Annotated in this window: 48 protein-coding genes, 1 tRNA gene, 1 riboswitch and 1 other annotated feature; of the genes, 27 read left to right on the top strand and 22 right to left on the bottom strand. The window is 67.5% G+C overall.

The features are described from left to right. The first annotated feature begins 873 nt into the window (after positions 1–873). The 4 genes from GGR48_RS15535 (at position 874) to GGR48_RS15520 (ending at position 2807) form a co-directional block, all read left to right on the top strand. Positions 874–1194 carry a hypothetical protein gene (locus GGR48_RS15535; RefSeq protein ID WP_183952758.1) on the top strand — a complete coding sequence of 107 codons (321 nt, stop codon included), beginning with the start codon at positions 874–876 and terminating at the stop codon, positions 1192–1194. A gap of 33 nt (positions 1195–1227) precedes the next feature. After that, positions 1228–1596, top strand: a complete 369-nt coding sequence (locus tag GGR48_RS15530; RefSeq protein WP_183952757.1) for a CsbD family protein — start codon at positions 1228–1230, stop codon at positions 1594–1596. A gap of 134 nt (positions 1597–1730) precedes the next feature. Further along, positions 1731–2600 carry a hypothetical protein gene (locus GGR48_RS15525; RefSeq protein WP_240455877.1) on the top strand — a complete coding sequence of 290 codons (870 nt, stop codon included), beginning with the start codon at positions 1731–1733 and terminating at the stop codon, positions 2598–2600. Positions 2601–2663: 63 nt separating this feature from the next. Then, the gene (locus GGR48_RS15520) at positions 2664–2807 is read left to right on the top strand and encodes an entericidin A/B family lipoprotein (protein ID WP_183952756.1); all 144 of its coding nucleotides are present in this window, start codon (positions 2664–2666) and stop codon (positions 2805–2807) included. Positions 2808–2862: 55 nt separating this feature from the next. Here the strand turns inward: GGR48_RS15520 and GGR48_RS15515 are convergent, their stop codons facing one another. Then, entirely contained in the window at positions 2863–3168 is a 306-nt protein-coding gene (locus GGR48_RS15515) for a hypothetical protein (protein WP_183952755.1), read from the bottom strand. Positions 3169–3255: 87 nt separating this feature from the next. After that, positions 3256–3479: riboswitch (cobalamin riboswitch) on the top strand. 177 nt (positions 3480–3656) lie between these two features. Here GGR48_RS15515 and GGR48_RS15510 point away from each other — a divergent pair. The 5 genes from GGR48_RS15510 (at position 3657) to GGR48_RS15490 (ending at position 9470) form a co-directional block, all read left to right on the top strand. Next, positions 3657–5834, top strand: coding sequence for a TonB-dependent receptor (locus GGR48_RS15510; protein WP_183952754.1), 2178 nt, complete (start codon positions 3657–3659; stop codon positions 5832–5834). After that, positions 5821–7254: a hypothetical protein gene (locus GGR48_RS15505; protein WP_183952753.1), complete on the top strand. Its 1434-nt coding sequence runs from the start codon at positions 5821–5823 to the stop codon at positions 7252–7254. The genes GGR48_RS15510 and GGR48_RS15505 overlap by 14 nt, the downstream gene beginning before the upstream one ends. A 53-nt stretch (positions 7255–7307) precedes the next feature. Next, on the top strand, positions 7308–7979 hold the full coding sequence (locus tag GGR48_RS15500) for a glutathione S-transferase family protein (RefSeq protein WP_183952752.1): 672 nt from the start codon (positions 7308–7310) through the stop codon (positions 7977–7979). Further along, positions 7966–8331 (top strand): tRNA-binding protein, encoded by a 366-nt coding sequence (locus tag GGR48_RS15495; protein WP_183952751.1) that lies wholly within the window; start codon positions 7966–7968, stop codon positions 8329–8331. Before GGR48_RS15500 ends, GGR48_RS15495 begins: the two co-directional genes overlap by 14 nt. A gap of 206 nt (positions 8332–8537) precedes the next feature. After that, positions 8538–9470, top strand: coding sequence for an alpha/beta hydrolase (locus GGR48_RS15490; protein ID WP_183952750.1), 933 nt, complete (start codon positions 8538–8540; stop codon positions 9468–9470). A gap of 125 nt (positions 9471–9595) precedes the next feature. On the opposite strand, the gene pepN is transcribed toward GGR48_RS15490, so the two are convergent. Then, positions 9596–12199: an aminopeptidase N gene (gene pepN / locus GGR48_RS15485; protein ID WP_183952761.1), complete on the bottom strand. Its 2604-nt coding sequence runs from the start codon at positions 12197–12199 to the stop codon at positions 9596–9598. A gap of 138 nt (positions 12200–12337) precedes the next feature. Here pepN and GGR48_RS15480 point away from each other — a divergent pair, with 138 nt between their 5' ends. Continuing rightward, a complete protein-coding gene (locus tag GGR48_RS15480; protein ID WP_183952749.1) occupies positions 12338–14056 on the top strand; it encodes a M28 family peptidase in 1719 nt (572 codons plus the stop codon). A 562-nt stretch (positions 14057–14618) separates the two neighbouring features. Then, a complete protein-coding gene (locus tag GGR48_RS15475) occupies positions 14619–15458 on the top strand; it encodes a Rossmann-fold NAD(P)-binding domain-containing protein (RefSeq protein ID WP_338110473.1) in 840 nt (279 codons plus the stop codon). On the opposite strand, the gene GGR48_RS15470 is transcribed toward GGR48_RS15475, so the two are convergent. The 6 genes from GGR48_RS15470 to GGR48_RS15445 form a co-directional block, all read right to left on the bottom strand. Then, positions 15368–16288, bottom strand: coding sequence for a DMT family transporter (locus tag GGR48_RS15470; protein ID WP_183952747.1), 921 nt, complete (start codon positions 16286–16288; stop codon positions 15368–15370). The two genes, GGR48_RS15475 and GGR48_RS15470, sit on opposite strands and share 91 nt — an antisense overlap. After that, positions 16285–17286, bottom strand: coding sequence for a threonine aldolase family protein (locus GGR48_RS15465; protein ID WP_183952746.1), 1002 nt, complete (start codon positions 17284–17286; stop codon positions 16285–16287). Before GGR48_RS15465 ends, GGR48_RS15470 begins: the two co-directional genes overlap by 4 nt. Before the next feature lie 59 nt (positions 17287–17345). Continuing rightward, positions 17346–18827, bottom strand: a complete 1482-nt coding sequence (locus GGR48_RS15460; protein ID WP_183952745.1) for a SulP family inorganic anion transporter — start codon at positions 18825–18827, stop codon at positions 17346–17348. Positions 18828–18897: 70 nt separating this feature from the next. Next, positions 18898–18953 (bottom strand) — a sequence feature (sul1 is cis-regulatory element that is thought to sense ions involved in sulfur or methionine metabolism; They are found in Alphaproteobacteria). A gap of 397 nt (positions 18954–19350) precedes the next feature. Continuing rightward, entirely contained in the window at positions 19351–21462 is a 2112-nt protein-coding gene (locus GGR48_RS15455; protein WP_183952744.1) for a transglycosylase domain-containing protein, read from the bottom strand. Between the two features lie 71 nt (positions 21463–21533). Then, positions 21534–22826, bottom strand: coding sequence for a dicarboxylate/amino acid:cation symporter (locus GGR48_RS15450; protein ID WP_183952743.1), 1293 nt, complete (start codon positions 22824–22826; stop codon positions 21534–21536). Between the two features lie 121 nt (positions 22827–22947). Next, positions 22948–23022, bottom strand: a tRNA-Thr gene (locus GGR48_RS15445). Between the two features lie 85 nt (positions 23023–23107). Here GGR48_RS15445 and GGR48_RS15440 point away from each other — a divergent pair. Continuing rightward, positions 23108–23260, top strand: a complete 153-nt coding sequence (locus GGR48_RS15440; RefSeq protein ID WP_183952742.1) for a hypothetical protein — start codon at positions 23108–23110, stop codon at positions 23258–23260. 108 nt (positions 23261–23368) lie between these two features. Continuing rightward, positions 23369–25612 carry a TonB-dependent receptor family protein gene (locus GGR48_RS15435; RefSeq protein WP_183952741.1) on the top strand — a complete coding sequence of 748 codons (2244 nt, stop codon included), beginning with the start codon at positions 23369–23371 and terminating at the stop codon, positions 25610–25612. A gap of 42 nt (positions 25613–25654) precedes the next feature. Here GGR48_RS15435 and GGR48_RS15430 read toward each other — a convergent pair whose 3' ends face one another. Together GGR48_RS15430 and GGR48_RS15425 are read right to left on the bottom strand one after the other, a co-directional pair. Then, positions 25655–26959 (bottom strand): NAD(P)/FAD-dependent oxidoreductase, encoded by a 1305-nt coding sequence (locus tag GGR48_RS15430; protein ID WP_183952740.1) that lies wholly within the window; start codon positions 26957–26959, stop codon positions 25655–25657. Next, entirely contained in the window at positions 26952–27959 is a 1008-nt protein-coding gene (locus GGR48_RS15425) for an AI-2E family transporter (RefSeq protein WP_183952739.1), read from the bottom strand. Before GGR48_RS15425 ends, GGR48_RS15430 begins: the two co-directional genes overlap by 8 nt. Positions 27960–28139: 180 nt before the next feature. Here GGR48_RS15425 and GGR48_RS15420 point away from each other — a divergent pair, with 180 nt between their 5' ends. Together GGR48_RS15420 and GGR48_RS15415 are read left to right on the top strand one after the other, a co-directional pair. Continuing rightward, a complete protein-coding gene (locus GGR48_RS15420) occupies positions 28140–28850 on the top strand; it encodes a cytochrome c oxidase assembly protein (RefSeq protein ID WP_183952738.1) in 711 nt (236 codons plus the stop codon). Next, entirely contained in the window at positions 28847–29356 is a 510-nt protein-coding gene (locus GGR48_RS15415; RefSeq protein ID WP_183952737.1) for a CopD family protein, read from the top strand. The genes GGR48_RS15420 and GGR48_RS15415 overlap by 4 nt, the downstream gene beginning before the upstream one ends. On the opposite strand, the gene GGR48_RS15410 is transcribed toward GGR48_RS15415, so the two are convergent. Next, positions 29326–29850: a DUF2231 domain-containing protein gene (locus tag GGR48_RS15410; RefSeq protein ID WP_183952736.1), complete on the bottom strand. Its 525-nt coding sequence runs from the start codon at positions 29848–29850 to the stop codon at positions 29326–29328. The two genes, GGR48_RS15415 and GGR48_RS15410, sit on opposite strands and share 31 nt — an antisense overlap. Before the next feature lie 84 nt (positions 29851–29934). Here GGR48_RS15410 and coxB point away from each other — a divergent pair, with 84 nt between their 5' ends. The 6 genes from coxB to GGR48_RS15380 all read left to right on the top strand — a co-directional run bounded on the left by coxB (position 29935) and on the right by GGR48_RS15380 (position 38175). Beyond that, positions 29935–30549 (top strand): cytochrome c oxidase subunit II, encoded by a 615-nt coding sequence (gene coxB, locus GGR48_RS15405; RefSeq protein WP_240455876.1) that lies wholly within the window; start codon positions 29935–29937, stop codon positions 30547–30549. Further along, on the top strand, positions 30546–32993 hold the full coding sequence (ctaD, locus tag GGR48_RS15400; RefSeq protein ID WP_183952734.1) for a cytochrome c oxidase subunit I: 2448 nt from the start codon (positions 30546–30548) through the stop codon (positions 32991–32993). The genes coxB and ctaD overlap by 4 nt, the downstream gene beginning before the upstream one ends. Positions 32994–32995: 2 nt before the next feature. Beyond that, the gene (locus tag GGR48_RS15395) at positions 32996–33301 is read left to right on the top strand and encodes a hypothetical protein (protein WP_206362412.1); all 306 of its coding nucleotides are present in this window, start codon (positions 32996–32998) and stop codon (positions 33299–33301) included. Between the two features lie 239 nt (positions 33302–33540). Then, complete coding sequence (locus GGR48_RS15390; RefSeq protein ID WP_183952732.1) at positions 33541–36189, top strand: TonB-dependent receptor; 2649 nt, start codon at positions 33541–33543, stop codon at positions 36187–36189. Positions 36190–36208: 19 nt separating this feature from the next. Then, on the top strand, positions 36209–37789 hold the full coding sequence (locus GGR48_RS15385; protein ID WP_183952731.1) for an alkaline phosphatase D family protein: 1581 nt from the start codon (positions 36209–36211) through the stop codon (positions 37787–37789). Between the two features lie 44 nt (positions 37790–37833). Continuing rightward, complete coding sequence (locus GGR48_RS15380) at positions 37834–38175, top strand: hypothetical protein (RefSeq protein WP_183952730.1); 342 nt, start codon at positions 37834–37836, stop codon at positions 38173–38175. Between the two features lie 172 nt (positions 38176–38347). Here the strand turns inward: GGR48_RS15380 and GGR48_RS15375 are convergent, their stop codons facing one another. From GGR48_RS15375 to adh, 4 genes are all read right to left on the bottom strand, one after another. Beyond that, positions 38348–38887, bottom strand: coding sequence for a GNAT family N-acetyltransferase (locus GGR48_RS15375; protein WP_240455875.1), 540 nt, complete (start codon positions 38885–38887; stop codon positions 38348–38350). Between the two features lie 33 nt (positions 38888–38920). Then, a complete protein-coding gene (locus tag GGR48_RS15370; protein WP_183952729.1) occupies positions 38921–40435 on the bottom strand; it encodes a succinyl-CoA:acetate CoA-transferase ScpC in 1515 nt (504 codons plus the stop codon). Between the two features lie 50 nt (positions 40436–40485). Next, positions 40486–41520 carry an alcohol dehydrogenase AdhP gene (gene adhP / locus GGR48_RS15365; protein WP_183952728.1) on the bottom strand — a complete coding sequence of 345 codons (1035 nt, stop codon included), beginning with the start codon at positions 41518–41520 and terminating at the stop codon, positions 40486–40488. Positions 41521–41589: 69 nt separating this feature from the next. Next, complete coding sequence (gene adh, locus GGR48_RS15360) at positions 41590–43101, bottom strand: aldehyde dehydrogenase (protein WP_183952727.1); 1512 nt, start codon at positions 43099–43101, stop codon at positions 41590–41592. Between the two features lie 159 nt (positions 43102–43260). Between adh and GGR48_RS15355 the strand changes: the two genes are divergently transcribed. After that, positions 43261–44325, top strand: coding sequence for a sigma-54-dependent Fis family transcriptional regulator (locus tag GGR48_RS15355; RefSeq protein WP_244954869.1), 1065 nt, complete (start codon positions 43261–43263; stop codon positions 44323–44325). 83 nt (positions 44326–44408) lie between these two features. Further along, complete coding sequence (locus tag GGR48_RS15350) at positions 44409–44945, top strand: hypothetical protein (RefSeq protein ID WP_183952725.1); 537 nt, start codon at positions 44409–44411, stop codon at positions 44943–44945. 58 nt (positions 44946–45003) lie between these two features. Here GGR48_RS15350 and GGR48_RS15345 read toward each other — a convergent pair whose 3' ends face one another. Genes GGR48_RS15345 through GGR48_RS15330 form a run of 4 tightly spaced genes read right to left on the bottom strand, consistent with a single transcriptional unit; the run spans position 45004 to position 48606 of the window. Further along, positions 45004–45714, bottom strand: coding sequence for a Crp/Fnr family transcriptional regulator (locus tag GGR48_RS15345; protein ID WP_183952724.1), 711 nt, complete (start codon positions 45712–45714; stop codon positions 45004–45006). A gap of 57 nt (positions 45715–45771) precedes the next feature. After that, a complete protein-coding gene (cydX, locus tag GGR48_RS15340) occupies positions 45772–45888 on the bottom strand; it encodes a cytochrome bd-I oxidase subunit CydX (RefSeq protein ID WP_183952723.1) in 117 nt (38 codons plus the stop codon). Between the two features lie 14 nt (positions 45889–45902). Beyond that, positions 45903–47042: a cytochrome d ubiquinol oxidase subunit II gene (cydB, locus tag GGR48_RS15335; protein WP_183952722.1), complete on the bottom strand. Its 1140-nt coding sequence runs from the start codon at positions 47040–47042 to the stop codon at positions 45903–45905. Between the two features lie 13 nt (positions 47043–47055). Next, positions 47056–48606, bottom strand: a complete 1551-nt coding sequence (locus GGR48_RS15330) for a cytochrome ubiquinol oxidase subunit I (protein WP_183952721.1) — start codon at positions 48604–48606, stop codon at positions 47056–47058. A 124-nt stretch (positions 48607–48730) separates the two neighbouring features. On the opposite strand from GGR48_RS15330, the gene cydD reads away from it, so the two are divergent. Further along, positions 48731–50368, top strand: a complete 1638-nt coding sequence (gene cydD / locus GGR48_RS15325; RefSeq protein ID WP_183952720.1) for a thiol reductant ABC exporter subunit CydD — start codon at positions 48731–48733, stop codon at positions 50366–50368. Beyond that, on the top strand, positions 50365–51963 hold the full coding sequence (locus GGR48_RS15320) for an amino acid ABC transporter ATP-binding/permease protein (protein WP_183952719.1): 1599 nt from the start codon (positions 50365–50367) through the stop codon (positions 51961–51963). The genes cydD and GGR48_RS15320 overlap by 4 nt, the downstream gene beginning before the upstream one ends. Here the strand turns inward: GGR48_RS15320 and GGR48_RS18335 are convergent. Further along, positions 51960–52649: a Crp/Fnr family transcriptional regulator gene (locus GGR48_RS18335; protein WP_338110472.1), complete on the bottom strand. Its 690-nt coding sequence runs from the start codon at positions 52647–52649 to the stop codon at positions 51960–51962. The two genes, GGR48_RS15320 and GGR48_RS18335, sit on opposite strands and share 4 nt — an antisense overlap. Further along, positions 52639–53961, bottom strand: a complete 1323-nt coding sequence (gene hemN / locus GGR48_RS15310) for an oxygen-independent coproporphyrinogen III oxidase (RefSeq protein ID WP_183952718.1) — start codon at positions 53959–53961, stop codon at positions 52639–52641. The genes GGR48_RS18335 and hemN overlap by 11 nt, the downstream gene beginning before the upstream one ends. Before the next feature lie 129 nt (positions 53962–54090). Between hemN and GGR48_RS15305 the strand changes: the two genes are divergently transcribed. Then, positions 54091–54792, top strand: coding sequence for an OmpW/AlkL family protein (locus GGR48_RS15305; protein ID WP_183952717.1), 702 nt, complete (start codon positions 54091–54093; stop codon positions 54790–54792). 35 nt (positions 54793–54827) lie between these two features. Here the strand turns inward: GGR48_RS15305 and GGR48_RS17965 are convergent, their stop codons facing one another. Beyond that, positions 54828–54986 (bottom strand): hypothetical protein, encoded by a 159-nt coding sequence (locus GGR48_RS17965; protein WP_206362411.1) that lies wholly within the window; start codon positions 54984–54986, stop codon positions 54828–54830. A gap of 128 nt (positions 54987–55114) precedes the next feature. On the opposite strand from GGR48_RS17965, the gene GGR48_RS18210 reads away from it, so the two are divergent. Then, the gene (locus GGR48_RS18210; protein WP_240455874.1) at positions 55115–55468 is read left to right on the top strand and encodes a hypothetical protein; all 354 of its coding nucleotides are present in this window, start codon (positions 55115–55117) and stop codon (positions 55466–55468) included. The last annotated feature ends 174 nt before the right edge of the window (positions 55469–55642 follow it).

Raw genomic sequence — 55642 nt, 5'->3', positions numbered from 1 at the left:
TTCAAATCCTGCCCCCGCAACCATCACACCACACGCAAACACAGCCCCAGCCCCGTAGCATCGCCGCTCCGGGGCTTTCTTGCGTTCTGTCACTCCCCCATTAGGCAAAGAAGCAGGCCACAGGCCTGCCACAGGGCGTCTCCAGTGAGAAAGATTAGCCTTGCCTCGCAGCAGGCGACACCCATCCACCATGCTCCGCATCAACCCCCGAATGACACAGACTTCCACTGAATGTCGTTCGCGCGCTTGTAATGCCTGCTGCTGGCTGCCCTTGTCGCTGTCGAACACGACAATCCCCAGCCTGGGAGGTTGCTCCACAGGTCTGCGGGCGGTGAAAGCCACCACGACGGGGTGCAGCTTACGCTCAAGCATAGCTGCCGGATTGTAGGCGTCACCATGCCATCTGCGTCGATGGGCTGACGGTTCAGCTCGCCCATGGCATTGAGAACCACCTTGCAACTCGGTATGTTGGCCATGTTCGCAAGAGGCAATTGCGCCTCCCTTTAGATCATCAACCAACGCCCCCATGCATAACCCCTGTCACGCGCCTGGCATTACCTGTCCTCCGGCGGGGATGTGCTATGCAACGTGACGGCCTAGACAGGGTCTACGCGTCGCGTGGGTAGGGCTGGAATGGATAGTGTTCGGTCGAGAGTACGGTCGCAAATACTGTTCGTTGCATTGGCGCGGGGCAGAGGCAGGCGGCCGCTGCGCCGTTTCGACACGGGCGCGCGGCCAGTCGCATCGCCACGAAGGAACGATTACGACCGTCATATTTATCGCATCAAGAAAATCGGGAACGACTTAATCTATCATAAGTTTAGCACCATCTGATCGGCAACGCATCGTCGCCGATCGTGTGGAGGCAACCGCGTGAACCGCATTTTCGCCAGTATCGCCTTGAGCTGCCTGACGGTGGCGTGCGCCGCGCCGTCGACCCGGATTGCGACGGGGCTGGAGCGTTATGGCTTGGATGCCGAGCGTTCCACCTGTGTCGGCCAGCGGCTCGATCGCAATTTGTCGCTGGGCCAGTTGCAGCAGCTGGGCAAGGCGGCTGCCGCCTATCGGCGCGATGACAGTGACCCCACGCGGTTGACGATGAGCGATTTGATCCGTGTCGCGGGCGAGATCAAGGACCGGCGCGTCGCTTTGGAAGTGGGCAAGGCCGCCGCAGGCTGCGGCGTGGCGCCCTGACCACGACACACCCCTCGTTTTGGAGGAAAACCCATGAACAAGCATGAACTTCGCGGCGGTGCCCGCTATGTCGGTGGCAAGGTCGAAAAGGCGGTCGGCGATGTCGTCGATAGCCGCGACTGGAAGGTCGCCGGTGTCACCGATCAGGTGGCGGGTGGTGCCGAGCATCTGTTCGGTCGTGCGCAGTCGATCGCGGGCGATGTCGCCGATGCGACCCCGAGCCTGATCGAGCATGCCCGTGAGAAGGTCGGCGATGCGGCCGATCGCTCGGTCGATGCTGCGCGACGCGGTTCGGACAAGGCACGGAATCATATTCGCGGCAATGAGGCGACGGTGTTCGCCATTGCGGCTGCGCTGGGCGGCTATGCCCTGGGCTGGCTGATCCACCGCCGTCGCGGCTGAATTGATACATTCGGCACTGGGCCGGCCGCGCAAGTGAGCGGCGGCCCGGGCGCCATCCCCGCTTATCATGTTGCGAATGACGACCGGTCGACAGGATCGGTGCGCGTCCGCACGTCACAGGAACAGGAGTAGATATGGCCCATAATGTTGCATCGGTGGAGGGTGGCGTGATCGGTCATCTCGGTCGTCGAGCCTCCTGGAGTGCGATTTTCGCCGGTGTGGTCATCGCGGTGGCGGTCCAGCTGGTCCTGGGCATTCTCGGCACCGGCATCGGCCTGTCGATGGTCGATCCGACCGACGGTTCGACGCCGGGCGCGTCGGGCTTCGGCATCGGCGCCGGCATCTACTGGCTGATCACCACCGTCATCGCGCTGGGTGCGGGCGGTTATGTCGCCGCGCGCATGTCGGGTGTGACCGAGCGGTTCGATGCGCTGGTCCATGGCCTGGTCGTCTGGGGCGTCACGTTGATCCTGACGCTGTATCTGCTGACCTCGGCGGTCGGTGGTATCATCGGCGGTGCGTTCCGCACGGTCGGCGCCGTGGCCGGGGCGGCTGGTTCGACGGTCGGTGCGGCCGCGCCCAAGGTCGCGCAGGTCGCCGGAGTCGATGAAGGCGATGTCCGTCAGGAAGCCGCCAAGTATCTGAGCGACACTCCGACCGACCCGGCGCAGATGACGCCCGAGCAGGCGCAGAAGGAAATCGCCAAGCAGCTGCCCGCCATGGCGCGCGGCGGCACCGATGGTGTCCGTGCCGAGGCTCGTGTCGTCGACATCGTCGCGGCGCAGCGCAAGATCAGCCGTGAGCAGGCCCAGGCGCAGGTTAGCCAGGCCAAGGCTGACTTCATCCGTACCAAGAACGAGACGGTGCAGGCGGCCAAGACCGCAGCGGATGCCGCCGCCGGTGCCGCGTCGAAGACCTCGTTCATCCTGGTGCTCGCGCTGCTGGCCGGCGCCGGTGCCTCCGCCTTTGGCGCGACTGCGGCCGCCCGCCGTCGTCCGCGCTGAGTGCCCGCGGCGGGCCGGCGTATCGGGCCCGCCGCACCTTTCCTGAAAGAGGAGATCATCACCATGACGAAGATCGCTCTCGGCGCCACGCTGTGCGCCATGCTGGCCCTCTCGGCCTGCAACACGGTCAATGGCGCGGGCAAGGACCTGCGCTCCGCCGGAAGCGCGATGTCCGATGCCTCGGGGCAGGACAAGCCGAAGAAATAACGTCACGGGGTGACCGTGAACGGACGGGGGGTGGTCATGGACCGCCCCCGTTTTCCTATCCGCGCCGGCGAGCCCGGCGGGCGGGGGCTTCGGTTTCGGGCGGTTCGGTGGTTTCGACCAGTTCCACGATCTCGAACGCGAACCCCGCCCAGCCGCGCTGACGCGCCGCATCGGCCACCGCGTTCTTCTTGCCGGTCGCGTCCTTCAGCGATTTGGCATGGCCCCAGAACACCTCGGTCTTGCCGTTGCCCAGATCGGCGACGATGCGCCAATAATGGGTGAAGGGCGACGCGGTCGGCCCGATCGTCTTCACATAGCCGTCCGCCATGGTTGCGGTCAGATAGCGGGTCCTGCGTGCCATGGCGTTCGCGATAGCGCGGATCGGGGGCCAGCGCATCCGCTTGACGCGCATGGCGCCATCGCCCAGACAGAACGCGGCCGGAATGATCCGGTCAATGATCGCGCCGGTTCTTCCCGACAAGGAAGATTAAAAGGGAACGCGGTGAGGGCGAGCGATCGCCCGAATCCGAGGCTGTCCCTGCAACTGTAAGCGGTGAGCGGAGATGCACGGATCGACCCCGATGGTCGGTCCAGCCACTGGGGCAACCTGGGAAGGCGCATGTTTCGCGATGACCCGTGAGCCAGGAGACCTGCCGGCGTCAGGTCGCTCTTGCCGGGTCCAGGGGATGGCCGTGGCTAAGGTCTTTTCCGACGAGCGACGCCAATGGTGGCGGAGGCATGGGTGACCATGGAAGTGCGGAATAAGCGTCCAGCATGCATGGCACCCGTCCGTTCGGGATCGGACGGAAGGCCTCGGCTTGTTCGCAATAAGACGCTACAGGCAGTAAGATGTTATATCGTAACTATAATGCAAGGCATTGGGGGCTGCTCGCTGGTACGGTGCTGATGCTGGGCAGCGGCCCCGCGATGGCGCAACAGATCGGCGAGGCGGGCACTGGCGACGGGTCGGTGCTGGTCATCGGCACGCGCGAGACTCCAGTGCTGGACACGCCCAATGCGACCGCCAGCCGCCTGGGGCTGACACCGTTCGAGGCGCCCGCCAGTATCGCCACGATCGACGGCGATACGATCCGCGCGCGGGGCGACCAGTCGATCGTCGAGGCGCAAAGCCGTGCGCCCGGCATCGCCAGCGTCGCCAATCCCGGCAATGGGGGCACGGCTCTTTCCGCGCGCGGCTTTTCGGGGCAGGGATCGGTGCTGCAACTGATCGACGGGGTGCGGCTGTTCCCGGCGGCGGGGACCATCACCTTCCCGACCGACCCCTGGATGGTCGAGCGGATCGACATACTCAGCGGCCCGGCCTCGGTCCTTTACGGTCAGGGTGCGCTGGGCGGCGCGGTCAATGTCGTGATGCGCAAGCCGAGCGCGCGGACGCAAGGACAGGCCGAGATCGGCTATGGCGCGCAAGACAGTTTTCGCGCGGCGGCCGGGATCGGCGGGCCGGTGGGGCATACGCTGTCCTACCGTGTCGACGCCAGCTATCGACGCTCGGACGGCTATGTCGATCGGGGGGACTCGAACAGCGTCGCGCTGTCGGGCACGCTTGTGTGGAAACCAACGCCGACGCTGGCGGTGACGATACGCGGCGATCATGGCGATCAGCGGCCGATCACCTATTTCGGCACCCCGCTGATCGACGGACGGCTCGAACTGGCGGTGCGCGAGCGTAACTATAATGTCGCCGACGCGCGGATGCGCTTTCGCGACGACCGCGCCTCGGTCCAGGTCGACTGGACGCCGAGCGCGGCGGTCAGCGTGTCCAACATCGCCTATTATCTGACCAGCGACCGTTTCTGGCGCAATCTGGAAAGCTATTGCTGGGTCGGCAGCACCGGGGCCTGCGCGGACGGATCGCCCGGCCGGCCCGGTACGATCCGGCGGAGCAGCAATTACGGTATCCGCCACGACCAGACCCAATGGGGCGATCAGGCGAGCGTGACGCTGCGCACGCCGCTGGCACCGGGTATCGCCAATGCCTTCGTCATCGGGGCGGACGCCAATCTGGTCCGCTTCACCCATGAGAACGACTTCGGCTCGGTGGCGCAGGAGGACGGCGTCGATCCCTTCGCCTTCGATCCGAGCCGCTTCCTGGATACGCAGGGAATCGCGCCGCGATACCGCACCCGCACCGCCGCGCTGGCGGTGTTCGCCGAGGACCGGGTGACGCTGGGGCCGAAATGGTCGGTGGTCGGCGGCTTTCGCTATGAGGAAAATCAGGTGCGCCGCTGGGCGATCGCTTATCCGGGGGGCGTGCGGAGCGACCGCTTCGCCTTTGAAAAGGCCTTCCGCAACGCGACCTGGCGGGCGGGCATCGTCTATCGGCCGCTGCCGACCCTGTCGCTCTACGGCCAATATGCGACCGGCGTCGATCCGCTGGGCACGCTGACCACCGTGTCGACCGGGCAGGTGGCATTCAGCAACGCGCGCGGCAATCAGGTCGAGGCGGGGGCCAAGCTGTCGTTCCTGGGCGGGCGCGGCATGGCGACGCTGGCGGCGTATCGGATCGTCAAGACCGGGCTGCTGGCGCAGCGTACGCTGTCGAGCCCGGTCGAACAGGTCGGCCAGCGATCGGCGCAAGGCGTCGAGGCGGCGGTGTCGGTCGATTTGCCACAGGGCTTCGGGATCGAGGCCAATGGCACGCTGCTCGATGCGCGGTTCGACGATTTCCGCTCGGGCGGGGCCGACTATAGCGGTCGCACGCCGCCCGATGTGCCCGAGGCGCTGGGCAATATCTGGCTGCGCTGGGATGCGACGCGCCGCGTGCAGGCGCGTGCCGGACTGCGCTATGTCGGACGGCGCTTCTCGGACAATGGCAATGCGTTCCGCATTCCCGGCTATGCGACGGTGGACGGCACGCTGTCCTATGCGCTGAGCCCGCATATGGCGGTCGATCTGCGCGTCTATAATCTGTTCGACAAGGCCTATGCCGTCACCGCTTATGGCGATCAGCAATGGATATTGGGGCGGCCGCGCTCGCTGGATGTGGCGCTTCGTGCCGCGTTCTGACCGATCTTGGGGGAAGGCGGCGCTGCGGCTCGCCTTCCTCACCCATCGCTGGGCGGGGATCGTCGCCTGCCTGTTCTTCGCGATGTGGTTCGCGAGCGGACTGGTCATGCTCTACGTCCCCTATCCCGCTCTCAGCCCGGGACAGGGCTGGGCGGGGGCAGCGGCGATCGACTGGACGCGGGTGACGAACGTGCCCACCGATACCGCGCGGCGGATCACGCTGGAGATGCGCGACGGTCAGCCGGTCTGGCGGATCGAGGGCGGTGAGGGGGAGACACGGATCATCCCGGCGCAGCGCGGGGTCAGGCCGGCCCCCGTCGACGCCGGATATGTCCGCCGCGTCGCTGGCCGCTTCGAACATGCCCCCGTCATGTCGGTCGAGCGGATCGATGACGATCAATGGACGGTCGCAGGCGGCTTCGACCGGCATCGCCCCTTGTGGAAGGCGGCGATCGACGATGCGGATGCCACCCATCTCTATATCTCCAGCCTGACCGGCCAGCCGGTACAGCGCACGACGCGAGAACAGCGTGTCTGGAACTGGCTGGGGTCGGTGCCGCACTGGCTCTATCCCACGGTCGTCCGGCGCGACAATGCGATGTGGCGGCAGGTGGTGATGTGGGTATCGGGCCCCTGCATCGCGGTGGCGCTGACGGGGATGTGGATCGGCATCCTGCGCATGCGGATGGGGCGGCGGCGGTATCGCGGCGGGCGGATCACCCCCTATCGCGGCTGGATGATGTGGCATCATGTCAGCGGCCTGCTGGGCGGGGTGATGCTGACCACCTGGATCGTCAGCGGCTGGCTGTCGGTCGATCCGGGGCGGGTCTTTGCCGGCGGTGCCGCACCGTTGGCGGCGATGCGGGACTATGCGGGGCAAACGGCCGTGTCAGGGGACCTCGCCGCCTTGGCCCGCCTTGCCGGGGGTGCGCGCAGCATCGCGTGGAGCGCGGACGGTGGGCTGGCGCGGATCGCGATCGATCGTGCCTCGCCGCACCCGCGCTGGCTGGACCGTGCGACGCTTTCGCCCGTCCGGCCGGTCAGCGCCATGGCCTCGGCAGCGATGCTGGTCCCGGACGGCCGGATGATCGCGACCGAGACGCTGGTGCGGCCCGATTTCTACTGGACCGATGCCGCGCGCCTGCCGTTGCTGCGATTGCGGTTCGACGATGCGGCGCGGACCTGGCTCTATATCGATCCGATGAGCGGCGCGCTGGTCCAGCGACAGGATGCCACGCGGCGTGCCTATCGCTGGGTCTATACGCTGCTCCACACCTGGGACTGGCCTTGGCTGACCGCGCATCGCCCCGCCTGGGACGCGTGGATGTGGCTCTGGTCGATCGCGGGGCTGGTGATGTCGGTCAGCGGGGTCGTCATCGGCTGGCGACGATTGCGCCGGCCCGCGCGCCGGGCGGCGTGAAAACATGCGTGGCGGGGTTGGCGTGAACCCATGCGCCCGCTTAGATGGGGGATATGTGGCAACTCTACCAATTCCCGCTCTGTCCCTTCTCGCGCAAGGTCCGGCTGCTGCTGGGTGAGAAGGGCGTCGGGTACGAGTTGGTCCGCGAGTCGCCGTGGCAGCGGCGCGACGAATTCCTCGACATGAACCCCGCCGGCCAGACCCCGGTGATGGTCGATGAGGAGCGCGGTGTCCTGCTGGTCGACTCGATGGCGATCTGCGAGTTTTTCGAGGAGACGGTCGAGAAGTCGGCGATGATCAACGGCACCGCCGTCGGTCGCGCCGAGATTCGCCGGCTGGTGACGTGGTTCGACACGCATTTCTATCAGGATGTGACCGGCCCCTTGCTCCACGAACGCATGGTCAAGCGTGTCGCGCGCACCGGCAGCCCCGATGCCAAGGGACTGCGCGAGGCGATGAAGGCGGCGGTCGGGCATCTCGACTATACCGATTATCTGCTCGATCATCGCAACTGGCTGGGCGGCGCGACGATGAGTCTGGCCGATCTGGCGGCGGCGGCGCAGATTTCGGTCGCCGATTATCTGGGCGGCATCGACTGGAAGGGGCATGAGCAGACCGCGCGCTGGTATCGCGGGCTGAAGAGCCGTCCCTCCTTCCGCCCGCTGCTGTCCGAGCGGATGGAGATGGTCACCCCGCCGATCCATTACGACAATGTCGACTTCTGACGCGCCCGCGCCCTCTGAGCGCATCGGGATCGAGGATTTTCTGGCGGTCGACATCCGCGTCGGCACCGTCGTCGCCGCAGAGCCGTTTCCGGAGGCGCGCAAGCCCGCGATCAAGCTGACCATCGATTTCGGCGCGGTCATTGGGGTGAAGCGCTCCTCGGCGCAGATCACGCGGCATTATACGCCGGAGACGCTGGTGGGGCGGCAGGTGGCGGCGGTGGTGAACTTCCCGCCGCGCCAGATCGGGCCGATGATGTCCGAGGTGCTGACTTTGGGCTTTCCCGATGCGGATGGGGAAGTGGTGCTGATCGCGCCGGATTTGGACGTGCCTAATGGGGGGCGGTTGTTCTGAGCTTTGGGCGTGGCCTTCGACTTCGCTCAGGCTGAACGGGGTGTGGAGTCCGGGTATGGATACACACAGCCGTTCAGGCTGAGTGAAGTCGAAGCCCACGCCTCAACCCCCTGTTAGCCTTAACATTACCCCTTGCGCCCCACGCCCCGAAGCGTAGCATCCCCCTCCGACCGTAGGGATATAACCCACGGAGGATAGGAGGGGATATGACGTCCAAACGCTGGGCCGGCCATGCGCTGGCCGCTTTGCTAACGCTCTCGGTGGCGGCGCCCGCCATGGCGCAGGCCGACAGGATGGTGCCGATCGCGGTGCCCGCGCAACCGAATGCCATTCCGCTGAACACCGGGCCCTTGCCGGGCGCGAAGACCAAGGAAAGCTGGCACAGCCAGTATAACAGCGTCTTCGCGCGTAACGTGACGGAAGCGACGCTGACCCCCTTCCTGCCCGATCCCGCCAAGGCGACCGGCGCCGCGGTCATCGTCGCGCCGGGCGGCGGTTTCCGCACCCTGTCGATGCAGAATGAGGGCTGGGACGTGGCCAAGGCGCTGGCCGATCGCGGCATCGCCGCCTTCGTCCTGAAGTACCGGCTGAACCAGACGCCCGCCGGCATGGCCGATTTCGAAAAGTCGATGGCGGCGATGTTCTCCAGCGTGGCACGTCCGACCGCGCGGCCGAACCCGGAGGAGGCGCTGAAGGGGCTCGCACCGCAGATCGCCGATTCCCGCGCCGCCTTCGCGCTGGTCCGCCAGCGGGCGGGCGAATGGAAGGTCGATCCGGCCCGTGTCGGCATGGTCGGCTTTTCGGCGGGCGCGATGCTGACCGTCGCGACCGTCCTCGACGGACAGGCCAAGCCCGCCTTTATCGGCGACATCTACGGCCCGCTCCAGCCGATGACCGTGCCCGCCGACGCGCCCCCGATGTTCGCCGCGATCGCCGCTGACGATCCGCTGTTCGCCGGCAAGGGCTTCGGTCTGATCGATCAGTGGCTGGCCGCCAAGAAGCCGGTCGAGTTCCACCTGTACGGCCGGGGCGGGCACGGCTTCGGCATGTATCCCAAGACGACGACCAGCACCGGCTGGTTCGATGCCTTTTATCGCTGGATCGTGATGGAAGGGTTTCTGAAGCCCAAGGCGCAGTAACATTCCTCCCCTGTAAGGGGAGGTGGCGCGCGGAGCGCGTCGGAGGGGTGTCGCCCTATCGAGAGCGGGACACCCCTCCGTCAGCGCTGCGCGCTGCCACCTCCCCTGCAAGGGGAGGAATAAGGTTAGTCGAGACTCTTCGACGCCTGCTCGAACAGGTCCTTCGACAGTCCCGGCGTCGCGACGATGCGCGCCAGCTCGGCGCGCATCAACTGCGCACGGTTCCCGTCGAACCGGCGCCAGCGGCCGAGCGGCGGCAGTAGCTTTGCCGCCGTCTGCGGGTTGAGCCGGTCGAGCGCGATCAGCTGGTCTGCCAGGAAGCGATAGCCCGAGCCGTTGGCGGCGTTGAACGCGCGCTGGTTCATCCCGAACGCGCCGATCAGCGCGCGAGCGCGATTGGGGTTGGCCAGCGTGAAGGTCGGATGCTCGGCCAGCGTCGCCACGACCGCACCGGTATCGTCGCGCGACGACAGCGCCTGGGTCTGGAACCATTTGTCGAGCACCAGCGCATTGTCGGCATAGCGCGCATGGAACCGCTCCAGCGCGATGTCGCGCTCGGGCGCGTCGGAGCTGACCAGCGTGGTCAGTGCCGCCTGCCGGTCGGTCATGTTGTCGGCGGCGTCGAACTGCGCGAGCGCCAGCGCGGCGGCATCCTCCGCCCCGCTCGCCGCGATATAGCCGAGCGCGACGCTGCGCAGCCGGCGACGGCCCTTGGCGTCGGGGGAATAGACATAGGCCCCTTGCGCCATCTCGCCGTAGAGCCGCCGCCACACGGGCGTCAGGGCCTGGCCGATCTGCCGCCGCAGCGACTCGCGCGCCGCGTGGATCGCATCGGGGTCGACCATCGCCAACTGATCGCCGATGAAATTCTCCGAGGGCAGCAGGACCGCCTCCGCCAGGAAGGCCGGCTCCAGCCCCTCGGCCGCCAGCGTGCGGGCGACCGCGTCGATCACCGCCTGCGCATTCATTTCCCCGTTGATCGTGCCCGCGACCAGCGTGTCGAGCATCAGTTGTTGCATCGCCTCGTACCGGGCGAAGGGATCGTCGTCATGCGCCGACAGGAAGGCCAGATCGGCCGCCGACCGATCGCTCTCGATGACGACGGGCGCGGAAAAGCCGCGATTGATCGACAGCACGGGACGCTCGGTCACCGCCTCGAACGTGATCGTCTCGGCCGCCTGGTCGAGCAGGATCAGCTGTTCGTCGGTCAGCGGCCGGCCGGTCTCCGCGCCGAACAGCCGGACCTTCAGCGGCAGGACCATCGGCTGCTTGACCGGCTGGCCGGGCGACGGCGGGACATGCTGGGCCAGGCGCAGCACCGCGCGGCCGCCGCCGGGCTCGTGCGAGAGGCCAGCCGAGACGCGCGGCGTGCCGGCCTGGGAATACCAGAGGCGGAACTGGCGCAGATCGACGCCGCCCGCTTCCTCCATGCAGGCAACGAAATCCTCGCAGGTCGCGGCCGTCCCGTCGAAGCGGCTGAAATACAGGTCGGTGGCGGCGCGGAACTTCGCCGGGTCCAGGATGGTCGCCATCATCCGGATCAGCTCGGCACCCTTGTTGTAGATGGTCGCCGTGTAGAAGTTGCTGATCTCGATATAGCTTTCGGGGCGCACCGGATGCGCGAGCGGGCCGGAATCCTCGGGGAACTGGCTGGCGCGCAGGCCCCGAACCTCCTCGATCCGCTTGACCGCCGCCGATCCCTGATCGGCGGAGAAACACTGGTCGCGATAGACGGTGAAGCCTTCCTTCAGCGACAGCTGGAACCAGTCGCGGCAGGTGATCCGGTTGCCCGACCAGTTGTGGAAATATTCATGCGCGACGACGGCGGCGATCGCGTCGTAATCGTAATCGGTCGCGGTGTCGGGATCGGCGAGGATGTAGCGGCTGTTGAAGATGTTCAGCCCCTTATTCTCCATCGCGCCAAAGTTGAAATCGTCGACCGCGACGATGTTGAACACGTCCAGGTCATATTCGCGGCCATAGATGCGCTCGTCCCACGCCATGGACAGCTTCAGCGCATGGAGCGCATGGTCGGTCTTGGCCAGATCGGCGGCGCGCACCCAGATGCCGAGTTCGACCTCACGCCCGCTCATCGTGGTGAAGGTCGAACGGTTGACCGCCAGATCGCCCGCGACCAGCGCGAAGAGATAGGAGGGCTTCGGATAGGGATCGTGCCACTCGGCCCAGTGCGTGCCGTCGTCGTTGGTCCCTTTCGCCACCGGATCGCCATTGGCGAGCAGCACCGGGAAACGCCGCGCATCCGCCGTCATGCGGACGCGGTAGACGCTGAGCACATCGGGCCGGTCGGGGAAGAAGGTGATGCGGCGGAACCCCTCCGCCTCGCACTGGGTGCACAGATTGCCGCCCGAGGCGTAAAGGCCCATCAGCTGGGTGTTGCGATCGGGGGCGATCACCACCTCGGTCTCGACGATATGGGCGTCGCCGGGCAGCGGCACGACCAGCTGCTCGCCCTCGATCCGCCAGTCGTCGACCACGGCCCCGTCGACCGTCACCGACACCGGCGTCTGCCCGGCGCCGTCGAGGCGCAGCGGTTCGTCATGCGCGCCGTTTCGCGTCACCGACAGGGTGGCACGCACCCGGGTTTCGGCCGGGTCGAGCCGGAAATCGAGCGTGATGTCGGGCACGGCCCAGGCCGGCGGGCAATAATCCTCGCGCCGGATGACGGCGGGGGCGGTGCTGGGCTGGGCCACGCTGTGCTGGATGTCCATCGCGGGAATATAGCCCTGCCGATCCGATAGGGCCATGGCGGGCGCGGCGGAAAAAAGCGTGGTACCACAAGGCATGCCGCTTGATCGCAGGGGGCGGCATGATACCCCTAGGGACTGTTTTTTCCCGAAAGGTCCTGCATGTCGCGTTCGACGGCTCTGCTGCCGCTGCTTCTCCTGTCCACCGCCGCTGTCGCGCACGACCATGATCACGCCTTTGGCCACGATCATGCCCAGACCGCGCCGGCCACGGCCCAGACCATAACGCCCCAGCGCAGTCCCGCCGAGCGCAACGCGACCATCACCGCCCCGCTGCCCGAGGATCAGGCGGCGATGAAGGCGCATGTCATGTTCCTGGCGTCGGACGCGATGGCGGGGCGTGAGGCGGGGACCCGCGATTACGACATCGCCGCGCAATATGTCGCCGCGCAATTCTATGCCGCGGGCCTGCGCCCCGGCGGTGACGAGGGCGGCTATCTGCAAAAGGTGCCGCTGGTCGGCTACAAGGTCGCCGACAAGGGCAGCGCGATGTGGACCCCGACGGGCGGCCAGGCGCAAGAGCTGGTCTTCGGCGAGGATTTCGTGCCCTCGCCGGTGCCCAATGCCAAGGAGACCAGCCTGAGCGCGCCGGTCGTCTTCGTCGGCTATGGCATCGATGCCGCGCAATATGGACTGACCGATTACAAGGGCGCCGATGTGCGCGGCAAGATCGTCGCCTTCCTGCCCGGCACGCCCGAGGGGCTGGGCGGCGAGGAGCGTGCCTTTTTCGGATCGGCGGCGAACAAGGCCACCCTGGCGGCGGCGCGGGGTGCTGTCGGCGCGGTGCAGATCGATATGCCGCGCGCCAACGGACGCCAGCGCCCCTTCGCCTCGCTGGCGCGCTATTATGATGCGCAGCGCGTGACCTGGGCCAATCCGGACGGCACCGCGCATGCGATGACGCCGACCACCCCGGTGCTGGGCACGCTGTCGCAAGCCGGCGCGGCCAAGCTGTTCGGCAAGGACTGGGCCGCGATCACCAAGGCGGCCGCTTCGGCCAAGCCGCGCTTCTCGCCCGTCACGACCCGGGGGCAGATGACGGTCGCCAGCAAGACCAGCTTCAAGCCGATGGACAGCAGCAACGTCATCGGCCTGATCCCAGGCAGCGATCCCAAGCTGAAGGACCAGGTCGTCGTCCTGTCGGCGCATCTCGACCATATCGGCGTCAATGAGGGCGGCGATGGCGACCGGATCAACAACGGCGCGCTCGACAACGCGATCGGCATCGCCAGCCTGATCGAGGAGGCCAAGCGCTTCAAGGCGGCGGCCGCGCCCAAGCGCACCGTCATGTTCCTGGCGGTGACGGCGGAGGAGAAGGGGCTGGTCGGCTCCGACTATTTCGCCAACCACCCGACCGTGCCGCTGTCGTCGATCGTCGCCGACGTCAATCTCGACATGCCGATCCTGACCTACAAGTTCGAGGATATGGTGGTGTTCGGTGCGGACCGCTCGACCCTGGGGCCGATCGTGCGCAAGGCGGTGGGCGCGATGGGCCTTCCGGTCGCACCCGATCCCATGCCCGAGGAGGGCATCTTCGTCCGCTCCGACCATTTCCGCTTCGTGCAGAAGGGCATCCCCTCGGTCTTCCTGTGGCCGGGCCAGGCCGGGCCGGGCAAGGCGGCGGTCGCCGACTTCATGAGCCACCGCTATCACAAGCCCGGTGACGAGGTGGATCAGGGCATCGACTGGAGCCAGGGCCCGCGCTTCGTGAGCGTCAACTACGCCATCGCGCGCGAGATCGCCGATGGCGCGGAGCGGCCGGTGTGGAACAAGGGCGACTATTTCGGCACGCTCTATAAGGGGCCGATGGCGGCGAAGTGAGGGGGAGGGGAGCGTTTCGGCTATTTGGCGCCAAACCTCCCCCACGCTCGTTCAGCCTGAGCGAAGTCGAAGGCCAAGGGATAAGCTAGGCCAAGTGGCCCGTCCGGGGCGTGCACTTCGACTTCGCTCAGTGCGAACGGAGGTTGGGGGTGGCCGGTGACGGTGGTTCGAGCGGGAAGGCTTTTGTCGCCAAACCACCCCACACCCGTTCAGCCTGAGCGTAGTCGAAGGCCAAGGGATAACCTTCGCCAAGTGGCCCGTCCCCGACGTGCACTTCGACTTCGCTCAGTGTGAACGGAGGTTGGGGCGGGCAGCGATGGCGGTCGGAGCGGGAAGGTATTCGCAGCCAAACCACCCCACACCCGTTCAGCCTGAGCGCAGTCGAAGGCCAAGGGATAACCTTCGCCAAACGGCCCGTCCCCGGCATACACTTCGACTGCGCTCAGTGCGAACGGAGGTTGGAGTGGGCAGCGATGGCGGTCGGAGCGGAAGGCTTTTGCAGCCAAACCTCCGCCACGCCCGTTCAGGCTGAGCGACGTCGAAGGCCATGTACGGAGGTTGGGTGAGTAAGCTGTTCGTCTTCGGCATGGGCTATGCCGCCGGCCATTTGGCGGCATTGATGGAAGAGCGCGGCTGGTCCGTTACCGGCACCACGCGCGACGGGCGCGGCGGCACCGTGCGGTTCGACGACCGCGAGCGTGTGGAGGCGGCGATGGCCGCCGCCACGCATATCCTGTCCTCGGTGCCGCCGGAGGGCGAGCAGGACCCGGTGCTGGTCGCCTATGGCCCGCCACTGGCCGGGTCCAAGGCGTGGGTCGGCTATCTGTCCTCGACCGGCGTTTACGGCGATACCGGCGGCGCGTGGGTGGACGAGACCGCGCCGATCGGCTCGGGACGACGCGCGGCACGGGCGGCGGCGGATGCGGATTGGCAGGCGCTGGGGGCGCGGGTCTTCCGATTGCCGGGCATCTACGGCCCAGGCCGTTCGCCGATCGACCGGGTTCGTGGCGGACGCGCGCACCGGGTCGGGCTGCCCGGACAGGTGTTCAGCCGGGTGCATATCGCCGACATCGTCTCGGGCGTGATCGCCGGGTTCGACGGTCCGGCCGGCGCGTACAATCTGTCGGACGATCACCCTTGCGATCAGGATGCGGTGGTGTCCTACGCCGCCCGGCTGGCGGGCCTGCCGCCGCCCCCGCTCGTGCCGCTCGAAAGCCTGTCGGCGGCGGCGCGCGGTTTCTATGCCGAGAACCGGCGGGTGGCGAATGGCAAGGCCAAGCGGGTGCTGAACTGGCGGCCCCGCTATCCCGATTACCGGTTGGGCCTGCGCGCCTTGAGCGCGATGACCAGCCCGATCGCGGTCACGCCCGCGCCCGCACCCGCCAGCAGCGACCAGCGATAGCCCTCGAACACCGTCGACAGGCTCATCGCGATGACCGGCACGATCACGCTGGAATAGGCCGCCTTGGCCGGGCCGATGGTGCGCAGCACCCGGTAATAGAGCGGAAAGGCCAGCGCCGAGGCGAAGAGGCCGAGATAGAGGATGCCGAGGATATAGCCGGCGCGCATCTCGAACACCGGCGGGCCGTTCAGGCTATAGGCGATAACCGCATCCAGCGCCGAGCCGATCAGCATCGCGACGCTCAAGGTCGCGTGCATCGGGAAGCGCTTGGCGGTGTTGGTCGCCTGCATGACGTTCGCCGTGGAGGCGGACAGGATCGCGACGATGGTCAGCGCGATACCGGTCAGCGCGCGGGAGGGGCCGGCGGGATCGACCCGCGCTTCATGCACGAACAGCAGCGCCGCACCCGCCATCGCGATGGCGGAGCCGACCAGCAGCTGCCGTCCCATGCGCTGTCCCAGAAACAGCCGCGCGAACCCCGCATTGGGGATCAGCAGCATCGCGAAGACGACCGCGACCAGTCCGGAGGTGATGTACGCCTCGGCGCGGTAGACGAAGTTGAAGTTGAGGACGAACTGGAACAGCCCGATGCCGCCTGCGAACAACCAGCCGGTGGTGCCGAGCCGGAAACTCTCACGCTTGGCCAGCGCGAACGCACCCATGGCCAGCCCGCCGACCAGGAAGCGATAGCTGACCGACCAGGTGGCGGGGACGACCGAAATCTGGTCGCGGATGACCAGCCAGGTCGATCCCCAGATCAGCGTGACGATCGCGAAGGGGATCAGGACGGCGGCGCGGGTGGAGCGTGGTCCGGTGTCGAACTCGCTCATAGGGCCATGATCGCATCGGCGAGCGCCGCGACATGATGCGCGTCGGTGTCCCAGGCGGTGACCAGGCGAATCTCGCCCTCCGCCCAGTCGTAGAAGTCGAAACCCTGCCCCCGCAAGCGGGCCGCTTCCTCGGGCGTGGCGCGCAGGAAGACCTCGTTCGCCTCGACGGGGTGGACCAGACGGCCGCCCGCCGCGCCGGCCAGCCGCTCGGCACAGGCATTGGCGAGCGCGCCGTTCGCGATCCACAGGTCGTTCTCGACCATCGCCAGCACCTGCGCGGCCAAGTAACGGCCTTTGGACATCAGCAGCCCGGCGCGCTTGCGGCGGCGGCGGGTGACCTCAGCGAGGCCGGGCTTGAAGAAGACCAGCGCCTCGGCACTCATCGCGCCGTTCTTGACGAAGCCGAAGGACAGCGCGTCCACGCCCGACTGCCAGGTCAGCGCGGCGGGTGTACAGCCCAGCCGCGCAATGGCATTGGCGAAGCGCGCGCCGTCCATGTGGAAGCCCAAGCCCCGCTCCTTGGCAAGCGCGCCGATCGCGGCGACTTCGCCCGGATTGTAGACGCGGCCATATTCGGTGGCGTTGGTGATCGAGATGGCGTGCGGCTGGACCCGGTGCACATCGTTGGCGATCGCGTCGATCAGGCTGCGGATCGTATCGGGGGTCAGCTTCGCCCCCTCGCCATCCGCCAGCATCAGCTTGGCGCCGTGGGTGTAGAATTCGGGCGCGCCGCCTTCGTCATTCTGGATATGCGAGTCGCGGTGGCAGACCACCCCGCCATAAGGCGGGCAGAGCGCGGCGAGCGCCAGGCAGTTGGCGGCGGTGCCGGTGGGCACCCACAGCACCTCCACCTCCGTCCCGAACAGCTCGGACAGCCGCCCGTCCAGCGCCCTGGACCAGCGATCGCCGTCATAGGCGGTATCCATCCGGTCGGCGGCGGCGATGGCCTCCATCACCTTGGGATGGATACGGGCGGCATTGTCCGAGAAAAAGCGCATGGCTCAGGCGTTTGGGGGAGGCGGTGGGTCAGGTCAACACCACCGCCCCATGCGATGCGTCAGTGCGGCACCGCGCCCAGTTCGAACCCCGTCTTGTCGTGCAGCGCGAAGCGGTCGACCAGATCGGCGCTGGCCCGATTATAGCCGATCACCTCGACCGATGAGCCATCACGACGCAGCCGCGCGACGATCTTGTCGAGCGCACCGACCCCCGAAATGTCCCAGAAATGCGCCGCCGATACGTCGATCACCACGGTCCGTCCCTGTTCGGGCAGAAAGGCGCGGGTGAAGCGGTCGACCGAGGCGAAGAAGATCTGCCCCGTCACGCGGTAGCGCACCGTGCCGGCCTCCTCGATCCGCTCGACCGCGAACAGGCGGCGGACCTTGCCGGCGAAGAATACGCCCGACAGCAGCACGCCGGCCAGCACGCCCTGCGCCAAATCGCGGGTGGCGACGACCACCGCGACCGTGACCAGCATGACGACCGAGGAGGTCGGCGGATGGCGGCGCAGATTGGGGATCGAGTTCCAGCTGAACGTGCCGATCGACACCATGATCATCACCGCGACCAGCGCGGGCATCGGAATGCGCCCGACCACGGGGCCCAGCACGGCGAGCAGGAACAGCAGGAACAGCCCGGCGGTCAGCGTCGACAGCCGCTTGCGCCCCCCGGACGTGACGTTGATCACCGACTGGCCGATCATCGCGCAGCCGCCCATGCCACCGACCAGCGCGGCGGCGATATTGGCCACGCCCTGACCGCCGCATTCGCGCCGCTTGTCGCTGTCGGTATCGGTCATGTCGTCGACGATCTGCGCGGTCAGCAGCGATTCGAGCAGGCCGACCGCAGCCATGGTCAGCGAATAGGGTAGGATGATCCGCAACGTCTCGAAGCTGAGCGGCACATTGGGCAGCGCCAGGCTGGGCAGCCCCTCGGGCAGGCGGCCCATGTCGCCGACCGTGCGCACCGGCAGGCCCATGGCGATGCTGATCGCCGCCAGCACCAGGATGGCGACGAGCGGGGAGGGGACGGCCTTAGTGATGCGCGGCAGCAGGTAGATGATGGCCAGCCCGCCGGCGATCAGCGCATAGCTGTGCCAGCTGACGCCGATCAGCTGCGGCAGCTGCGCCATGAAGATCAGGATGGCGAGCGCGTTGACGAAGCCGGTGATGACCGATCGCGAGACGAACTGCATCACCAGATCGAGGCGCAGGAAACCGGCGGCGATCTGGATCAGCCCCATCAGGATGGTCGCGGCGAAGAGATAATCGACGCCGTGCTCGCGGACCAACGGGGTGACGACGACCGCGACGGCGGCGGTCGCGGCCGAGATCATCGCCGGCCGGCCACCGGTAAAGGAAATGACGATTGCGATCGCGACCGAGGCATACAGGCCGACGCGCGGATCGACGCCCGAGATGATCGAAAAGCCGATCGCCTCGGGAATCAGCGCGAGGGCGACGACGATACCGGCCAGCACATCGCGCCGCGCATCGCCCAGGTTGGAGAACCATTGGGTTCGGTAGCTTTGGAGAGTCATGAAATACCAGAATGTCGCGCATGGCGGACACGCTCTCTGAGGGCAGGAGCGGCGATGGGGCCATGCATTCTGTTGTCCGGCGGATCGGCGGCCGGAATAGCCACCCGGAATTGCACCGGGTCCTTGCGAATGAGCGCGCGTCTAATTGGTATGAGGGGGGAAGGGCAAGCCCCGTCAGCCCGGGTTCAAGGTCTTGGTTCGCACAGAGGCGCGGAGGACACAGAGAGGATGTGCGAGTTGGCCTCTAATTCCTCCCCTGCAAGGGGAGGGGGACCATGCGCAGCATGGTGGAGGGGTGTCCCCGATCGCAGGGAATGGAACGCGCGCGAGCGGTTACACCCCTCCGTCAGGCCTTCGGCCTGCCACCTCCCCTTGCAGGGGAGGAAGAATGGAAATGCCGGCCTGGTTTCGCAAAGTTCTCCGCGCCTCTGCGCGAACGAAACCTTTTCGTGGCTTCGCGTGAACATCAAATGGCATCACGCAAAGCCGCGAAGAAAAAACGTCTCCAGCCCGAGAGCGTTCGCTACTCCCCCTCGCCCTCATAGCGTTCGTCGGGCGGGCGGCGGTCGTCGGGGCCGGGGCCGGCGCGTTCGGGGCGGCGGCGGCCGGGGCCGACGGTGATCGATCCGTCGTCACCGGTGCGCAGGTCCAGCCCCAGACCCTGGATGATCTCGCCGACCGGATCGGCGGGGGCGGGCATCACCTCTTCGTCCACGCCGTTGGCATAGGCATCGGGGTCGACCTCTTCCTGCACCACGGGTGCCGCCACCGGCGGGATGTCGAGCGCGGATTGCATGAACGCGCGCCAGATGCGCGCGGGCACGCCGCCGCCCGACAGGCCGGGATTGGGGGTGTTGTCGTCATTGCCGACCCACACGCCCACCACCAGGTCGCGTGCGAAGCCGACGAACAGCGCGTCGCGTGAGTCCTGCGTCGTGCCGGTCTTGCCGTAAGCATCGACGGTCAGCATCGCCTGCCGCCCGGTGCCCGACTTGATCGAGGCGGACAGCAGGTCGAGCATCCCGTCATGCACCGCCGAGGAAAAGCCGGTCTTGCGGTCGGTGAGCGACTGATACCAACCCTTTTCGCGGACATCGGTCAGGCCATGCGGCGCGACCGGATAGCTTTCATTGGCGACCGCGGCATAGGCGGCGGTCAGCTCCAGCAGGCTGACGGTCGAGGTGCCCAGACCGATCGTCGCCTCATTGGCGATGGGGGTGGAGATGCCCAGATCGCGCGCCGCCTTGGTCACCGCCTTCACGCCGACCGCCTGGGTCAACCGCGCCGCCGCCACGTTGGACGAGCGCGCGAAGGCCTGGCGCAGCGTGATCTTGCCCAGATAGCGGCCGTCGCTGTTGCGCGGCTTCCACCCGGCGATGTCGACCGGTTCGTCCTCGATGGTCGAGTCCGGCGTCATGCCCGAACGCAGCGCCGCCAGATAGACGAACAGCTTGAACGCGGAGCCCGGCTGACGCCGCGCCTGGGTGGCGCGGTTGAACGGGCTCTTGGAATAATCCTTGCCGCCGACCATCGCGACGACGCGGCCGTCGGGGCGCATCGCGACCAGCGCGACCTGCGCCTCGCGCAGGCCGGCGCTGCGCACCGTCCGCTCGGCGATGCGTTGCAGGCGTGGATTGAGCGTCGTCTGGACGGTCGCCTCGGTCTTGATCTCACCCGCCTGGTCGCGCGCCTCGGGCAGGACCCAGTCTGCGAAATAGGTGCCCGAGGGCAGCGTTTCCGGTCTGGCGGCGAGGACGCGCTGCGGCTGCACCGCATCGGCCTCCGCCTTGGTCAGGAAGCCGGCATCCTCCATCGCGCCGATCACGACCGCCTGCCGCGCCCTCGCGCCCTTCAGATTGCTGGTCGGCGCCAGCCGCGACGGCGCCTTGACCAGCCCGGCCAGCATCGCCGCCTGACCAATGTTCAGCTTGTCCGGCGTCCGCCCGAAATAATGTTTCGACGCGGCGGTCAGTCCATACACATTGTCGCCGAAATAGACGTTCGACAGATAGCGCGAGAGGATCTCGTCCTTGGTCAGCCACGCCTCCAGCCACAGCGCGATCATCGCCTCGCGGATCTTGCGACCGGCGGTGCGGTCGGAATCGAGGAATGCGTTCTTCGCCAGCTGCTGGGTGATGGTCGATCCGCCCTCGCGCACCCCGCCCGAGCCGAGATTGTGCCAGGCGGCGCGCAGGATGCCGCGCGGGTCGATGCCCCAGTGCGAATAGAAGCGCCGGTCCTCGATCGCGAAGAACGCCTCGCGCACATGCGGGGGCAGCTTGGCGGCGTCGACCGGCGCGCCGATGATCGCGCCGCGCCGCGCGATCGGCGTGCCGTCATCGGCGGTCAGCGTGATCGAGGGCGGCGTCGGCGGCTGGAGCGAGCGCGACAACGGTGCCGTGATCGCCAGCCAGATGACCGCGATGACCAGCAGGATGATCCCCACGCCCAGCCCGCGCGTGATCCACCGGCCCCAGCGGATCTGGCGACGCGGCCGGCCGGGCGTCGGCTCCTCTTCGTCGGGGCCGAAAGACCAGCTCTGCGTCTCCGCATCATAAAGCGGATAATGATGCCCGACCGGCTCATAGGGGCGGTCGATCGGCATACGGTCGGGATTGAACGGGTCGGGGCGCATCACAGGGTTCCGGCGGTCGGCCACTCGTGTATTACTTTACCAGAACACCGAGCGCAAGCATGGCCCCGTGTTTACCCTGTTTGCGGCACCTCCGGCAAGCGGTCCGCAGGGGGCGTGTCTTCGATCAGGCCGGCACGGTGCGCGACGATGGTCGGGACCAGCGCCTGGCCCGCGACGTTGATCGCGGTGCGCCCCATGTCGAGGATCGGATCGATGGCGAGCAATAGCCCGGCGCCCTCCAGCGGCAGGCCCAGCGTGGACAGCGTCAGCGTCAGCATAACGACCGCCCCGGTCAGCCCCGCCGTCGCCGCCGAGCCCAGCACCGACACCAGCACGATCAGCACGTAATCGCCGACATGCAGCGGCAGGCCATAATATTGCGCGACGAACAAGGCGGAAATGGCGGGATAGATGGCGGCGCATCCGTCCATCTTGGTCGTCGCGGCGAAGGGCACGGCAAAGGCCGAATAGGCGCGCGGCACGCCCAGCCGGCGCTCGACCGCGTCCTCGGTGACGGGCAGGGTGGCGATCGACGAGCGCGACACGAAGCCCAGCTGGATGGCGGGCCAGGCGGCGGCATAGAAGCGCTTGGGAGACATGCCATTGGCGAGCAGCAGCAGCGGATAGACGACGAACAGCACGAGGCCGAGCCCGATATAGACCGCCAGCGCAAAGCTGCCGAGCGCGGAGAGCGACTGCCAGCCATAGCGCACGATCGCATTGCCCAAGAGCGCGCCCGAGCCGATCGGAGTCAGCCGGATCACCCAGGACAGGATACGCCGGAAGATGGCGAGCGCCGAGGCGTTGAACGACAGGAAGCTCTCGCCCTTGTCGCCGACGCGCACGGCGGCGACGCCGATCGCGACCGCCATGACGATGATCTGGAGAATGTTGAACGACAGGCCTGTCTTGAGCGCGCCGCCATCGCCCGCGCTGGTCGAGGCGGACAGGCCCAGGATGTTGGACGGGATCAGCCCGCGCAGGAAGTCGAGCCACGAGCCGGCGGTGTCGGGCCGCACCGCGCTGCCTGGCGCGACGCCGGCATGCAGGCCGGGTTGCAGCACCGTGCCCAGCGTCAGCCCGATGGTGACCGCGATCAGCGCGGTGATGGCGAACCAGATGAAGGTGGCGGCGACCAGCCGCGCGGCATTGTTCAGGTCGCGCAAGGCGGCGATCGAGGCGACGATGGCGGTGAACACCAGCGGCACCACCAGCACCTTGAGCAACTGCACGAAGCTTTCGCCGACGATGCGCAGCGCTTCGGCCAGGCCGGCCAGCCCCTGCGACCGGGCGAGCAGGCCGAGCAGCAGGCCCACGGCCATGCCGACGAACACCTGCACCCCAAAGGAAAAACGGAGTCTCATCCGACCATAGCTAGCGAGCCGGCGAAACGATCCCAACCAAGTTTTGCGTGGGGGGCGGAAAGCTCCCCAATTCCGCGCCCTTAGGGGGCGGGGACCCCTTTAGGGGAAGTGATGGGGAGAATGGTGCTGCCGGTGAGGATTGAACTCACGACCTCAGCCTTACCAAGGATGCGCTCTACCACTGAGCTACGGCAGCACTCGCGTCTCAACGCGGGAAGCGCGCCTAGAGACGATTGGCGGGACATTGTCAAGCGCTGGATCGTCGGATTATGCAAATCATCATGGCAAAAGATGAAAAGGCCGAGCGGCTGGCAGCGGCGCTGCGCGAGAATCTGAAGCGGCGCAAGGCGCAGGCGCGGGGGCTGGACGACGGTCCGGCGGCACTGCGCAAGGATGGCAGCGATCCGCAGGCGACGGCGAACGAACGGGAATAGCCGCAAAGCCAGACACTTATTCCGCAGGCAACAAAACAACACAAAACTGATATTGATAGTGACTCGCATTTCCTTCTAGCCGCTGCGGCAAGAGCAAAGGGGAATGTGATGCAGATCAAAATGCAAGCCGTCAGTCTGGGCGTCCTCGCCTGGTGCGCGATGATGTCCGCACCCGCCATGGCGCATGGTGCCGATCCCGTGACCGACAGCGATCCGCTGGGCGGCATCGTCGTCACCGCCAACCGGGAGGACGCCGACAAGGCGGGCGGCTCGGTCCACCGCCTGGACGAAGAGCAGCTCCGCACCTTTTCCTATGGCGACATCAACCGCGTGCTTCGTCAGGTGCCGGGCGTGACCCTGCAGGAGGAGGACGGGCTGGGGCTGCGGCCCAATATCGGTATTCGCGGCTCGGGCACCGATCGCAGCGCGCGGATCGTGGTGATGGAGGACGGCGTGCTCGCCGCACCCGCGCCCTATGCCGCGCCCGCCGCCTATTATTTCCCGCGTGTCGCGCGCATGGTCGGCGTGGAGGTGGCCAAGGGCCCCGCCGCGATCAAATATGGCCCCTCGACGATCGGCGGCGCGCTGGGCTTCTTCTCGACGCCGATCTCGGACAAGCCGGTGGGGGAGATGAGCGGCCGGGGTGAGATACTGGCGGGCAATTATGGCGGCGCGCGGTTGCACGGCGCGCTGGGCGGCTGGCAGGCGCTGGGTGCGGGGCTGGAGGCGGGGGCGATGGTCGAGGGGCTGTACGAACGCTCCGATGGCTTCAAGCGGATCGACATAGGCGGCCTGACCGGCTTTCGAATCAACGATGTCGTCGCCAAGGCGGGGCTGCGCTCCAGCGACGGGCGGCACATCGTCGAGTTCAAATATCAGACCTATGACGAACGCAGCGACGAGACCTATCTCGGCCTGTCGCTCGCCGATTTCGCCGGCGATCCCGATCGCCGCTACAATGCCAGCCAGCGCGACGTGATGAATGTCGGGCACAGCAGCTATCAGCTGACCTGGCGCTCGCGCATCGGCCAGGCGCTGGACCTGACGACGGTCGCCTATCGCACCGACACCGCGCGGTCCTGGTACAAGTTGCAGGACGTGCGCAACGCGGCGAACACCGGTTGGACCTCGATGGCCGATGTGCTGGCGAACCCGGCGGCCAATCCGCTGGCCTTTGCCGATATCGTCGGCGCGCCGGGCTATGTCGGCCGGACGGGTGCGCTGCGCGTGCGCGACAATAATCGCCTGTATCAGAGCACGGGCATCCAGTCGGTGCTGGGCGCGGACTTCACCACCGGCGCGGTCGCGCACCGGCTGGAGCTGTCGGCGCGCTACCACGAGGATTTCGAGGATCGGCTGCAACAGGAGGATCGCTATCGCATGGTCGATGGCCGCATGGTGCGGACCACCACCGGCGTGCGCGGCACCCAGGACAACCGGCGCGGCGACGCGCGTGCCTGGGCCTTTTTCGCGCAGGACCGGATCACCGCCGGTCCGGTCGTGCTGACCCCGGGACTGCGCTATGAGACGATTCAGCTGGAACAGACGCGCTGGGCGCTGGGCGACGTGACGCGGGCGACCCCGACCGCCAATGTCCGCCGCCGGGTCGATGTCTGGATTCCCGGCATCGGCGCGACGGTGCGGCTGGGCGAGGTGGTCAGCCTGGTCGGCGGCGTCCACCGCGGCTTCGCCGCCCCCGCACCCGGATCGACGATCGATCCCGAAACCTCGTGGAATTACGAGGCGGGGGTGCGGCTGGGCCAGAGCGACTGGCGGCTGGAGGCGATCGGCTTCCTCAACGACTACAACAATCTGGTCGGCACCTGCACCGCCTCGACCGGGGTGACCTGCGACCTGGGCGACCAGTTCAGCGGCGGCAAGGCGGACGCGCGCGGCGTCGAAGTGTCGGGCGGCTATGACCTGAAACTGGGTGGCGGATGGCGCGCGCCGCTGGCGGTGGCCTATACCTATACCCGGGCGCGGTTCGATACGAGCTTCGTCAGCAGCTATTTCGGCAACGTGACGCGCGGCGACCGGCTGCCCTATCTGCCGCCGCACCAGCTGACGCTGACCGCCGGGATCGATGCCGGCCCCGCGCGGCTGACCGCGACCGCCAATCATGTCAGCGCGACGCGCGGCTTTGCTGGATCGGGCGCCATCCCGGCGGCGGAGCGGATCGATGCCCGCACCGTCGTCGATCTGGCGGGCGAGGTCGATCTGGTGCCCGGTATCAGCGCCTATGCGACCGTGCAGAATCTGTTCGACGACCGCTACAATGTCGCCTTCTCGCCCGCCGGCGCGCGGCCGGGCGCACCGCGACTGGCGCTGGCGGGGTTGCGCGCCCGCTTCTGATCCATCCCCGGCACGGCTCCGGCCGGGGGCCGTGCCGGGCGGTCAGTCGCCCTTGGCCACCCGGTCATCGGGCCGGATCGACGATGTCAGCCGGTCCGCCAGCCACAGCCGCAGCACCGCCGCCCGGCCATGCAGCCGCATCTGATGGCGGCGATAGAGCATCTCGTGCCCCAGCCGCGCCAGCCGCCCGCGAATGACACCCGACGAAATGCCGAACTTCCCCAGATCGGCATAGCCGTCATATTCGCCCAGCTTCACCAGCGCGCCGAAGTCGCGGTGGCGGAAGGGCGGAGCCTCTTTGCCCGCCAGCATCGCGGGCAGGTGGCGGCCCAGATAGACCGCCTGTTGATAGGCGATCTGCGCGGTGGGGGGGAGCGGTCGCTCCTCGCCTTGTGGCGTCAGCGAGGCGCAGTCGCCGATCGCGAAGATCGCGGGGTCGTCGACGGATCGGCAATGGCGGTCGATGCACAGCCGCCCGGATTGATCCTGCGTCAGCGACGTGAGCGACTTGGCCAGCGGCGCGGCCTGCACCCCCGCCGCCCAGACCGTCATGTCGGCGGGGATCGCGCCATCGTCCAGCCGCAGACCCTGTTCGTCGACCGCGACGACCTTCACATCGGTGCGGACATGGACGCCCAGACCCTCCAGCCGTGCCCGGGCGGCGGCGGACACGGTCTCGGGAAAGGCGGGCAACAGGCGCGGGCCGCGATCGACCAGCGTCACGTCGAGCGTCGCGCGCGAATCGTTCAGGCCATAGCCGCCCGCGATGTCGGCCATCTGCAGCAGCTCGGCGGCAAACTGTACGCCCGTCGCGCCGCCGCCGACGATGGCGATGCGCAGCTGGCGGCCGGCATGCGCCGCCTCGACCAGCCGGGGGAGGAGATCGGCCTGAAAGTTCTGCGCCTCGATCAGCGTGTCGATATGGCGGGCATGCGCCTCCACCCCCTCGACCCCGAACGGCGCGGCGACGCTGCCTACCGCCAGGACCAGCGTGTCATAGGCGATGCGCCGCTCGGGCAGCAGGTCGCGGCCGTGCAGGACGAAGCGATCGACATGGACGGTGCGCGCCGCTCGGTCGATGTCGAGTGCCGGGCCAGCGGCATAGGTGAAGCCGTGGCGGCGCGCCTGTGCGACATAGGGCACCTCGACCCCGGCGCTGGCGCGCGTTCCCGCCGCGATGCTGTGCAGCATCGGCTTCCACACATGCGCGGTCGCCAGGTCGATCAGCGTGACCGCCAGACCGGTGTCGCGCGCGAGCGCCCCGGCCAGGTCGAGGCCCGCCACCCCGCCCCCGACGATGACGACCCGGTGGCGTGCGTCATGGCGTGGGGTGTCCTGTTCAAACATCGGCCTTTTCCCGTTCGTCGATCCAAAGTCGTCGCACCATCATCCAGGTCGCCACCGTCAGCGGCCCGCCCAGGATGATCCCGCCGATCCCGAACAGACCGCCGAACAGGAACAGCGCGAAAAGCGTGACCGCCGGCGGAATCCGCACCGCATAGCGCATGACGAGCGGCGCCAGCGCATTGCCCTCGATCTGTTGCCACACGACGAAGAAGCCCGCTGTCCACAGGAACAGTTCGAGCCCGCCGGTCAGCGCGATCAGCAGCGCGGGCACCGCGCCCAGGAACGGCCCGACCAGCGGGATGAACTCCAGCAGCCCCGCGACGATGGCGAGCGCGAGCGCGGAGGGCACGCCGATCAAGGACAGGCCGATGAAGACCACGGTGAAGGTCGCCAGCATCGACAGAAGCTGCGCCAGCAACCAGTTGCGCAGCGCCCGTCCAGTGTCGCGCATCGCCCCGCCGACCGGCGTGCGCGCCGCCTCCGGCAACAGGAGGAGCGCGCCGCCGCGATAGCCGCCGGGATCGGCCGCCAGATACACGCCGCCCAGCACCGCCAGCGTCAGCCCGGTGATGCTGGCGGTGATCATGCCCAGCGTCGTCTGGGCGATCGACGCCACCGTCGCGCCGTCGGGCGACACCGTCGAGATCACCGATTGCAGCCGATCCTCGCCGACCCAGTTGGCGAAGGTCGCCCATGCGCCCGGCAAGGCCTCGCCCAGGCCGGACAGCTGCGCGGCGACCTCATGCCCGAACAGCGTCGCGGCGGTGGCGATGATCCCGACGATGATCAGCCCTGAAAGCGCCAGCGCCAGCCAACGGGGCAGCCGTACCACCCCGCATAGCGTATCCGCCGCCGCATGCAGGATGACCGCGACCAGCGTGGCGGCGAAGACCAGCAACAGGATGTCGTGCAGCCGCCAGACCAAGAGCGCCAGCGCGACCAGCGCGATGGCGATGACGACCCGCAGCGCGAACCCGCTCACGCTTCTGCCGTCGATCACCGGATCGGTCCCAATGCCGCCGTGGCAACGTTCCGCATGCGCGATCCCCCTGATGTGAAACGATGATGCTCGACACCGCAAACCGGAAATCGGTTGGAAGGCTCCACCAGCAACAATTCGTTTTATTAGAGAAAGGACCCGCTCCGTTACGTGCGCGTTTCGTCCGCCAAAGGGGACGTCATGATCGACATATTCGGCAGCTATTGCGGGTCGGCACCGACCGCCGCATCCTGGATGGGGCGATGGAATAGCGACCCCGTCCTGATCCTGGCCCTGCTGGGCGCGGCGGCGGCGATGATACGTTTGCGCGGGCATGCGCGGCATGCGGGATGGGTAGCGATCGGCGTACTCGCGATCGTCTTCCTGTCACCGCTCTGCGCGCTGTCGGTGGCGCTGTTCTCGGCGCGGACGCTGCATCATCTGCTGCTGATCGGCGTGGCCGCACCCTTGCTGGCGGTCGCGGTGCCGGTGCGCACCCCGTTGCCCCCCATGGTCGCGCTGGCGCTGTCGACGATCACCCTGTGGTTTTGGCATCTGCCCGCCGCCTATGACGCGGCGCTGTCGAACAAGCTGCTCTATTGGGCGATGCAGGCCAGCCTGCTTGCCACTGCCTGGACCTATTGGGATGCGGTCCGCCGCGCCGATCCGCCGGTCGCGCTGACCCTGATCGCGACGGGGGCGGCGCAGATGGGGATGCTGGGCGCGATCCTGACCTTCGTCGCCCAACCCATTTATGCCAGCCATCTGGCGACGACCGTGTCGTTCGGGATCGGACCGGTCGTCGATCAGCAGCTGGCGGGGCTCGCCATGTGGGTGATCGGCCTCATCCCCTATGCGGTCATCGGCGCGCTGGTCGCGCGCGCGACCTGGCGGCGGATGGCGCTGGCATGACCCTGAGCATCGGCATGATCCTGAGCATCGTGAAGGGGCTGCACATCGCCGCCCTGATCCTGTGGTGCGCCGGGCTGGTCGCGCTGCCGCTGATGCTGGGCAAGCATCAGGCGGGGGAGAGCCAGGCCTCCTATGCCCGGCTGCGCCTGCTGACGCATGACAGCTATACGATGATCGTCACCCCCGCCGCGGTCACCGCGATCGCGGCCGGGACCGCGCTGATCTATCTGCGCGGGGTGTTCGAGCCGTGGATGTTCGCCAAGCTGGTCGCGGTCGGGCTGCTCGTCTGCCTGCACGCGCTGGTCGGGCACACCGTCCTGCTGATGAGCGAGCGGCGCGGTGAATATCTGCCGCCGTCGCCGGTGCCGCTGATCGTGGGCAGCATCGCGACGATGATCGTCGTCCTCATCCTGGTGCTCGCCAAGCCGGTCGTGCCCGATCTCGCACCGGCCTGGCTGAAGGCACCGCAGAATCGTCAGCTCCCTGTCGAAGAGACACCGATTTGATACTCGAACACCAGCTTGCCGCCGTGCCATCCGGTGAAGCCCGTGAAGCTGACTGCGAACAGCGACAGCAGCAGGCCATAGGGCAGCACCGCCTGTTCGTATCCGGTCAGGCGGTATCCCCAATTGGCGCCCAGGATGGACAGCAGCATCACCGCGATGATGAAATGCGTCCAGCTGGCCGAGCGGGCGCGGATGCCGGGCACCAGCAGCAGTTCGACGGTGCCCGCGATGCCCGCCAGCACGCCGAACAGGAAACCCGCGCCCGACGCCCACAAGGCGGCACGCGCCCAGAACAGGTCGCCCGTCCACCAATAGAGCAGGTCGGCGCCCAGGGTGCAGGTGGTCAGCGCGATCGGAAAGGCGACCAGCATGGCGTGGATGGGATGGCCGGCCACCGCGATCTTGGATTCGGTGCGATGAAAGCCGGGATTCTGCTCGACGGGATCGACGAGGCGGGTCTCGGCAACCTCTTGGCGGGCGGTATCAGTCGTCATCGGGGCAAAGCTCTCCTGACCGGGGCGGGCCGCGCCGGCATGTGCGCGACAACGCTTGTCGCGCTTTCGGGTTGCACGGGCGCGTTGTCGACGATCGATCCGGCGGGGCCGCACGCGCGATCGGTCGCGACGATGTGGTGGGTGATGCTGGGCGGATCGGCGGTCCTGGCCGGCCTCGTCTTCGTGCTGCTCGCGCTGGCCTTTCGCCGGCGGGACAGGGGGCGAGGCGGGGAGCGGACCGCATCGGGCCGGCTGTGGATCGGCGGGCTCGGGCTGGCGATGCCGGTCGTCGTGCTGCTTGCGCTGGTCGGCTATGCGCTGACGGTCGGCATCGGCACGCTGCCGACGCCGGACCCGCGCGCGGTCGAGGTGCGGGTGAACGCGCGGCAATATGCATGGGACATGGTCCATCCCGGCGGCATCCGGACGCAAAATGTGTTGCACATCCCGGCGGGGCGGCCGGCCGATCTGGTCATCACGTCAAGCGACGTCATCCACAGTTTCTGGATACCCCGGCTGGCGGGCAAGATGGACGCGATCCCCGGTCACACCAACCGGTTGCGCATCGTCGCGGACACGCCGGGCACCTATCGCGGCGAATGCGCCGAATATTGCGGCGTGGGGCACAAGGATCACAATTTCACCGTCGTCGCGCATGACGCGGCGGGGTGGACGGCGTTCACGGAGGGGGCACGATGAGCGCGCTGAAGCGGCATCAGGATCTGACGGCGATCTGGGGCAACGAGCCGGGCTGGCGCGGCTATCTGCGCTCGGTCAACCATAGCGACATCGGCAAGCGGTTCATCGTCGCGGCCTTCGTCTTCTTCGCAATCGGCGGCGTGCTGGCCATGCTGATCCGCGCGCAACTCGCCACGCCGCGCAGCGCGTTCGTCGGGCCGGAGGTCTATAACCAGCTGTTTACGATGCATGGCAGCATCATGATGTTCCTGTTCGCCATCCCGATGTTCGAGGGGCTGACCATGTATCTGCTGCCTAAGATGCTGGGCAGTCGCGACCTGGCCTTTCCGCGCCTCTCCTCGCTCGGCTGGTGGTGCTATCTGTTCGGCGGCACGATCATCGTGCTGGCGATGCTGGCCGGTGTCGCCCCCGATGCGGGCTGGTTCCTGTACCCGCCCTTGTCGGGCAAGACCTATACACCGGGCATCAATTCCGACGTCTGGCTGCTCGGCATCACCTTCGTCGAAATCTCGGCGATGTGCGCGGCGATCGAGATCACCGTGTCGATCCTGAAGCTGCGCGCGGCGGGCATGCGGTTCGACCGGATGCCGATCTTCGCCTGGTACCTGCTGGGGACGGCGGGCATGATGGTGTTCGGCTTTCCGCCGTTGATCCTGGGGTCGATCCTGCTGGAGGTCGAGCGCGCCTTTGGCTGGCCCTTCTATTCGCCCGAACTCGGCGGATCGCCGCTGTTGTGGCAGCATCTGTTCTGGCTGTTCGGCCATCCGGAAGTCTACATCATCTTCCTGCCGGCGGCGGGGGCGGTGTCGACCATCCTGCCCGTCATGGCGCGCACCCGTCTGCTGGGATACGGCGCGATCGTCGCGGCGGTCATGGCGCTCGCCTTTCTCAGCTTCGGGCTGTGGGTGCACCACATGTTCACCACCGGCATCCCGCACATGGCGCTGGGTTTCTTCTCCGCCGCCTCGGCGCTGGTCGCGATCCCGACCGCGGTGCAGATCTTCGCCTGGCTGGGCACGCTGTGGCAGGGGCGGCCCGAGATGAAGCTGCCGATGCTCTATCTGGTCGGCTTCTTCATCGTCTTCGTGCTGGGCGGGCTGACCGGCGTGATGCTGGCGATGGTGCCGTTCGATGCGCAGGCGCACGACACCGCTTTCGTCACCGCGCATCTCCATTATGTGCTGGTCGGCGGGTTCGTCTTCCCGATGCTGGCCGCCGCCTATTACTGGCTGCCGCACATCACCGGGCGCGAGCGGGTGATGCGGGTGGGCGAGGCGGCGTTCTGGCTGATCTTCATCGGTTTCAACCTGACCTTCTTCATGATGCACCTGACCGGGCTGCTCGGCATGCCGCGGCGGATCGACACCTATCCCGAAGGCATGGGGTGGACCTGGCTCAACCTGTTGTCGTCGGTCGGCGGCTTCCTGCAGGCGTTCGGCTTCGCGCTGTTCCTGATCGACGTGGTGCTGCAGATCTGGCTGGGGCGGGTGCATCGCCGCAATCCCTGGGGCGCGACGACGCTGGAATGGGCGATGCCGATCCCATCGACCACCTACAATTTCGCCAGCCTACCGACCGTCACCACGCGCGACCCGCTGGCCGACGATCCCGATCTGGGCGTCGCGCTGGCACGCGGCGAGGGGTTGCTGGCCGAGGCGCGTCACGGCTGGCGCGAGACGCTGGCGGTCGACATGACCAGCGGCACGCCCGAGCATGTCGCAATCCTGCCGGGCAATAGCTGGCTGCCGATCGCGACCGCCGCGATGCTGGGCGGCTTCTTCCTGATGATGCTGGCGGGGCTGTATGCGCTCGCCCCCGTCTTTCTGGTCGGCACCGTCTGGTTGGGATGGCGCTGGGCCTGGACCAACGGCACGCGCGGCGATGTCGGCATGGTCCCCATCGGCGGCGGCCAGTCGCTGCCCACCAGTTTCGAGGCCCCGCGCACCACCGGCTGGTGGGGCAGCGTCTTCGCGCTGGCGGCCAGCGCGACGCTCTTCGCCTCGCTGCTCTTCGGCTATGCCTTTCTCTGGACGATCGCGCCCAACTGGCCGCCGCCCGCGCTGATCCCGCCATCGCTGGTCGTGCCGCTGCTCGCCATCGCGGGGGCCGCCGCCGCCGGCATCGCGGTCCGGGCGGGGCGGATGCCGATCGTGCTGGGCGGCCACCTCGCCATCGTCGCGGCGCTCATCCTGTTGCTGACGACCACACCCGGTCCCTCGACCCACGCCTATGCCGCGACCAGCGCCGCGCTGGCGGCGTACGGGCTGTTCCATGCCGGGCTGGCGGCGATCATGACCGGTTTCGTGATGGCGCGGGCGAAGGCGGGCTTCCACTCCGCCGCGCGCGCGACCGAGCCGCGCATCCTGCGCCTGTGGAGCGACCATGGCGCGGGGGCGGGGGCCTTCATCGCGTTGCTGCTCGTGCTGCCGGGGTGGTTCGCATGATCATGCTGCTGCGCCTCACCGCCGGGCTGATCGGCTGGGCCGCCGCCTTCTGCCTGATCTATGCGCTGCATGGGCTGGGCTGTGCCGGTGGATGGAATATGGTCCCGTTCGCGGGACTGAGCGTTCATCGCTGGACCCTGCTGGCGGCATGGACGGGGTCGCTGCTCGCGACGTTGGTCGTGGCGTTGATCCTGAACCGGCGGCGTACGACCCCGCTCGACCGTGCGGCGGCGGCGCTGGGCTGGGTGGGCGTCGCGGCGACGCTGATCACCTTCGCCCCCATCGCCATCGTTCCCGCCTGCGCATGACGGGGGCGGGCAGGGCGAGACATAAACATCGTCCCTGATGTCGGTCCACACCTCGCCGCATAATATAACAGCGTAACTGACATATTTACAATAATGTCATGAAATGACCATCCAACTGTAATTATCGACGACTAGCGGTGCCCCCGCGATGACGGAGCGACCCCCTGCGGTCGGCTAAGCGCGTCGCGTCTACGCGCGCCCGGCTGGCCCGGCGTCGCGAACATAACGGGGGATTGACCATGACGATGTTTCTGGGCGCCGCTCGGGCGCGCCTGTTGTGCTGCGCGTCGAGTCTGTTGCTGACCGCGATCCCGGCGCAGGCGGAGAATCCCGCCGCGTCCGACCGGCCGGATTCGGTCCCCCCGCAGTCCGACATCGTCGTCACCGCGGAACGGCTCGCGACCGCCCGCAAGGAACAGTCCCCCGCCGTGGTCGACAGCATCGTCTATGACGATGTCGAGACGATCGCCGCCGATGGCAATATCGCCGAGCAATTGCGGCTGCTGCCCGGCATCAGCACGATCGACGAGGGCGATGCGCCGCGCTTCGTCACGATCCGGGGCATTTCGCCCGATCTGAACCAGACGACGATCGACGGCATCACCCTGGCCTCGATCGGCAATGACGGTGAAGGGTCGCGGATGATCAACCTGCAGATCATCCCTTCCGAATTATCGCAGCGTACCGACGTCTACAAGACCTTCACCGCCGAACAGGATGGCGGCGCGATCGGCGGCATCGTCGACATCATCACGCGCAGCCCGCTCGACCTGAAGCGGCGCTACACCCTGCTCGACGGTTATGGCAGCTATCAGTCGTTTCGCGGCCCCGATGGGCGCAACACGATCGGCGGCAGCGCGCAGCATTGGGGCGGCGGCGCCAAGGGCGTGTTCGCCGATCGCTTCGGATCGCAGGGCCAGTTCGGCATCCTGCTATCGGCGCGTTACCAGAGCCGCACACGCAACTCCGCCAAATGGTGGCAGCCGGTAAAGAACTATTTCGACGATCGCGGCCGCCTGCTGTCCGGTCCCGAGGCGGGCAACTGGGACGGGCGCGCGGTGCCGGGCGACCACAGCTATGGCAGCTATACCAACCGGCTGCGCACGGCGGGCAGCAGCGGCAAGCTGGAATGGCAGGCGAGCGACCGCGTCCGTGCCTCGCTGCTCGGCTTCGGGTATCGTCTGTGGGAATCCTCGACGATGAACAAGAACGACTTCTACACGCGCAGCACCATCGTCGCGCGGACGCCGACCGGCGGCCGGTCGCAGGTCAACAGCATCTATTCGCGCTATCGCTACGACACCTGGGACAAGAAGACCTATGGCGGCATCGCCTCGGTCGGCTGGCGGGGGGATATGTCGCATCTCGACGTGCGCGGCGGCTATACGCGCGCGATCTACGACAATGTGCAGCCCTATGTCGGCGTGCGCACCTATCCGTCGCGGCTGTTCCTCGACTGGGAGGATGGCAGCGACGCGACCGGCGGTATCCCGCGCGTGACCGGGATCAGCGATCCCGCCGCACCCTTCTCGTCGATCTACAAGCTCAGCACCGCCAACATCACCGAGCGTTCGGCGCGCGAGGGGCTGGCGGACCTGCGCGTCGACTATGCCTGGAACACCGAGGCGGGCGACCGTGGCTTCGGCCTGGCCACCGGCATCGAGTTCCGCCGGCTCGACCTGTCGCGCGACCTGAACGTCAACACCTATCGCCTGGGGCGGGTGATGACCGATTATATGGTCGATCCCGGCTATCTGCCGGTCGGCTCCGCCGTGACCTTCCCCTGGATCGACTATAACCGCGCCAAGGACGGCCTGTGGCGGCAGATCGGGCTGGACGCGCGGGCGACCGCCTATCAGGCGGCGGCAAGCGACTATCGCTATGTCGAGCGGCTGTGGACGCCCTATCTGTCGCTCCATCATGCCAGCGACGCGACGCGGCTGGTCGCCGGGGTGCGCTACGACCATATCGGCTTCGACGCGTATCAGCCGGTGATCCGCAGCGGCGTGGTGCTGCCCGGGCAGACGGTGAGGCGGGGCGGCTATGCCTATCTGCTGCCCTCCTTCGCGGCGGACCATGACCTGGCCGACGGCACCAAGCTGCGCTTCGCCTATAGCCGCACGCTCGGCCGGCCGACGCCCGGCGACATCGCCCAGCCCGAGACGATCACCTGCGGCGAGGAGGACGAGGAGGCCGGCGGTCCCGAATGCGCGATCCGGCGGGGCAATCCGGGCCTGCGGCCGCGCCGTGCCGACAATCTCGACGTCGGCGCCGAATATTATTTTGGCACGCACGGCGTGATCGGCGTTGCCGCCTTCGCCAAGTGGATCAAGGACGACATATACGTCCTGCGCTCGCTCCAGCAGGTCGACGGCACCACCTATGCGGTGCGCGAGCCGACCAATGCCGAAAGCTCGCGCCTTTATGGGATCGAGTTCCAGATCGCCGAGCGCAATGTCGACATCCTCGGGCGCAAGGTCGATCCCTTCTTCAACGTGACGCTGCTCGACGGGCGGATGCGCGTCACCGGCGAGGAGACCGGCACGCGCACGGTCGATCGGCTGATGTATCAGCCGCGCGTGACGGTGGGGGGCGGGGCGACCGTGCGTCTGCCCGAGATCGCGGGCGCTATCCGCGCGACCGTCAGCCACCGTTCGGACTCGCTGACCGCGCTGGGCGTCACGCCCAAGGACGATAGCGGCCGTGCCGGGCTGACCGTCGTCAACGCCGCGCTGTGGCACAAGGTGCTGCCGCACGTCACCTTCAAGTACGAGATCAACAATCTGTTCGACGACCAGCCCAAATTCCTGGTCGGCAACCGCCTGCAATATGTCAGCGAGATCGACAATTACGGTCGTGCCGCCTTCTTCCATATCGTGCTGAACTGACCGGCAAGGACCCGAAGCCATGATGGATCGTCGCCACCTGCTCGCCGCCTTTCCGATGCTGTGGATGGCGGCACGCGCCGGCGCGCTGCCCGCGGAGCCCCGCAATCTGATCGATGCGCCGGGCTTCCTCACCACGCCGTTCACGCTGGGCGTGGCGTCGGGCGACCCGGATGCGGACGGCTTCGTCGCCTGGACGCGGATCGTCCCCGAACCCGCACAGCCCGATGGCGGCATGGTGGCGGCTCCCGTGCGGGTCGGATGGGAAGTGGCGCGCGATCCCGACTTCCGCCAGATCGTCCGCCGGGGCGATGCGATCGCGCATCCCGAACTCGCGCATGCGGTGCATGTCGAGGTCACGGGCCTCGAACCGGCGCGCCCCTATTGGTATCGCTTCACCTGTGGCGGCCATCGCAGCCCGGCGGGGCGCGGCGCGACCCTGCCGCTGCCCCAGGCGCGGCTCGACCGGCTGCGCTTCGCGGTCGCGGGCTGTCAGCATTATGAGGAGGGGCTCTACACCGCCTGGCGTCGAATCGCCGAGGAGCCGATCGACTTCGTCTTCCATTATGGCGACTATATCTATGAAGGCCCCGACCGGGGGCCGGCCCCGCGCCGCATCGCGGGCCGGGTGGTGACGCCGGTGCGTCATCACACGCATGGCGAGATCCAGTCAATCACCGACTATCGCCTGCGCTACGGCCTCTACAAGTCCGATGCCGACCTGCAGGCGGCGCATGCCGCCGCGCCCTGGTTCGTCAGCTTCGACGATCACGAGGTCGACAACAACTGGGCTGGCGACCGCGATCAGGACGGCACCCCGCCCGAGCTGTTCATGATGCGCCGCGCGATGGCGATGCAGGCCTATTACGAGCATATGCCGCTGCGCCGGCGCTCGATGCCGGTCGCGGGGGCCATGCGCCTCTATCGCGACGCGCGTTTCGGCGACCTGATGCAGGGCTTCTTCCTCGACACCCGCCAGTATCGCTCCGACCAGGCCTATGCCGATGGCGATGTCGTGCAGGGGCCGGACGTCTATTCGTCCGATCGCACCATGCTGGGCGCGGCCCAGGAATCCTGGCTGTTCGACGGGCTGACCCGGTCGACCGCGCGCTGGAACCTCATCGCGCAGCAGGTGCGCCTGATGAACATGCACTATGCCAAGCCGGGCAAGGACGTCGCCGTCACCTCGATGGATCAATGGTCGGGCTATATGCACAGCCAGCGCCGCCTGCTGTCGCACATCGCCGATCATTGTCCGGGCAATGTGATGACGGTCAGCGGCGACGCGCACCGCCATTATGTCGGCGACCTCGTCCACGACCAGCGCGGCACCATCGTGTCGAGCGAGTTTCTCGCGACCTCGATCACCTCGGGCGCGGATGGCGTCGGCGATGACGATGAATTCACCCGCTCGGCCAAGGCGCACACGCCCGAACTGATGGCGATGACCGACCGGCGCGGCTATGTCCTGTGCGACGTCGGCCGCGACAGCCTCCGCGGCGACCTGAAGGTGCTCGACACCGTCGCGGTGCCGGACGGCCGCCTGTCGACCTATGCGAGCTTCGTCGCCGAACGCGGCAAGCCCGGGCTGCACCGGGCGTGAGTGATGGGGGCGGGGGGGTAGGGATAGGGCCGAAGGTCTTTGCGATGGCGCAGAGCTGGTCGATGCCCGCCCCGGGGGACGGCTTCCACATCCCGATGATCGAAGCAAAGGCGCTGGCCGATCGCTATCGTTGGAACGAGGACGTCATTGGGATCATCCTGCGATCGGCGACGGGCAGGCTTTCGCGTGGCGTCGCCGAGCCGGGGCCTGCCGTCGACGCTGCGACAGCAACGGCGGCCCTCCCCATGCGTTTGGCACAAGCGTCGCGTCAGGAGGACCATCAACAGGCAATTCGTGACCTCAACGCACGCCTCCATTTGGTCCGTCAGGTCCATGTACCGGTATCCGCTGCCGCCGAGACGATCGAGTTGTCGAGTGCTCGATAGGATACAGCTTCGCCATCCACCACGATGAACGCCGGACCATGTTGGGATAAACAGATCGGTAGACGACGCAGAACCGGCAAGGCGCGCATCTATGGGATTATGCTTGCCTCCCGTGAATTCCGGCGTCGGCTTCATCGCAGATCATAGGGTTTGCGTCCGCCCCGCACCCGCGTCACGCGATGTGTCGTCTCAGCAGGACCAGCATGGGGTCGCCTTCGACCGCATGAGGTTCGAAGCCCATCTCTTTTTCGATCATGATGGCGGAGCGGTTCTCGTGGTCCTCGATCGCCTCGATCGTGCAATATCTCTTGCGCCGCGCGTGTTCGACCAGATGGTCGAGCAGCGTCCAGCCAATACCCTGCCGCTTCATATCGTGGCGGATGGCGATGGCGGCTTCGGCGGTGGTCGAGCGGTCGTCGCCCGCCAGCATCGCCGCCGCCAGGATCGATCCGTCGTCGGCAAAGGCGATCAGGCTTTCGGTGTGCCTGTCATTCGTATCAATCATACTCCTGAGCCGCTCATGGCTGACCTCGCGCACGCCGGTCAGAAAGCGGAAACGCAGGTCCTCAGGCGAGACATGGGCGAAGAAGGCGGCCAGCGCCGTTTCATCCTCGCCGCGTGCACGGCGAACGTGCAGCCGCACGCCCTGGCGGGTGACAAGCAACTCGGTGTCGGCGATTGTCATGATGTTCTCCTCGATGGCTGCGATCATGATGCGTCTGCCCCTTGGCGACATTGACCATCGTCAAGACGGCAACATCGTTCCCGTTTCCATATAACGACGATGCCAGGACAGCGCTTTGGCGGGGAGCGAGGGGGCATGAAGGCCATAAGACCCGCCCTCGGCGCGCATGGCATAATCGGCGAGCATGGGACGATAATCGGGATGCGCGCAGCGCTCGATCACGGCCTTGGCACGCTGGCGGGGCGACAGGCCGCGCAGGTCGGCCAGCCCCTGTTCGGTGACGATCACCTGTACGTCCTGCATGATATGATCGACATGCGAAGCCTGCGGCACGATGGCGGAAATCTTGCCGCCTTTTGCGGTCGAGGGCGTCATGAAGATCGACACATAGGCGTTGCGCGCGAAATCGCCCGATCCGCCGATGCCGTTCTGGATGCGCGATCCCATCACCAGCGTCGAGTTGACGTTGCCATAGATGTCCGCCTCGATGAGGCCGTTCATCGCGATGCACCCCAGGCGGCGGACGAGTTCGGGATGGTTGCTGATCTCCTGCGGGCGCAGGATCATACGGTCCCGGTACGCGGTCATGTTGGCATTGAGCCGCGCCGCTGCCTGCGGGCTGAGCGAAAAGGCGGTGGCGGAGGCCATGCGCAGGCGCCCGGCATCGAGCAGGTCGAGCATCCCGTCCTGGATCACCTCGGTATAGGCGGTCATCGGGTCGAACGGCGCATCGACCAGACTGGATAGCACCGCATTGGCGATATTGCCGACGCCCGACTGGATTGGCAGCAGGGCAGGGGGCAAGCGTCCGCGCGATACCTCATGGGCCAGGAATTCGATGACGTGCCCGGCAATGGCGTGTGCGGTGTCGTCGGGCGCGGCGAAGGGCAGGTTGCGGTCGGGTGCCTCGGTTTCGACGATGGCGACGATCTTGTCGGGATCGCAGGCTAGATAGGGCGTTCCGATCCGGTCGTCCGGCCGGACCAGCGGGATCGGCACGCGTTCGGGTGGCAGGCGGGTGCCGTAATAGATGTCGTGCATCCCCTCCAGCGCCGCGTCTTGCCAGCGATTGACCTCCAGAATGACCCGGCTCGCGCGGTCCAACCACGTCTTGTTGTTGCCGACCGACGACGAGGGGATGAGAGACCCATCGGCGCGGATGCCCGATACCTCGACGATCGCGGTGTCGAGCGGGCCGAGCACGCCCTCCCAGGCCATTGGCGCGACCTGGCTGAGGTGCATGTCAAGATAGTCGATCTCGCCCCGGTTGATCTTCTCGCGCGCAACCGGGTCGCCGCTATAGGGCAGACGCTGGGCGATACCGTCGACCGCCGCCAGCGCGCCGTCCAGTTCGGGGCCGGTCGAGGCGCCGGTCCACAGATTGACGCGGAACGGATGCCCCGCGCCGTGGGAGTCGGCGATGCGCCTGGCCAGCGCCTGGGGCACCATCTTGGCATAGCCGGAGCCGGTGAAGCCGCTGGTCGCCACCGTTTCGCCGGGGCGGATCAGGGCGGCGGCGGTGTCGGCATCGGTGATACGCGAACGAAGGGCGGCACAGGCGATACGACCGGTCATTGTTTCTCCAACGCTGGCGGGCGGGGCCGGAGCCACCGCCCGCCGCGATTTCAGGCCGCCAGGTCGAGGACGATGCGACCCTCGATCTGGCCACGGCGCATTCGGTCGAACACTTGGTTGACCTCGGCGAGCGGGGCGGTGGCGACGGTTGCCTTGACCTTGCCGTCGGCAGCGAAGTCGAGCGACTCTTGCAGGTCCAGCCGGGTGCCGACGATCGAGCCGCGCACCGTGATGCCGTTCAGCACCAGCCCGAAGATGTTGAGCGGAAAGTCACCCGGCGGCAGGCCGTTGAGCGCGACGGTGCCGCCGCGCGCCACCATGCCCACGGCCTGGGCGAACGCCTTTTCGCTGACCGCCGTCACCAATGCGCCCTGCGCCCCGCCGCCGGTCTCGCGCTTGATCGCCGCCGCCGGGTCCGCCTCGGTTCGCACGTTGACGGTGACCTTCGCGCCCAGCCGCCGGGCAAGGTCCAGCTTGGCGTCGTCGACATCGACCGCCGCGACATTCAGCCCCATGGCGACCGCATATTGCACCGCCATGTGGCCAAGCCCGCCAATGCCGGAGATGACGACTGTGTCGCCCGGCTTGGTATCGGTCATCTTCAGCCCCTTATAGACCGTCACCCCGGCGCACAGTACTGGCGCGATTTCGGTGAAGCCGATATTGGCGGGCAGATGGCCGACGAAATTCGGGTCGGCGATGACATAATCGGCAAAGCCGCCATTGACCGAATAGCCGGTATTGAGCTGGCTTTCGCACAGCGTCTCCCACCCACCCAGGCAGTGCACGCAGTGGCCGCAGGCGGTGTAGAGCCAGGGCACGCCGACCCGATCGCCTTCCTTGATGTGCTTCACACCCTTGCCGACCGCCGAGACATAGCCGACGCCCTCATGCCCCGGAATGAAGGGCGGGTTGGGCTTGACCGGCCAGTCGCCTTCGGCGGCATGCAGATCGGTATGACATACGCCGGACGCCTGGATCGCGACCTGGATCAGGCCGTCGCCAACCTCCGGCACGGAGACTTCGTCGATGGTCAGGGGTTGGCCGAACGCGCGCACGACGGCGGCCTTCATCGTCTTCGCCATGGTGTTTCTCCTGTCGGATGATGATGGGGCAGGGATGGGCGCCCGCGCCGGTCCCTGCCTTGACCGCCGTCAAAAGAAGCCGAGCTTCTTGGCCGAATAGCTGACCAGCAGATTCTTGGTCTGCTGATAGTGATCGAGCATCATCCGATGCGTCTCGCGACCGATGCCCGACCGCTTGTAGCCGCCGAACGCCGCGTGCGCCGGATAGGCGTGGTAGCAGTTGGTCCACACCCGGCCCGCCTGGATCGCCCGGCCCATGCGGTAGGCACGCGTGCCGTCGCGCGTCCATACGCCCGCGCCCAGGCCGTAGAGGGTGTCGTTGGCGATGCGCAGCGCTTCCTCATCGTCCTTGAAGGTCGCGACCGAGACGACAGGGCCGAAGATTTCCTCCTGAAACACGCGCATCCTGTTGTGGCCGCTGAGCACAGTCGGCTTGACGTAATAGCCCTCCAGCCCCTCGGGCCGGTTGCGCGTGCCGCCGGTTAGCACCTTCGCGCCTTCGTCGCGGCCGATGTCGAGATAGCCGAGGATCTTATCCATCTGCTCCAGCGAGGCCTGCGCGCCGACCATGGTGGCGGGGTCGAGCGGATCGCCCTGGATCATCACCTCGACCCGCGCGACCGCCTTTTCCATGAAGCGGTCATAGATGGATTCATGGACTAGCGCGCGGCTGGGGCAGGTGCAGACTTCGCCCTGGTTGAGCGCGAACATGGCGAAGCCCTCGATCGCCTTGTCGAGATAATCATCGTCCTCGGCGGCCACGTCGGAAAAGAAGATGTTGGGGCTCTTCCCGCCCAACTCCAGCGTGACCGGGATCAGGTTTTCCGACGCATAGGACATGATGAGCTGCCCGGTCGTCGTTTCGCCGGTAAAGGCGATCTTGGCGATGCGCGGGTTCTGCGCGAGCGGCTTGCCCGCCTCCACGCCATAGCCGTTGACGATGTTGAGCACGCCCTCGGGCAGCAGGTCGCCGATCAGTTCGGCCAGCACCATGATCGAGGCGGGGGTCTGCTCGGCGGGTTTCAGCACCACACAATTGCCCGCCGCCAGCGCGGGCGCGAGTTTCCAGCAGGCCATCAGCAACGGAAAGTTCCACGGGATGATCTGCCCGACGACGCCCAGCGGCTCGTGGAAGTGATAGGCGACCGTGTCGTGGTCGATCTCCGAAATGCCGCCTTCCTGCGCGCGGATGCAGCCTGCGAAGTAACGGAAATGGTCGATGGCGAGGGGCAGATCGGCGGCGGTCGTCTCGCGGATCGGCTTGCCATTGTCCCAGGTCTCGGCGGTGGCGAGCAGGGACAGATTCTCCTCCATCCGGTCGGCGATGCGGTGCAGGATCAGCGCGCGTTCGGCGACGCTGGTGCGACCCCAGCCGTCCTTGGCCTCGTGCGCGGCATCCAGTGCCAGTTCGACATCGGCCGCCTGGCTGCGCGCGACCTGACAGATGACCTGCCCATCAATGGGGGATCGGTTGTCGAACCAGCGCCCCTCGACCGGATCGACCCAGCGGCCGCCGATGAAATTGGCATAGCGCTGCTTGAACGGCGCTTTGCGCGCTTTTATGGCGTCCTGGATCGTCACGAACTCTCTCCTTGGTCTGTTATGACCCAAGGCTCTGCCCGTACCCGGACAAGGGCAAGACGATCCGCGACGAAGTGTCGGCGACGTGGTGGACTTTCCGGGGCCGAGGCGTAGCATGTGTCGCATGGCGCGACGCGAAAGACGTGCCGGTGTCGCAACTTGCGACAGTTGGAGAAGGATGCGGCGATGGACGGCGCCGGTATAGAGCAGGGGCGACGCGCCTATTTCGACGAGGGGCAATTGCCCCTCGAAACCGTGCGCCAGCCGGTGCTGCGATCCTGGTTGCGCTGCACCGACATGGGGCTGGCGCAGGGACGGCTTCATGGCGGCGGTCCGCTGGCCGAAAGCGAACTCCATGCGTTGCGCCAGCGACGCGAGTCGCTACGTCGCCTGTGCCGCCCCGAGCTGGAGATGCTGGCGGGCGAGGCGCGCGAGACGGGTAGCGTCGTGATCCTAGCCGACGCGGACGGCATGATCCTCGACACGATCGGCGACACCGGCTTCCTGTCCCGCGCGGCGCAGGTGGCGCTCAGGCCCGGTGTCTCCTGGACCGAGGCGAGCACCGGGACCAACGCGATCGGCACCGCCATTGCCGAGCGTCGCCCGATCGCCGTCCATGGCCCCGAGCATTTCTTTGCCGAACATGCGGTGCTGAGTTGCGCCGCGACGCCAATCCTCGACCCGCGCGGCGCGATCGTCGGCGCGCTCGACATTTCGGGACCATCGGCCAGCGGCCATGGCCATGCGCTGGGGTTGATCCGGCTGGCGGTCGACCAGATCGAGCATCGGCTGTTCCGCGACCGCTTCGCCGATTGCCGCGTGCTGCGGATGCATGACGATGCCGCGATGCTGGGCACCGCGCGCGAGGGGATATTGGTGTTCCGCGACGAAAGGCTGGTCGCCGCCAACCGGCGCGGGCTTTCGCTGGTCGGGCGCAGCTGGGAGGCGCTGGACGATGCGGCGCTTGGCGAGCTGGTGGACATGAAAGGGCAGGCGGCGCGGGGCCGATTGCGCCTGGCCAACGGCGCGACCCTGATCGGCGGCTGGGATGCCGATGTTCGGGGTGGCGGCATCGAACTGTCCGTCGCACGCCCGCTGGCCGACGAGCGGGCCGAGGCGATTGACGCGGCGCTGGCGGCGCATGACGGCAATGTCTCGGCGGCGGCGCGGCAACTGGGTGTGCATCGCAGCACCATCCACCGGCACCTCGTCCGTCAGCGCTGAGGGCTGCGGCACGGCGCTTTGACTATCGTCAATGTGGGGGCCAACACCCTTCGTCATCAGGGGAGCGAAGGAGAAGACCCGCGATGGATCGCAACCCGCTTCAAGGCAGCGTCGTGCCGTTCGCGCGGCGCTGGCACGTCATTCAGGAAATCGACCTGATCCGCCTGCTTCAGGAGCATCGTCGTCGGCTGGCGCTATGCGGGCAGGCGGAAGCGATGGCCGACGCCTTGCCCGATCGTCCCGATGGTCCGACCATGACGCTGTTCCTGCAGGCCCTGGAGGCGCTGGTGACGCGCGGCGAGCAGGCGGATGGCGTCTATCTGGAGGCAATGCTGTCCAACGGGCGGGCCGATCCGCTCACCGACACGCTCCTCGACCATGTCCGCCACCGGCATGAGGCGGATGCGGCGGCGGCGCGCGAACTGGTCACGGCCTTTGCCGAGGCGGATGCCTTCGCCGCGCCCGAGACGCTGGGCCATATGCTGCGCAGCTTCTTCAACGGTTGTCGCCGCGCGGTCGATTTCGAGCAACTGGCCATCATCGCGCTGGCCGGGTATCGGCTGACCCCGGAGGCGCGCGGCCTGCTGGTCGATGCGCTGGCGGAGAGTCTGGCGGCTTAGAGTCTGTTCCACTGACGTGGGCCGGTGCCGCCCTGATCCGGCTTTGCTGGATCAGGCCCTATGCCGCCTCGGCGCGTGCCGCCAGCGCCTCACGGTCGCTGATCGTGATGGCGCGGCCACCGGGCAGGCCGATCAACCCGCTCTGTTTCATCCGGGTCAGCTGGCGGCTGACCGTCTCGATCGTCATGCCCAGCACATCGGCGATCTGCCCGCGCGTCAGCGGCAGGTCGAACGTCACCGGCCCGTCGCGGCTGGCCCGGCACCCGCTGGCCCCGGCGCGCGCCGCCATGTCGAGCAGGAAGCCCGCCAGCTTCTCCCCTGCCGATTTGCGCGCCAGCACCAGCATCCGCCCGCGCGCCTCGTTCAGCGATTCGAAGGTCCGCTGGAGCAACAGGCGCTCCATGCGCTGATGATCCTCCAGCACCCGCTCGAAGGCGGCGCGGGGGAAGACGCACAGCTCCGCCTCGGTCAGCGCGGTCAGGGTGAAGTCGACATCGCCCGCATAGGGCTGCCCGAAGAAATCGGCGGGATAGAGGAGGCCGACCGTCTGCTCGCGGCCATCGGCGGTCGCAGCGACCAGTTTCAGCACGCCTGTCAGCAGGTTGCCGCAGATCACCGCCTCGTCGCCTGCCCAGGCGATGGTCTGGCCACGTGCGACCCGGCGGCGCTGGCCGATGGCGTTCAGGGCGAGCAGTTCCCGGTCGTCCAGGTTGCCGCACAAGGCCCGGTCGCGCACCGCGCAATCGGCACAGATGTCGTTCGGGATCATGGCCTTGCCCTATAGCGCGGCCATGATCCCCTGTCGTCGGACGGATTGTCCTATCTGTCAGGGTCGCGGCGACACGTCATCTTCCTGCGGCAGATGGAATTCGTGCCAGATGCCGTTGAGGATGCCGAAGCCGATCGCCAGGCCGAGGCCCAGGACCCAGGAAAAATACCACATGGGTCGTTCCTTTCTCAGTAGAAGTCGGGATTGGTACGCACCGCGTCCGCCGTCACGCGGCCGAACATCACCCGATAGGCCCAGGCGGTGTAGGCGAGCACGATCGGCAGGAAGACGATGGTGACGAAGAGCATGATGCCCAGCGTCTTCTGTGTAGACGAGGCGTTCCACACCGTCAGGCTGCTATGCGCATCGATGCTGGACGGCAGGATGAAGGGGAACATCGCGCAGCCGACGGTGGCGATGATCCCCATCGCGGCGAGCGACGATCCGGCAAAGGCCAGGGCTTCGCGACCGCTGCGGATGCCGACCAGCGCCAACGCGGCCCCGGCAAAGCCCAGCGCGGGCAGCGCCATCATCCACGGATAGGTCGCATAATTGTCGAGCCATGCGCCGCCCGCTTGCTCCGCCGTCATGCGCAAGGGGTTGGACGGGCCGAGCGGATCGACTGCGCCGACAATCCGGTAGCCGATATCGCCCCATGCGACGAAGGCGAAGCCGACCGCGAACAACAGGATGGAGGCGATGGCCGCCAGCGTCCCGAACGCCCGCGCCCGGTCATGGACGGGACCATGTTCGACCTTGATCGACAGCCATGCCGCGCCGTGCAGCACCAGCATCGCCACCGACAACAGACCGCAGACCAGCGTGAAGGGCGTGAACAGCCCGAGCAAAGTGCCATCGTAAAAGGCGCGCAGATCGCCATCCAGGCGGAAGGGCGCGCCGAGCAGCACATTGCCGACCGCGACGCCGAAAACGAGCGCGGGGACGAGGCCGCCGACGAACAGGGCCCAGTCCCAACGGGTGCGCCAAGCCGGGTCCGGCCGCTTCGAGCGATATTTGAACCCCACCGGCCGCAGGATCAGCGCAGCCAGTACCAGGAACATCGCGAGGTAGAAGCCCGAAAAGCTGACCGCATAGACGAACGGCCAAGCCGCGAAGATCGCGCCGCCGCCCAGGATGAACCAGACCTGGTTTCCCTCCCAGGTCGGCCCGATCGAGTTGATGACCATCCGCCGCTCGGCATCGCTCCGCGCGACGAAGGGGAGGAGGGCGGCGACGCCCAGGTCGAACCCGTCGGTCAGCGCAAAGCCGATCAGCAGCACACCCAGCAGCGCCCACCAGATCAGGCGCAACATCTCATAATCGAACATGTCCTGGCCTCCTTCAGGCGGGGATGGGGCCGGGCGCGGGCTGGTCGTCCCGTTCCTCCGGGCCGTGCGCGATGGCGGCGAGGATCAGCCGGACCTCGATCACCGCCAGCACCCCGTAGAGCGCGGTAAAGCCCGCCAGCGTGGTCCACAGCGCCCCGCGTGACAGCGAGCTGGTCGCCAGGAAGGTCGGCAGCACGCCCTCGATCGCCCAAGGCTGGCGCCCCAGCTCGGCGACCACCCAGCCCAACTCGATCGCGATCCAGGGCAGCGGGATCGCCGCCACCGTGAGGCGGAGGAACCAGCGCGAATCCATGTGCATCCTGAGCGAACACAGAATGAAGGCGGTGGCGAACAGCGCGATCATCGCAAAGCCGATCAGCGCCATGATGCGGAAGCTCCAGAAGAGCAGGCCGACATCGGGCACCGTGTCCCAGGCCGCCGCCTCGATCTGCTTCGCCGTTGCGGCGCGCGGATCGGCCATCTGACGCTTGAGCAGCAGGGCATAACCCAGGTCGCGCTTGTGTGCCTCGAACCGGGCGCGCTGGGCAAGGTCGTTCGGGTTCGCCTTCAGCCGCTGGACCGCGTCATAGGCGATCACGCCCGAGGCGATCCGCTCCTGCGCCCTCAGCACCAGTTCGGACATGCCGGTGACGGTGCCGTCCAGGCTGCGCGTCGCGATCAGGCCGAGCAGCCAGGGAATTTCAACCTTGTACCGTGTCTCGCGCGCGACGGTGTCGGGATAGCCGAACAGCGTCAGGCCCGAGGGGCCGGGCTCGGTGTGCCAGACCGCCTCGATCGCGGCGAGCTTCATCTTCTGGTTGTCGGTCAGCGCATAGCCGCTCTCGTCACCCAGCACGACGACCGACAGCGAGGAGGCGAGGCCGAACGCCGCCGCCACCGTCATCGACCGGCGCGCGACCGGCAGGAACCGGCCCTTGAGCAGCCAGAAGGCCGACACGCCCAGCACCACGACCGAGGCGCAGACATAGCCTGCGCTGACCGTGTGGACGAACTTGGCCTGCGCCACCGGGTTGAACAGCACCGCGCCGAAATCACCGACCTCCATGCGCATCGTATCGGGATTGAAGCTGGCGCCGACCGGATTCTGCATCCAGCCATTGGCGATCAGAATCCACAGCGCCGACAAATTGGTGCCTAGCGCGACCATGAAGGTGACGATCAGATGGCCGAGTTTCGACAAACGGTCCCAGCCGAAGAACATCAGGCCGACGAACGTCGCCTCCAGAAAGAAGGCCATCAGCCCCTCGATCGCCAGCGGCGCACCGAAGATGTCGCCGACATAATGCGAGAAATAGGACCAGTTGGTGCCGAACTGGAACTCCATGGTCAGGCCCGTGGCGACGCCCAGCACGAAGTTGATGCCGAAGATCTTGCCCCAAAATCGCGTGGTCACGCGCCATTCCGCGCGGTTGGTCATGACATAGACCGACTCCATGATGACCAGCATCATCGAAAGGCCGAGCGTCAGTGGCACGAACAGGAAGTGATACAAGGCGGTCGCCGCGAATTGCAGTCGCGACAGGTCTACGACGCCGGGGTCCATGGCATGTCTCCATAAAAGGAGCCGCCCCCCGGCCCCTTGTCGATCGACTCGCTAGGCCTGCCATCCGGCGCCGACATTGACCGCGGTCAAAGACTATGGGGGCGGTCAGGGCGACCGTCGCGGCATGACGACGATCGCCCATGCTCCCCCGACACCCAAGGCGCGCAGCCGCTGGTTGAAGGACGTGGCCGGGCGGCGTGACGGCGTGGCGGGCCTGTTGTTGTTCGACACGCTGGCGGCGATCGGTTTCGCGGCGGGGATCGCGGGCGGCGTGACGGCGGTGGCGGGGCAGGGGGCGGCGTGGCCCTGGGCCGTGCTGATGCTCGGCATGGGGGCATTGCGTGCGGTGTTGGCGACCCTGGCGTTGCGGCGAGGCGCGGTGAGGGCGGGGGCGGGGGCGGTCAAGCGGGCGCAGCGGCTTCGCGCCGTGGCCGCCACGCTGCGTCGCAAGCCGGATGGCCCGATCGATAGCGGCCTGTTGGCGACCCAAGCGGTGGATGCGGTCGAGGCGCTGGACGGCTATGTCGCGCGTTTCCTGCCCGCACGCCGGGCCGCCGCCATTGCGCCGATGCTGGTCCTCGCTGCGACCGCCTGTGCCAGCTGGGTGGCGGCGGCCATTCTCGCAGCCACCCTGTTGCCGTTCGTGGCGGCAATGATCCTGGCGGGCGGCGCGGCGGCTGACGAGTCGCGGCGGCAGTTCGTCGCCCTTCACCGCCTGTCGGCCCGCTTCGCCGACCGGGTGCGCAGCTTGCCGGTCGTGCTGGCCTTTCGCGCCGAGACACGCGAGACCGAGGCGATCGGCGCGGCGGCGCAGGAACTGGCTGAGCGGACCATGCGGATCCTCCGGGTGGCGTTCCTGTCCTCCGCCGCGCTGGAGTTCTTCGCGGCGCTCTCGGTCGCGCTGGTTGCGGTCTATTGCGGCTTTGCCTTGCTCGGCCTGCTGCCCTTCGCCGCGCCCGAGACGCTGACCCTCGGGCGGGCATTCTTCGTGCTGGCGCTCGCACCGGAATTCTACGCCCCGATGCGCCGCCTGGCCGCGGCCTATCACGACAAGCAGGCGGCGGAGACGGCCGCCGACACGCTGATGCCCCTGGCCGAACCGGCACCTGTGCCCGTGGTCCGCGTCGCGGCCCCGCTCATTCTGCGCGATGTCGCCATCCGGTATCCGGGCAGCGATGCCCCGGCCGTCTCGCGCGTGTCGCTGTGGATCGAGGCGGGCGAGACGGTGGCGCTGCTTGGCCCCTCAGGCAGCGGCAAGACCAGTCTCCTGCATCTACTGCTGGGCCTCGCGCCGTTATCTGCGGGAATTGTCGAGGCGGGCGGTGTCCCGCTCACCTCACTGGCGGGGCAGGCGAGTTGGGCGGGGCAGCATCCCCTGCTCATCGCGGGCTCGATCCGCGACAATCTGACGCTCGCCCATCCTCAAGCGGATGAACTGGCGGTCCAGCGTGCGGTCGCGGCGGCGGGCTTGGGGCGGATGCTCGCGGCCCGGCCGGGTGGCCTTGATGCAACGCTCGATACGCGCGGCAGCGGGCTGTCGGGCGGCGAGCGGCGGCGGATCGCGCTGGCCCGCGCGCTGCTCAACCCCGCGCCCTTCCTGCTGCTCGACGAGCCGACCGCGCATCTCGACGCCGCCGCCGAAGCCGCCCTCATCGCGACCATCGCCCGCGCCGCGAAAGGGCGCACGACGCTGATCGCCACGCATAGCCCCGCATTGGCCGCCATCGCGACCCGCGTTGTTCATCTGGGACATAGCGCATGACACTGCACCGGCTGATCGCCGCCGAACGCTGGCGGGAGCGTCGTCGTTTGCGACAGGCGGGCCTTTGCGCTGCGCTGGTCGCTATCGCCTCGGTGCTGTTGCTCGCCTTGTCGGGCTGGTTCCTGACCGCCGCCGCGTTGGCGGGGGGCGCGGGGATCGTGGCGGCACAGGCGTTCAACTATATGCTGCCCTCCGCCATGATCCGGCTGCTGGCGATCATGCGAACCGGCGCGCGCTATGGCGAGCGGCTGGCGAGCCATGGCGCGGCCTTCGGTGCGCTCGCCCGGCTGCGGCCCGCGCTCTACCGCGCGCTTACCGTCGCGCCGCCCTCGGTGGCGCTGACACTCGGCCGGGGCGAGGCGACCGCGCGGCTGATCGGCGATGTCGATGCGGTGGAATGGCGTTTCGTCCGGCTGTCGGGGCCCTGGGGTATCGTGGCGGCGCTGGCGTCGGGGGCGGCGTTGACGCTGCTCGGCGGATGGCTGGCCATGGTCGCGACGCTGGCCTGTGTCGGGGGAGCGCTCGGTCTGGCCCAAGTTTGGGCGCACCGGTTGGAGGAACCCGGCCGCGCGGCGCAACAGGCGATGGGAGCTTTGCGCGAGGAGGTGGCGACGATCGGCGGCGCGGCGGCGGAACTCCGCTGTTTCGCGCTGGAGGATTGGGCGACCGCCCGGATCGCGGCGGCGAGCGATCGACTCGCCGCGGCGCAGGCGCAGCAGGCGGCGGTGGTGGCCCGGTTCGAGGCGCTGCACGCGATCAGTGTCGCGCTGGCGGCGGCATCGGCGCTGCTCCTGTCGGCGGGCGCAGGCGCCCCGATCGCGGCGCTGGCGGCGCTGGCGGCGGCGATGACGGCCGATGCGACCGCGCCGATCCTGCGCGCGATGACCGAGCGGGGGCGGCTGTGCGAGGCGGAAGCTCGGCTGGAAACGCTGTTCGCGGCGGCGGAAGAGCGTCCGGCTGCGGACGAAGTGTGCGACGCGACCCTCATGATCGACGGCACGCCATTTGCGCCGGGCAGCCGCATCGCCCTGACGGGGCCATCGGGCTGCGGCAAGACGACTCTGGTCGAGGGGTTGCTAGGTCTTCGCCCGCTTCCGCCCGACCGGATCATGATCGGGGGGCGGGATGCCGCCGCCCTCGCCCCTGCCACCCTGCGCGCGACTTTCGCCTGGGCGCCGCAGGACGCGGCGCTGATGGCGGGCACGGTCCGCGACAATCTGCGGCTGGCCGATGACCAGGCGAGCGAGGACCGGCTGTTGCAGGCGTTACACGACGCCGCGCTCGACGACGTGGTGCGCGCCTTGCCTGAGGGGCTGGACACATGGCTGGGCGAGGATGGGGCGCGGCTGTCGGGCGGCGAGCGGCGGCGGATGTCGCTGGCGCGGGCCTATCTGGCGGATGCGCCCTGGCTGCTGCTTGACGAACCGGGCGAAGGGCTGGATGCGGCGGTCGCGGCGCAGGTCGCGCGGCGCCTAGACGCGCGGTTGAAGCGGACCGGGCAGGGGATGATACTGGTCAGCCACCGCCCCGTGCTGTCGGCCCTGTGCAATCGGCAATGGGCGGCGGGTGGCGGAACCCGCCGATCCGCCGCCTAACCCGCGATCTGGGCCAGGCGGACCGGATCGAGCAGGCGCACGCCGCGCAGCCCAGATAGGGCGATCAGCCCGTCCTGTTGGAACGCGGTCATGTGACGGCTGACCGTCTCGACCGCCAGGCCCAGCGCCTCCGCCATGGCGGCCCGTGACAGCGGCAGGTGGAACGCTTCGTCCCGTGCCACCTCGCCCCGACGCGCCATATCCACCAACAACGCGGCGATCCGCGCCTCGGCCCGCGCGCGCGCCAGCATCGGCATCCAGCGTCTCACCTCCCCCAGCGTCGCCATCGTCCGACGCAACAGCAATCGCCCGGCGGCGGGATGGCGGACGAGCAGCGCCTCCAGCGCCACACGCGGATAGACGCACAGATCGGCATCGCTCAGCGCCGCGATCGTATCGACCGACCGTTCGGCAAAGAGCATGCCGACGAAATCGCCGGGATAGAGCAGCCCGACGATCTGGACGCCGCCATCCGCCTCCACGCGCGATACCTTGAGCACGCCGGAGACGAGATTGGCGCAGTGACTGGCCGGATCGCCGCTCCAGCCAAATGCCTGCCCGGCGCTCAACCGGCGGCGGCGACCGATATCGTGAAGCGCGGCCAGCGCCGCGCCGCGCAGTCCGTCGCACAGCGCCATGCCACGCGCGGCACAGGCGGCGCAGCGCGGTGGCAGGTCAGACGGCACGGCTGAAACGCGTGTCGCCCTCGCTGCGCCAGGCGTCGAAGGCGGCGGCGATGCTGCGGGCATAGGGCAGCGCGTCGGCCGTCAGGCGCAGGCGGTGGCCGTCCCAACCGAGCAGCCCCGCCTGCTCGAAGCGGGACAGCCGGGCCCGAATGGCGTCGCGCTCGGGCAGGCCGTCCGTATCGGCGACTCCTTGGCACAGCACCCCCGCAATCGCCGCGCCCCGCCGCCGGTCGAGCGGTGTCCGACGGATACCCCGCGTGGTTGCGAACCGACCGGCGCCGATCGCCTGGTGCCAATCGCCCGCCTTCTTAGCGTTCTGAAGCAGGCGGTCGGGAAACCCGCTGATCGCGCTGGCCCCCAGGCCGATCAGGATGTCGGCGGGATCGTCGGTGAAGCCCTGGAAATTGCGGCGCAGCGTGCCCTTCGCCGCCGCCTGCGCCAGCGGATCGTCGGGCTTGGCGAAGTGATCGAAGCCGACCGCCCGGTACCCCGCCGCCGTCAATCGTTCATGCGCCGCTGCGGCCTGTGCGAAGCGCGCCGCAGTGCCGGGGAGCGCGGTCGCGTCGATCCGGCGCTGGCGCAGAATCAAATGGGGGACATGCGCATAGCCGAAGACCGCCAGCCGTTCGGGCGCCAGCGCGATCGTTGCCTCCAGCGTGGCCCGAAGCGCCGCGTCGGTCTGTCCGGGCAGACCGTACATCAGGTCGAAGTTGATCGATCCGACCCCCGCCTCGCGCAACAGCGCGACGGCGCGGACGATGTCCTCGCACGGCTGAACCCGGCCGATTGCCGCCTGGAGCATGGGATCGAAGGTCTGCACGCCCAGGCTGACCCGCGCGACGCCGGTCGCGGCTATGACGCTCGCCCAGTCCGAGGCGAAGCCACGCGGATCGATCTCCAGCGAAAGCGGTGCATCGTCGCAGGCAAAGGCGCTGCGCAGATGCGCGACCAGCGCCGCGAAGGCGCCCGGGGAAATGGCGTTGGGACTTCCCCCGCCAAAGGCAATCCGCCGGATTTGTCCGCGCCCCTCCAGCCGGGCGGCAATCCTGTCGATCTCGGCATGCAGCCGCGTCAGATACTTCTCCAGCCGCGTCGTCCGGTTCGCCGCACCGGTGTTGCACCCGCAATACCAGCAGATCGCCCGGCAATAGGGGATATGTAGATAGAGCGACACGTCCGCATCCGCATCGACAGCATCGAGCGCGGCGGACATGTCGTCATGACCGACCCCGTCGCCAAACTCGGCGGCGGTGGGATAGCTGGTGTAGCGCGGCACGGGCCGGGCGAGCAGTTCGGGATGATAAGGCCACATGGCGAATGCTGTGCCCCACCCGGGAGAACGCGCCTTTGATCGCCGTCAAACCGGGCTTTGTCGATGGTCAAGGCGGCGGGCCAAGTCCGCTCCTAATCGGTCCTCCTGTACCGACACAGGAGACACACGATGACCGCCATCAGAACCGCCGCCATCCTGCTCGCGCTCAGCGCAATGGGAATCGGCGCATCGGCTTCGGCCCAGGATCGCACCGATGTACAGCCCCGGGTCGGGGTGCGCGCGGGCGACGTCCTGTTCCGCGCCCGTGCCATCCTGGTCGCCCCAAACGAGCGATCCGGCAGCATTCTCCCCGCCTTTCCCGGCGAGACGGTGAAGGTCAACAACGGCATCATGCCGGAGGTCGACGCGACCTATATGGCAACGAACCACCTCGGCTTCGAACTGATCGCCTCGACCACCAAGCATTCCATCAGCGCGATGCGGGGAACGACCGGCAGCCTCGGCAAGCTGGCCTCCACCTGGGTCCTGCCGCCAACGCTCACCGCCCAATATCATTTCTCGCCGATGCGCCACGTCCGTCCCTATGTCGGTGCCGGCGTCAACTATACGATCTTCTGGAACGAGGCGGCCTCCGACGGCCTGCAAGCGGCGGTGGGGCCGACCAGCGTGCATCTGAAGGACAGCGTCGGCTGGGCAGCGCAAGCGGGCGTCGATGTAGACATCACTCGCCGGGTCTTCCTGAACCTCGATGTCAAGTACATCGACATCGATACCACCGCCCGCCTCGACAACGCAGCGCTGGGCCGTCAGCGCGTGAATGTCTCGCTGGACCCGCTGGTGGTCGGCATCGGATTGGGAATGCGTCTGTAAAGTCAGAAAGAAAGTATCGGACCAGGGTTCAGGCCTCATCGATTGATCCAGAAGATGACGGACGCGGCGAGTGCTGGGCGTAACCAGTCGGCATCATAGTCGCGATCCGTAAGCAGCACCGGAGCGGGCTGCATCGCCTCGAACATGAGGGCTGCTCCCTGGCAGTCGTTCATCGGAACCTTGGTAAGCAGCATGACGCACGGGCGACCACGGTCATCGCAGATAGCGTGCAGCTCGGAGGTCAGGCAACCTTTGGTACGCCCGATACGTCGGGCAAGAGCCCCTTTTTGAGCAGACTGGCCGTCGTTCGGTGCGCTTTCAGATGCGTGGCATCGATCATCGACTGATAGGTGGTCCGTCCTCGGCCGCCAGTCCGGCAAAGAGCCGGTTGAACACGCCCATCTGGCTCCAGCGAATGAAGCAGTTGCAGATCGTTTTGGGCGAACCGTACGCCGCTGGGTCATCCCGCCAGCGCAAACCGTTGCGGATCACGAAGATGATGCCGCTGACGATCCGCCGTTCATCTACGCGCGGCACGCCATGCGACAACGGAACATACGGTACGATCCGCTACATTTGCTTGTCGGTCAGCCAGAACAGGTCGCTCATCCGCGGCTTCTCCGCCGCCAATGAATCAATCCGCGACACATCACGCAAGCCGTTTAACGGGTCCTAAGCCGAGCCAACTCGCGCGATACGGAGAGGCTATCACCCGAGTTCCGCTCTTTCCCTCTCCTTCATCTCTGCCAACCCCCTGTCTGATGCGACGGTGGTATGAAGGTGTTGCGGAAGGGAGCCCGTCCCCCCCGAGGGTCTGGAGCCCGATAGGGAGCAAGGGTCCCTTCCGCGT

The sequence above is a fragment of the Sphingomonas pseudosanguinis genome (genome assembly GCF_014196255.1).
GTDB lineage: Bacteria > Pseudomonadota > Alphaproteobacteria > Sphingomonadales > Sphingomonadaceae > Sphingomonas > Sphingomonas pseudosanguinis.
This window is presented reverse-complemented; position numbering and strand designations above follow the sequence as displayed.

Bases quoted from the DNA above. Each gene is read 5' to 3' on its own strand.
- hemN (WP_183952718.1), bottom strand. From the start codon at position 53,961: ATGTGGCCTTATCATCCCGAACTGCTCGCCCGGCCCGTGCCGCGCTAC.
- GGR48_RS15320 (WP_183952719.1), top strand. From the start codon at position 50,365: ATGACACTGCACCGGCTGATCGCCGCCGAACGCTGGCGGGAGCGTCGT.
- cydX (WP_183952723.1), bottom strand. From the start codon at position 45,888: ATGTGGTATTTTTCCTGGGTCCTGGGCCTCGGCCTGGCGATCGGCTTC.
- GGR48_RS15520 (WP_183952756.1), top strand. From the start codon at position 2,664: ATGACGAAGATCGCTCTCGGCGCCACGCTGTGCGCCATGCTGGCCCTC.
- GGR48_RS15345 (WP_183952724.1), bottom strand. From the start codon at position 45,714: ATGATCCCGAACGACATCTGTGCCGATTGCGCGGTGCGCGACCGGGCC.
- GGR48_RS15440 (WP_183952742.1), top strand. From the start codon at position 23,108: ATGGCAAAAGATGAAAAGGCCGAGCGGCTGGCAGCGGCGCTGCGCGAG.
- GGR48_RS15460 (WP_183952745.1), bottom strand. From the start codon at position 18,827: ATGACTCTCCAAAGCTACCGAACCCAATGGTTCTCCAACCTGGGCGAT.
- ctaD (WP_183952734.1), top strand. From the start codon at position 30,546: ATGAGCGCGCTGAAGCGGCATCAGGATCTGACGGCGATCTGGGGCAAC.
- GGR48_RS15430 (WP_183952740.1), bottom strand. From the start codon at position 26,959: ATGTTTGAACAGGACACCCCACGCCATGACGCACGCCACCGGGTCGTC.
- GGR48_RS15305 (WP_183952717.1), top strand. From the start codon at position 54,091: ATGACCGCCATCAGAACCGCCGCCATCCTGCTCGCGCTCAGCGCAATG.
- GGR48_RS15515 (WP_183952755.1), bottom strand. From the start codon at position 3,168: ATGGCACGCAGGACCCGCTATCTGACCGCAACCATGGCGGACGGCTAT.
- GGR48_RS15480 (WP_183952749.1), top strand. From the start codon at position 12,338: ATGTCGCGTTCGACGGCTCTGCTGCCGCTGCTTCTCCTGTCCACCGCC.
- GGR48_RS15415 (WP_183952737.1), top strand. From the start codon at position 28,847: ATGACCCTGAGCATCGGCATGATCCTGAGCATCGTGAAGGGGCTGCAC.
- GGR48_RS15525 (WP_240455877.1), top strand. From the start codon at position 1,731: ATGGCCCATAATGTTGCATCGGTGGAGGGTGGCGTGATCGGTCATCTC.
- GGR48_RS18210 (WP_240455874.1), top strand. From the start codon at position 55,115: ATGCGTGGCATCGATCATCGACTGATAGGTGGTCCGTCCTCGGCCGCC.
- GGR48_RS15395 (WP_206362412.1), top strand. From the start codon at position 32,996: ATGCTGCTGCGCCTCACCGCCGGGCTGATCGGCTGGGCCGCCGCCTTC.
- GGR48_RS15465 (WP_183952746.1), bottom strand. From the start codon at position 17,286: ATGCGCTTTTTCTCGGACAATGCCGCCCGTATCCATCCCAAGGTGATG.
- GGR48_RS15385 (WP_183952731.1), top strand. From the start codon at position 36,209: ATGATGGATCGTCGCCACCTGCTCGCCGCCTTTCCGATGCTGTGGATG.
- GGR48_RS15455 (WP_183952744.1), bottom strand. From the start codon at position 21,462: ATGCGCCCCGACCCGTTCAATCCCGACCGTATGCCGATCGACCGCCCC.
- GGR48_RS15390 (WP_183952732.1), top strand. From the start codon at position 33,541: ATGACGATGTTTCTGGGCGCCGCTCGGGCGCGCCTGTTGTGCTGCGCG.
- GGR48_RS15410 (WP_183952736.1), bottom strand. From the start codon at position 29,850: ATGACGACTGATACCGCCCGCCAAGAGGTTGCCGAGACCCGCCTCGTC.
- GGR48_RS15530 (WP_183952757.1), top strand. From the start codon at position 1,228: ATGAACAAGCATGAACTTCGCGGCGGTGCCCGCTATGTCGGTGGCAAG.
- GGR48_RS15450 (WP_183952743.1), bottom strand. From the start codon at position 22,826: ATGAGACTCCGTTTTTCCTTTGGGGTGCAGGTGTTCGTCGGCATGGCC.
- GGR48_RS15330 (WP_183952721.1), bottom strand. From the start codon at position 48,606: ATGGACCCCGGCGTCGTAGACCTGTCGCGACTGCAATTCGCGGCGACC.
- GGR48_RS15380 (WP_183952730.1), top strand. From the start codon at position 37,834: ATGGCGCAGAGCTGGTCGATGCCCGCCCCGGGGGACGGCTTCCACATC.
- GGR48_RS15470 (WP_183952747.1), bottom strand. From the start codon at position 16,288: ATGAGCGAGTTCGACACCGGACCACGCTCCACCCGCGCCGCCGTCCTG.
- cydB (WP_183952722.1), bottom strand. From the start codon at position 47,042: ATGTTCGATTATGAGATGTTGCGCCTGATCTGGTGGGCGCTGCTGGGT.
- GGR48_RS15350 (WP_183952725.1), top strand. From the start codon at position 44,409: ATGGATCGCAACCCGCTTCAAGGCAGCGTCGTGCCGTTCGCGCGGCGC.
- GGR48_RS15370 (WP_183952729.1), bottom strand. From the start codon at position 40,435: ATGACCGGTCGTATCGCCTGTGCCGCCCTTCGTTCGCGTATCACCGAT.
- pepN (WP_183952761.1), bottom strand. From the start codon at position 12,199: ATGGACATCCAGCACAGCGTGGCCCAGCCCAGCACCGCCCCCGCCGTC.
- GGR48_RS15375 (WP_240455875.1), bottom strand. From the start codon at position 38,887: ATGATCGCAGCCATCGAGGAGAACATCATGACAATCGCCGACACCGAG.
- cydD (WP_183952720.1), top strand. From the start codon at position 48,731: ATGACGACGATCGCCCATGCTCCCCCGACACCCAAGGCGCGCAGCCGC.
- GGR48_RS15490 (WP_183952750.1), top strand. From the start codon at position 8,538: ATGACGTCCAAACGCTGGGCCGGCCATGCGCTGGCCGCTTTGCTAACG.
- GGR48_RS17965 (WP_206362411.1), bottom strand. From the start codon at position 54,986: ATGCTGCTTACCAAGGTTCCGATGAACGACTGCCAGGGAGCAGCCCTC.
- adhP (WP_183952728.1), bottom strand. From the start codon at position 41,520: ATGGCGAAGACGATGAAGGCCGCCGTCGTGCGCGCGTTCGGCCAACCC.
- GGR48_RS15420 (WP_183952738.1), top strand. From the start codon at position 28,140: ATGATCGACATATTCGGCAGCTATTGCGGGTCGGCACCGACCGCCGCA.
- GGR48_RS15435 (WP_183952741.1), top strand. From the start codon at position 23,369: ATGCAGATCAAAATGCAAGCCGTCAGTCTGGGCGTCCTCGCCTGGTGC.
- GGR48_RS15510 (WP_183952754.1), top strand. From the start codon at position 3,657: ATGTTATATCGTAACTATAATGCAAGGCATTGGGGGCTGCTCGCTGGT.
- GGR48_RS15495 (WP_183952751.1), top strand. From the start codon at position 7,966: ATGTCGACTTCTGACGCGCCCGCGCCCTCTGAGCGCATCGGGATCGAG.
- GGR48_RS15500 (WP_183952752.1), top strand. From the start codon at position 7,308: ATGTGGCAACTCTACCAATTCCCGCTCTGTCCCTTCTCGCGCAAGGTC.